Annotated in this window: 37 protein-coding genes; 15 read left to right on the top strand and 22 right to left on the bottom strand. The window is 70.2% G+C overall.

Going from position 1 to position 47,678, the window contains the following annotated elements; genetic code table 11:
* Together ACFQ7Q_RS23510 and ACFQ7Q_RS23515 are read left to right on the top strand one after the other, a co-directional pair.
* Positions 1–612: 3-hydroxyacyl-CoA dehydrogenase family protein (locus ACFQ7Q_RS23510; protein ID WP_383558465.1), on the top strand; the 612-nt coding region annotated here is incomplete at its 5' end.
* Between the two features lie 310 nt (positions 613–922).
* Positions 923–2,812: an AMP-dependent synthetase/ligase gene (locus ACFQ7Q_RS23515; RefSeq protein WP_383558466.1), complete on the top strand. Its 1,890-nt coding sequence runs from the start codon at positions 923–925 to the stop codon at positions 2,810–2,812.
* Between the two features lie 685 nt (positions 2,813–3,497).
* On the opposite strand, the gene ACFQ7Q_RS23520 is transcribed toward ACFQ7Q_RS23515, so the two are convergent.
* Both ACFQ7Q_RS23520 and ACFQ7Q_RS23525 read right to left on the bottom strand, forming a co-directional pair.
* Entirely contained in the window at positions 3,498–3,893 is a 396-nt protein-coding gene (locus ACFQ7Q_RS23520) for a GNAT family N-acetyltransferase (RefSeq protein ID WP_383558467.1), read from the bottom strand.
* Complete coding sequence (locus ACFQ7Q_RS23525) at positions 3,781–4,785, bottom strand: transposase (protein ID WP_383558469.1); 1,005 nt, start codon at positions 4,783–4,785, stop codon at positions 3,781–3,783. Before ACFQ7Q_RS23525 ends, ACFQ7Q_RS23520 begins: the two co-directional genes overlap by 113 nt.
* Before the next feature lie 1,123 nt (positions 4,786–5,908).
* On the opposite strand from ACFQ7Q_RS23525, the gene ACFQ7Q_RS23530 reads away from it, so the two are divergent.
* Positions 5,909–7,393: a PQQ-binding-like beta-propeller repeat protein gene (locus ACFQ7Q_RS23530; protein ID WP_383558470.1), complete on the top strand. Its 1,485-nt coding sequence runs from the start codon at positions 5,909–5,911 to the stop codon at positions 7,391–7,393.
* A gap of 131 nt (positions 7,394–7,524) precedes the next feature.
* On the opposite strand, the gene ACFQ7Q_RS23535 is transcribed toward ACFQ7Q_RS23530, so the two are convergent.
* Positions 7,525–10,656 carry a BTAD domain-containing putative transcriptional regulator gene (locus ACFQ7Q_RS23535; RefSeq protein WP_383558471.1) on the bottom strand — a complete coding sequence of 1,044 codons (3,132 nt, stop codon included), beginning with the start codon at positions 10,654–10,656 and terminating at the stop codon, positions 7,525–7,527.
* Positions 10,657–10,888: 232 nt separating this feature from the next.
* Here ACFQ7Q_RS23535 and ACFQ7Q_RS23540 point away from each other — a divergent pair, with 232 nt between their 5' ends.
* Positions 10,889–11,293, top strand: coding sequence for a hypothetical protein (locus ACFQ7Q_RS23540; protein ID WP_383558472.1), 405 nt, complete (start codon positions 10,889–10,891; stop codon positions 11,291–11,293).
* Positions 11,294–11,399: 106 nt separating this feature from the next.
* On the top strand, positions 11,400–11,693 hold the full coding sequence (locus ACFQ7Q_RS23545; RefSeq protein WP_383558473.1) for a hypothetical protein: 294 nt from the start codon (positions 11,400–11,402) through the stop codon (positions 11,691–11,693).
* A 163-nt stretch (positions 11,694–11,856) separates the two neighbouring features.
* Here ACFQ7Q_RS23545 and ACFQ7Q_RS23550 read toward each other — a convergent pair whose 3' ends face one another.
* The 3 genes from ACFQ7Q_RS23550 to ACFQ7Q_RS23560 all read right to left on the bottom strand — a co-directional run bounded on the left by ACFQ7Q_RS23550 (position 11,857) and on the right by ACFQ7Q_RS23560 (position 14,618).
* On the bottom strand, positions 11,857–13,191 hold the full coding sequence (locus ACFQ7Q_RS23550; protein ID WP_383558475.1) for a PQQ-binding-like beta-propeller repeat protein: 1,335 nt from the start codon (positions 13,189–13,191) through the stop codon (positions 11,857–11,859).
* A 343-nt stretch (positions 13,192–13,534) separates the two neighbouring features.
* Positions 13,535–13,903 (bottom strand): hypothetical protein, encoded by a 369-nt coding sequence (locus ACFQ7Q_RS23555; protein WP_383558476.1) that lies wholly within the window; start codon positions 13,901–13,903, stop codon positions 13,535–13,537.
* Between the two features lie 136 nt (positions 13,904–14,039).
* A complete protein-coding gene (locus tag ACFQ7Q_RS23560; protein WP_383558478.1) occupies positions 14,040–14,618 on the bottom strand; it encodes a fasciclin domain-containing protein in 579 nt (192 codons plus the stop codon).
* Between the two features lie 232 nt (positions 14,619–14,850).
* On the opposite strand from ACFQ7Q_RS23560, the gene ACFQ7Q_RS23565 reads away from it, so the two are divergent.
* The 4 genes from ACFQ7Q_RS23565 to ACFQ7Q_RS23580 all read left to right on the top strand — a co-directional run bounded on the left by ACFQ7Q_RS23565 (position 14,851) and on the right by ACFQ7Q_RS23580 (position 19,387).
* Entirely contained in the window at positions 14,851–16,350 is a 1,500-nt protein-coding gene (locus ACFQ7Q_RS23565; protein ID WP_383558479.1) for a cryptochrome/photolyase family protein, read from the top strand.
* A gap of 133 nt (positions 16,351–16,483) precedes the next feature.
* Positions 16,484–17,734, top strand: a complete 1,251-nt coding sequence (locus tag ACFQ7Q_RS23570; protein WP_383558480.1) for an NAD(P)/FAD-dependent oxidoreductase — start codon at positions 16,484–16,486, stop codon at positions 17,732–17,734.
* 113 nt (positions 17,735–17,847) lie between these two features.
* Positions 17,848–18,285 carry an SRPBCC family protein gene (locus ACFQ7Q_RS23575; protein ID WP_383558481.1) on the top strand — a complete coding sequence of 146 codons (438 nt, stop codon included), beginning with the start codon at positions 17,848–17,850 and terminating at the stop codon, positions 18,283–18,285.
* Between the two features lie 64 nt (positions 18,286–18,349).
* On the top strand, positions 18,350–19,387 hold the full coding sequence (locus tag ACFQ7Q_RS23580; protein ID WP_383558482.1) for a MerR family transcriptional regulator: 1,038 nt from the start codon (positions 18,350–18,352) through the stop codon (positions 19,385–19,387).
* A gap of 40 nt (positions 19,388–19,427) precedes the next feature.
* Here the strand turns inward: ACFQ7Q_RS23580 and ACFQ7Q_RS23585 are convergent, their stop codons facing one another.
* From ACFQ7Q_RS23585 to ACFQ7Q_RS23610, 6 genes are all read right to left on the bottom strand, one after another.
* Complete coding sequence (locus ACFQ7Q_RS23585) at positions 19,428–20,261, bottom strand: DUF1295 domain-containing protein (protein ID WP_383558484.1); 834 nt, start codon at positions 20,259–20,261, stop codon at positions 19,428–19,430.
* Positions 20,262–20,415: 154 nt separating this feature from the next.
* Positions 20,416–21,729 carry a class I SAM-dependent methyltransferase gene (locus ACFQ7Q_RS23590; RefSeq protein WP_383558486.1) on the bottom strand — a complete coding sequence of 438 codons (1,314 nt, stop codon included), beginning with the start codon at positions 21,727–21,729 and terminating at the stop codon, positions 20,416–20,418.
* Positions 21,726–22,484, bottom strand: a complete 759-nt coding sequence (locus tag ACFQ7Q_RS23595) for a DUF1365 domain-containing protein (protein WP_383558487.1) — start codon at positions 22,482–22,484, stop codon at positions 21,726–21,728. Before ACFQ7Q_RS23595 ends, ACFQ7Q_RS23590 begins: the two co-directional genes overlap by 4 nt.
* Positions 22,484–23,740, bottom strand: coding sequence for an NAD(P)/FAD-dependent oxidoreductase (locus ACFQ7Q_RS23600; RefSeq protein ID WP_383558489.1), 1,257 nt, complete (start codon positions 23,738–23,740; stop codon positions 22,484–22,486). Before ACFQ7Q_RS23600 ends, ACFQ7Q_RS23595 begins: the two co-directional genes overlap by 1 nt.
* Positions 23,741–23,835: 95 nt before the next feature.
* Positions 23,836–24,456: a sigma-70 family RNA polymerase sigma factor gene (locus tag ACFQ7Q_RS23605; protein WP_383558490.1), complete on the bottom strand. Its 621-nt coding sequence runs from the start codon at positions 24,454–24,456 to the stop codon at positions 23,836–23,838.
* Positions 24,457–24,912: 456 nt separating this feature from the next.
* Positions 24,913–26,286 (bottom strand): cryptochrome/photolyase family protein, encoded by a 1,374-nt coding sequence (locus ACFQ7Q_RS23610; RefSeq protein WP_383558492.1) that lies wholly within the window; start codon positions 26,284–26,286, stop codon positions 24,913–24,915.
* Positions 26,287–26,634: 348 nt separating this feature from the next.
* Between ACFQ7Q_RS23610 and ACFQ7Q_RS23615 the strand changes: the two genes are divergently transcribed.
* Positions 26,635–27,519, top strand: a complete 885-nt coding sequence (locus tag ACFQ7Q_RS23615) for an oxygenase MpaB family protein (protein WP_383558494.1) — start codon at positions 26,635–26,637, stop codon at positions 27,517–27,519.
* A 104-nt stretch (positions 27,520–27,623) separates the two neighbouring features.
* Here the strand turns inward: ACFQ7Q_RS23615 and ACFQ7Q_RS23620 are convergent, their stop codons facing one another.
* On the bottom strand, positions 27,624–29,696 hold the full coding sequence (locus ACFQ7Q_RS23620; RefSeq protein WP_383558523.1) for an MMPL family transporter: 2,073 nt from the start codon (positions 29,694–29,696) through the stop codon (positions 27,624–27,626).
* 530 nt (positions 29,697–30,226) lie between these two features.
* Here ACFQ7Q_RS23620 and ACFQ7Q_RS23625 point away from each other — a divergent pair.
* On the top strand, positions 30,227–32,236 hold the full coding sequence (locus ACFQ7Q_RS23625) for an ATP-binding protein (protein ID WP_383558496.1): 2,010 nt from the start codon (positions 30,227–30,229) through the stop codon (positions 32,234–32,236).
* 118 nt (positions 32,237–32,354) lie between these two features.
* On the opposite strand, the gene ACFQ7Q_RS23630 is transcribed toward ACFQ7Q_RS23625, so the two are convergent.
* The 5 genes from ACFQ7Q_RS23630 to ACFQ7Q_RS23650 form a co-directional block, all read right to left on the bottom strand.
* On the bottom strand, positions 32,355–32,843 hold the full coding sequence (locus ACFQ7Q_RS23630) for a MarR family winged helix-turn-helix transcriptional regulator (RefSeq protein ID WP_383558498.1): 489 nt from the start codon (positions 32,841–32,843) through the stop codon (positions 32,355–32,357).
* A 378-nt stretch (positions 32,844–33,221) separates the two neighbouring features.
* On the bottom strand, positions 33,222–34,187 hold the full coding sequence (locus ACFQ7Q_RS23635; RefSeq protein ID WP_383558500.1) for a TerC family protein: 966 nt from the start codon (positions 34,185–34,187) through the stop codon (positions 33,222–33,224).
* Between the two features lie 202 nt (positions 34,188–34,389).
* Positions 34,390–34,614 carry a hypothetical protein gene (locus ACFQ7Q_RS23640; protein WP_383558502.1) on the bottom strand — a complete coding sequence of 75 codons (225 nt, stop codon included), beginning with the start codon at positions 34,612–34,614 and terminating at the stop codon, positions 34,390–34,392.
* A gap of 105 nt (positions 34,615–34,719) precedes the next feature.
* Entirely contained in the window at positions 34,720–35,994 is a 1,275-nt protein-coding gene (locus ACFQ7Q_RS23645; protein ID WP_383558504.1) for a geranylgeranyl reductase family protein, read from the bottom strand.
* Positions 35,995–36,271: 277 nt separating this feature from the next.
* A complete protein-coding gene (locus tag ACFQ7Q_RS23650; RefSeq protein WP_383558506.1) occupies positions 36,272–37,387 on the bottom strand; it encodes a serine hydrolase domain-containing protein in 1,116 nt (371 codons plus the stop codon).
* A 171-nt stretch (positions 37,388–37,558) separates the two neighbouring features.
* Here ACFQ7Q_RS23650 and ACFQ7Q_RS23655 point away from each other — a divergent pair, with 171 nt between their 5' ends.
* Positions 37,559–38,221, top strand: a complete 663-nt coding sequence (locus ACFQ7Q_RS23655) for a TetR/AcrR family transcriptional regulator (RefSeq protein ID WP_383558508.1) — start codon at positions 37,559–37,561, stop codon at positions 38,219–38,221.
* Positions 38,222–38,256: 35 nt separating this feature from the next.
* Here ACFQ7Q_RS23655 and ACFQ7Q_RS23660 read toward each other — a convergent pair whose 3' ends face one another.
* Together ACFQ7Q_RS23660 and ACFQ7Q_RS23665 are read right to left on the bottom strand one after the other, a co-directional pair.
* Positions 38,257–38,841 (bottom strand): hypothetical protein, encoded by a 585-nt coding sequence (locus tag ACFQ7Q_RS23660; protein WP_383558510.1) that lies wholly within the window; start codon positions 38,839–38,841, stop codon positions 38,257–38,259.
* 128 nt (positions 38,842–38,969) lie between these two features.
* The gene (locus ACFQ7Q_RS23665; protein WP_383558512.1) at positions 38,970–39,491 is read right to left on the bottom strand and encodes a transglycosylase SLT domain-containing protein; all 522 of its coding nucleotides are present in this window, start codon (positions 39,489–39,491) and stop codon (positions 38,970–38,972) included.
* Between the two features lie 1,175 nt (positions 39,492–40,666).
* On the opposite strand from ACFQ7Q_RS23665, the gene ACFQ7Q_RS23670 reads away from it, so the two are divergent.
* Positions 40,667–41,887: a serine hydrolase gene (locus ACFQ7Q_RS23670; RefSeq protein ID WP_383558514.1), complete on the top strand. Its 1,221-nt coding sequence runs from the start codon at positions 40,667–40,669 to the stop codon at positions 41,885–41,887.
* Between the two features lie 237 nt (positions 41,888–42,124).
* Here ACFQ7Q_RS23670 and ACFQ7Q_RS23675 read toward each other — a convergent pair whose 3' ends face one another.
* Positions 42,125–42,904, bottom strand: a complete 780-nt coding sequence (locus tag ACFQ7Q_RS23675; protein ID WP_383558516.1) for a phosphotransferase — start codon at positions 42,902–42,904, stop codon at positions 42,125–42,127.
* Positions 42,905–43,364: 460 nt separating this feature from the next.
* Between ACFQ7Q_RS23675 and fabV the strand changes: the two genes are divergently transcribed.
* Together fabV and ACFQ7Q_RS23685 are read left to right on the top strand one after the other, a co-directional pair.
* Positions 43,365–44,576, top strand: a complete 1,212-nt coding sequence (gene fabV / locus ACFQ7Q_RS23680) for an enoyl-[acyl-carrier-protein] reductase FabV (RefSeq protein WP_383558518.1) — start codon at positions 43,365–43,367, stop codon at positions 44,574–44,576.
* A gap of 868 nt (positions 44,577–45,444) precedes the next feature.
* A complete protein-coding gene (locus ACFQ7Q_RS23685) occupies positions 45,445–46,206 on the top strand; it encodes a hypothetical protein (protein ID WP_383558520.1) in 762 nt (253 codons plus the stop codon).
* A 180-nt stretch (positions 46,207–46,386) separates the two neighbouring features.
* Here ACFQ7Q_RS23685 and ACFQ7Q_RS23690 read toward each other — a convergent pair whose 3' ends face one another.
* Complete coding sequence (locus ACFQ7Q_RS23690) at positions 46,387–47,358, bottom strand: YhjD/YihY/BrkB family envelope integrity protein (protein ID WP_383558521.1); 972 nt, start codon at positions 47,356–47,358, stop codon at positions 46,387–46,389.
* Positions 47,359–47,678 lie beyond the last annotated feature (320 nt).

Consider the following 47,678-nt stretch of genomic DNA (forward strand, 5'->3'; position numbering starts at 1 on the left):
GTCGGCGAGGGTGCCGACCCGGTCTCCGTCGAGCAGGCCGCGGCGCAGGCCGGCTACCCGGCCAAGGTCCTCTCCCTGATGGACGAGCTGACCCTCACGCTCCCGCGCAAGATCCGCAACGAGACCCGGCGCGCGATCGAGGAGGCCGGCGACACCTGGACCGGACACCCCGCGAACGCGGTGATCGACCGAATGGTCGACGAGTTCGGTCGCACCGGCCGCAGCGGCGGCGCCGGCTTCTACGAGTACGCCGAGGACGGCAAGCGGGCCGGGCTGTGGTCCGGACTCCGCGAGCACTTCACCCGGACCGACGTGGACATCCCCTTCGAGGACATGAAGGAGCGGATGCTCTTCTCGGAGGCGCTGGACTCGGTGCGCTGCCTGGAGGAGAACGTCCTCACCTCGGTCGCCGACGCCAACATCGGCTCCATCATGGGCATCGGCTTCCCCGCGTGGACCGGCGGTGTGCTCCAGTACATCAACGGCTACGAGGGCGGGCTGCCCGGTTTCGTGGCACGCGCCCGTGAGCTGGCGGAGAAGTACGGCGAGCGGTTCACCCCGCCGGCGCTGCTCGAGCGGACGGCCGAGGAAGGCCGAACCTTCCACGACTGACCAGGCGGCCGCGGTCTCGCCCGAGTCCGCGGCCCACTCGGCCTCCCGCCGGAGAAACCCCCGCCCCCGGCGCCCACCGGGAGCTCGGCCGCGGGAGAAACCCTCGCCCCAGTGCCCGCCGGGCGCCCCCTGCCGGCCACCACCCCATGGCCCTGCCCCGCCCCGTTCTCGTCTCACCAGCCAGTTCCGTACCTGCCCTCACAGCCCCACAGGCCGCCGTCCCAGCGCAGGCTCCCCCCTTCGAAGCAGCACGCAGAACTTCCCGCGCCATCGCCCGCCCACCCGCGAACATCCATTCCCGGAGGTCGTCTTGCGTTCCGTGCCCGCCCCGATCGAGCAGCGTCCCCCCTCCGTAGCCCACTTGTTCCTCAGCCGAGTCGAAGCCACCCCCGACCGCGCCGCGTACCGCTACCCCGCTCCCGCCCGGCTCGGTGCCGAGCCCGGCCCAGAGCAGTGGATCACCCTCACCTGGGCTCAGACCGCACAGCGGGTCAAGGCGCTCGCCGCCGGCCTGATGACTCTCGGCGTCCGCGCACAGGACCGCGTCGCCATCGCTTCCGAAACGCGCATGGAGTGGGTCATCGCCGATCTGGGCACCATGTGCGCCGGCGCCGCCACCACCACGGTCTACCCCAGCACCAACGCCGACGAGACGGCGTACATCCTGGCGGATTCCGACAGCCTCGCGGTGTTCGCGGAGAATGAGCAGCAGCTCGCGAAGATCGTCTCCACCAAGGACCGACTGCCCGGACTCAAGCACGTCATCCTCTTCGACGGACCGGCCCACCCCGTCACTGCCGAAGGGCTGAACATCCTCACCCTCGCCGAGTTGGAGCACCGCGGCGATACGTACCTGGAGGGGCACCCGGACGCCGTCGACCGCGCCGTAGACGCCATCAGCGGCCTGCAACTCTCCACGCTGATCTACACCTCCGGCACCACCGGCCGACCCAAAGGGGTGTTCCTGACGCACGATGGCCTGGCCCACCAGGGAGTCGCCCAGGCCGGCAGCGAGCTGATCCGTTCGGACGACGTGCAGCTCCTGTGGCTTCCACTGGCGCACGTCTTCGGCAAGGCCCTGATCTCGGGACAGATCCACACCGGCCATGTGCTGGCCGTCGACGGCCGCGTGGACCGGATCGTGCTCAACCTTCCGGTCATCCGGCCGACCGTCATGGCCGCCGTTCCCCGGATCTTCGAGAAGGTCTACAACGGCATAGCGGCCAAGGCCAGAGCCGATGGCGCCGCCAAGCACCGGGTCTTCCGCTGGGCGGCCTCCGTCGCCCGCGAGTACGCACGAACCACCGAAGCCGCCAGAATCGCCCAAGGCCGGGAGGGCGCGCCCTTGAGCCTGAAGCTCCGGCACGCCCTCGCCGACAAGCTCGTCTACGCCAAGATCCGGACCGCCTTCGGCGGCCGGCTGCGCCATGCGATCTCCGCCAGCGCCCCTCTTGCTCCCGAACTCGGCTACTTCTTTGCGGGAGTCGGGGTACGCGTCCTGGAAGGCTACGGTCTGACCGAGACCTCAGGGGGTGCCGTCGTCAACCGTGCGCACGACCTGCGGATCGGCACGGTCGGCGTCACTCTGCCCGGCTTCGAGGTCCAGCTCGCCGAGGACGGCGAAGTCCTCTTGCGCGGACCCTGCGTCATGCGCGGCTACCACAACCTCCCCGAGAAGAGCTCCGAGGTGCTGACCGATGACGGCTGGTTTCGAACCGGCGACATCGGCGAACTCGACGTGGACGGCTTCCTGCGCATCACCGACCGTAAGAAGGACCTCTTCAAGACCTCCGGTGGCAAGTACGTCGCGCCGAGCGAGGTCGAGGGCAAGTTCAAGGCCGCCTGCCCCTTCGTCAGCAACATTCTGCTGATCGGAAGCAGCCGGAACTTCTGCACCGCGCTGATCGCACTGGACGACGCGGCGATCATGCCCTGGGCCGCGGAACACGGTCTGGGCGACAAGGACTACGCTGAAGTCGTCGCCACCGAACAGGTCCGGCAGCTGATCGAGAGGTACGTACAGCGTGTCAACGACGGCCTCCAGCGCTGGCAGACCATCAAGAAGTTCACGCTGCTCCCCCGTGATCTCGATATCGAGCACGGCGAGCTCACCCCCAGCTTGAAGATCAAAAGGCCGGTCGTCGAGCGTGACTACGCGGAACTGATCACAGCGATGTACGAAGGCGCTCTGGAAGCCTGAACATCACAGCTCTGGAGGGAGGCTGGGCGGGGGGCAGGCTGTCGCCCATGCCTGCAAGGACAGTTGGTGAAGGGCACGGGGACGGGCCCCTCGCCCATTCGTCCAGGAAGCCAGCATCGCGCGGTCGATCTCGGCGCCGGTACGGGCCACGGCAACGGGCCAGTCGTCCCTGAGGGAGGCGGACAGATGCTCGCGGTCCGCGTCCCGCTGGATCATGGTCGGCCCGCCCGGGCGACGAGCACGGCATCCTCGCCGTCAGGAAGTCCGACTCGGGGTCCCTCGCCACCTCATGGGGGCCGAGGACCTCGTGCGCGCCGCTCATGTCCAGCGCCGCCGATTCACCGTTCTCGAACCGGCCCAGGAAGATGTCAAAACTCATGGGTCTTCTCTCACCTCAGGTCGAGGCGTTCGTCAGCAGGGGCCGTACTCGGTCCGTCGCCGGTGGACAACTTGCCCGGCAGGTCTCGGGAGGCCATGGCCCACCACACGGGGCCGGGTCGAGCGGGCCAGCCACTCGGGTGACAGCGCGGCCGCACCAGTCGCACAGAACCGTCGCATGGGCACCCGCGGCCTCAAGGACCCCGGCAGCGTCTTGGGCGGCTTCGAGCCAGTTCGGGGGTCTGGCAGGCGTCTTGATACCGCTCCCCTGGTCGCGTGTGTGCCGCCGGGCGCTTGGCCTGCGCTGTTACAGGGCAATCAGACCGGCTGCGGTCTCCTTGAAGCCGCAGGCGCCGAAATAGAACGGACGAAGGCGCTCCTCGAAGTCGACGTGAAGCCATTCGCACTTCGCGGCACGGGCTTCACGCGCTGCCGCTGCAACCAGCGCGGCCCCAACTCCTTGCGCCCGGTGATGCTGGGCGACCACCGTGTCCAGGATGAAAGCGTGGGCTCCGCCGTCCCAGACGACGTTGACGAAGCCGATCAGGGAGTCTTCTTCCCACGCGCAGACCCAGCCCAAGCTGTGGCGTTCAAGCCGTGTTCGCCAGTCGGTCTGAGCGGCCGGGTCTCCGAAGCCCTCGGCGTGTAGCGCGTTGAGGGCAGCGTTGTTGAAGCTGCCCCGCCACTGGTAGGTGATCGTCACGTCTCGATCGTAAGGTCCGCCCCGCGTCGGGTGACCTGATCATGAAGCCGGAAGAACTCGCTTGCGGAGAAGCGGGAATCCGGCGCGGCCGAACCTGCCGTTTGAGCATCTTGATGCGGTCGGCTGCTCCTTCGACCGGACCGGAGTTCCAGTCGGTGGTCAGCCCGGCCGTCACCGCGTCGCAGTCGCTGTGGAGGCCGACGGCGAAGCTGCTGATCCCGGGCAGGTTGGCGTCTGCGGCCTCGGTGATCCAGTCGGGCAAGCGGGTACCGCTCAGCGTTGGTGAGCGTTCGGCGAACTTGTCGGCCGGGTCCGCCCTTTCGACTTGCTGGTCCGCTGCGGCTTCGGCTGCGGTGGGCGTCTCCCACCCAGGTTCGGGTTCCGGGCTGGCCGCGGGCAGTTCGCGCAGGCAGGAGCGGTGGGCAGTGACGGTCTTCTCGATAGCGGTCGCGACGTTCTGCCAGAGGTGGAAGCGGTCGGCGACCTGGAGGGCTTGCGGTGCGGCGGTGACGGCAGCCTCGGCGTAGGCGCCGACGCGGTCGCGGCAGATGACCTCGATACCGGGATGGGCTCTCAGCCACGGGGCCTGGGTGGCGGCAGCGCGTTCGGTCAGCAGGTCGAGGACCTGGTGGGTCTCGGCGTCAATGACGACGGTTCCGTAGACATGGCCGCGCCGCAGCGCGAAGTCGTCCACGCCGACCACACGGGGCTCCGGGGCGGTCGGATCGGGCAGGTCCATCACTCGGGGCAAGAGCGTTGTGCGGCTGGTGGCGATGCCCATGAGCTGAGCGCGACAGGCGCCGGCCCGGCCCGCCAGGGCCAGACCGATCGCACCCATCGCCTGTCGCAGCCGTTCGGTGACCCGGCCGTGGCGGCGGGTCAGCACTGACACCCGCTCCACGAACGTCCGCCGACAGCATGGTGCGGTCGTGCATGCGTGCCGTCGACGCCAGGCCGAGAGGGATTCGGCGCCGTCCCACGGGCATGTGGTGCTCCCCTTCCGATGCCCCTGTCCTGTCGCAGCCGCCGAGCCTTTCAACAGGACTTCATCGAAAGAGCAGCACAGTGCGCCAGAGTCTCCCAAGCCTGTGGTCGGCCTTGCGCAACCGGGTCGCAGTGCCTTCCCGGCCTGGCCCGTGCGAGCGCAGGGAGGGCCGGCTGGCAACCCGCCTCGGCGGCGAGCCATGCGGTGGCCCCCGGGCGCCTCGCCGCAGGCCCTGCCGCGCCACCCTGTCATAGACACCCAGCCACGTTCGCCCGGCGGTCGAACCTGCCATTGAGAAAGGTCAGTCACTGTGTCTCAGACCAGCGGAACATCCGGTCTCTTGCCGACCGGCGGACGATGGGAACGCCACCGCGTCACCCACCCGTTCTCCGCCCGACGTGGGCGTCGTGGCCGTCGCCGTCCTGCTCGGCTGGGCACTCGGCATGAAGGGCGGCGTCGTCCCGGTCCCCGCCCCGCGGGACGAGGCGGTGACTGAAGGGAACGGGAAAGGGGTGCGCCGAGCCCGCCGCATCCGTGATTGATCCTCGACCAGGTCGGCGGCCCATCCTTGGCCGTCTTCCCGCGCGCCGCCGGCGTCTCCTTCGGTTTCACCCGGCCCGTCGAACTCGTCGTAACCAACCCCGCCGACGGTAGCCAGTTGCCGGCTGCCGTCACCCCAACGATACCCGGGCACACCCCTTGATCGACACCACCCTCACCTTCGCATGGCTGGCAAGGCCGCCGAACGGTTCCGCTCACCATGGCCACGGAAAGTCACCCGAACTCGATGCCGTCGATCCCGTGCTTCCCGATCTTCTACAGGGTGGCCAAGCGGCTGCGCGAAAACTTGCCACAGCCATGAGGCCCCACGTGGGCAAACACAGCGCCCATGCGGACGAGACCGCACTAACACCATGACAGAACACTCCCCGGATGCCAGTTCTACGGGGAGGCCGCCCGCCTTGTTAGGGAAATCCGGATGCCGCAGTCGCACGAGCCCTGGTACAAACATCGCCCGCCGAGTTGGCCCGTGCCGGACAATCCGTACGCGCCCGAGGGGTACGGCCCGCCACCGCCCCGCTCGCGCCGCCGCCGCTGGCCGACGGCCGCCGCAGGCCTCGTTCTGCTGCTGCTCGTCGGTGCCGGCGTGTACGTCCTCGGCGAGCGCTCCGAAGCGGACCGTGCCCGGGCGGACCGTGCCGGAGCGGAGAGCGGCACCCCGTCGGCCACGGCGCCTCCGAAGGCGAGCGCACGCCCCACCCCATCGCCCGCCCGCATCCCCACTACCGCGGAGATCGCGCAGCGCCGCCTGGCCGGCGAAGCGAGCGCCTGGATCGTCGACGACCGCACCGACCTGCCCCGCCGGAACATCCCGACCGAGGACCTCTGGATCGTCGGCGACACCGCCGTCCAGGCCGTCTACAAGAGGGTCGTCGCCCACCGGCTCAGCGACGGCGCTCAGCTGTGGAGCGTCGACCTCCCGACCCCCGTCTGCGAGACCCCGGTCAACGCGACCCCCGACGGCAAGGTCGTCATCGTCCTCAAGAATGCCGAGGCATGGACCGGAACCCGCTGCAACCAGCTCCAGATGATCGACCTGCGCGCCGGAAAGGCAGGCTGGCACAAGAAGCTGACGGAGACGGGATCGGGTGACGGCACGATCATGGTGGACAGCGCTGTCAGCGGTGGCACCATCGCGATCGTCCAGAGCATGAAGGCCGCGGCGTACAGCGTCGCCGACGGGAAGAAGCTGTACGACATCCCCTTGGAGAACCCAGGGAAGTGCTACCCCGGCAGAGTGGCCGGCGGCGCCCGGCTGCTGGTGGTCGCCGACTGCGCGATCACCGCGCTCGAGAAGGCGTACAGCCAGGTCAGGGAAGTTGACCCGGCCACGGGCAAGGTCCGGTGGCGCATGAGGACAGCCCCCGGGCTGCAGGTCGGCCAGGTGCTCTCCGCCGACCCGGTCGTGTTCACCACCGTGAACAAGGAGAAGGGTGTCGAGGACTGGCGGGTCGTCGCCCTCGGGCCCGACGGCAAGGTCCGCAGGACCATCGACCCCAGGCCGAAGGGGTTCAAGCACTGCGGCGACTCCGTGGACACCAGCGGCAACGCCCAGTCGTGCCGGGAGGCCGTCGTCGGCGGGGGCCTCGTGCTCCTGGGCGGCAACGACCGCGTGGGCGCCTACGACCTCGGAACCGGGAATCTGGTCTGGGGCGTGAAGGACGAGGCCACCTCGTACGGCTACTACCCCCTGCGCGTCGGACCCGGCAGGACAGGGATCGTCTACCAACTGGGCACGCTCAGCAAGGCCGGGCGGGTCTTCCAGGTTGGTCCCGGCGGCGTGGACACGATCAAGGACGTGCTGCGGCTCCCCGCGTCCACCGCGAGGCTCGAGTTCGGGATGGGGGTCGTCGGCGAGAACGCCTACGTGGGTGACCGGCTGGTGATCACGCCCGCCGGCCTGACCGGCGACGACGCCCGGCACGAGCCCCGCATGCTCTCCTTCGCTCCCTGAACATCGACGCGTTCGGCTTCGGTGCGCATGCCGATGTCGTCGATGACCCGCCGGACGTGGTTGATCTCTCGACGGCGCGGCCCCGCGCCCCGTGGTGGGCATGGGCGGCGGTACTCCGCGGCGTGTTGCGGTCAGGAGCCTGGCGGGTGGGGTCGCCGGACGGTGCCTGTGGCTTCCAGTCCGTCACGTGCCATCCCGTACTCGCGGGCGTGGTCGTCGGCTCCGGGCAGGGAAAGGGCAGCCCGGAACTCCTGCTGTGCGTCGGAGTGACGGCCCGTTGCCGCGTAGGTGCTGCCGAGCCGGATGCGAACCCCCATCTCCAGCCATGTGCTCGTCTGTGGGGTGAGCGTCGACAGTGCCTCGTGGTGGAGATCGACGGCCGAGTGCAGGTCGCCTCGGGTTTGTTCCGCGGTGGCCAGCCGTGACAAGGTCGCCGCTCGCAGTGGCAGATCCTCGACCTCACCGGCCAACCCGGCGGCCCGCCTCAGCAGATTCGTGGCCACCTCGTACCGGCCGAGAGCCAGCTCGATCTCGGCCACGAAGCACAGGGTGCTGCTGATCGTCCTCGGTCGGCCGTTCTTCTCGGCGAGTGCCAGGGCGATGTTGTAGTGCCAGAGTGCCTGTTCGTGCCGTCCCTGCTGGTGATGGATGGAGCCGATGTTGCAGTGGGACATGCCGGTCAGCCAGTCGTCGGCGAGGTCAGATGCCAGCTTCACCGCCTTGTCCAGGCCGGAAAGCGCCTCCTCGCTGTTTCCCAACTGCCCCAGCACGATACCCGTCCCGGCGATTGCGCGGGCCTCTTCTCGCAGGTCGCCACTCGCGCGGCCGTGTTGCAGGGCCTCGGCGAACCATGTTCCCGCCTGCCGGAACCGCCCCTGGTAGACGTCGAGGAGGCCCATGCAGTTGCGCAGCGCTGCCGGCATCCGTCGATCAGTGGCCGCCTCCGCGCACGCCAGGGCGAGTTCCAGGGCGGTACGGCACTCATGGTGGTGACCGTGTCCGGCCAGGTGGTCGACGAGGGCTTCTGCCAGCAGACACGTGTGGTCGGCGTGGCCGCCGGCCGCAGCGAAGGCCACGACATCGACGAGCTCGCCACCCATCGACCTCAGCCACGCCGAGGCCTCCCGCCACCCGGCGAACGGCGAACGGGCGGTCGAGCTGGGGTCGGACGAACCGGTGGTGAGTGCGGGAAAGCCGCCGGGCCCCCAGTCGCTGGCCATGCGGCCCGCCGCGGTGTAGAGGTGCAGAACGGCGTCGCGGTCTGCGGCGGCTTCTTCGGGGGCCTCTCCGGCCACGCGCCGCGCATGCGCCTTGACGAGATCGTGCAGCCGGTATCGGCCAGGATGCGGCTGCTGCAACAGGCTGGCGTCGACCAGATCCTCCAGGACACCCTCGGCCTTCTCCTGCGAGCCACCCAGCATGGCGGCGAGCGTGAGCCGGTCGAAGCGGGCGGTGGGGTTCGTTCCCAACGCGCGGAAGCCACGTCGCAGTTCTGGGCCGAGTTGGTCGTAGGAGACCCGGAAGGCGGCCTCCACACTGCGATCCTCGGCCCGCAGCTCCGCGAGGCCGTGCGCGTCGTCGGACATCCGGCCGGCGAGAAAGGCCAGGGTCCAGGACGGGCGGCTCTGCAGTCGGGCACTCGCGATCCGCAGTGCCAGGGGCAGGCCGCCACACCGCCGGGCAAGTTCACGCGCCGCCTCAGGCTCGCCGTCGGCCCGAACCTCCCCGACGAGCTCGCGGAGCAGTCCGACGGCAGCGCCCGTACTCAGCGGCTCAACGGTGAGCCGCAGGTCGGCGTCGAGGCCGGGCAGACGCTGGCGGCCCACGACTATGACCCGACTGCCCGGCCCGGCCGGCAGCAGCGGACGCACCTGCTCGGCACTGTGCGCGTTGTCCACGACCAGCAGCAGCCGCATACCGCTGGTGGCGGCGCGCCACGCTGTGACGAGGTCCTCCAGGCGGTCCGCCGTCTCACCGTCGTCGTTGAGGTTATGAGGTTCGCGCGCGCTGGTCTGGAGCGTGTCGTCCTCGCCGCGGACCGCCCGCAGCATTCGGCGCAGCGCCCGCTGGGGGGTGACGCTTTCGTGGGCGGCGCCGTGTGCAAGCAGGTCGACGAAGAGGCAGCCGTCGGGGTGGGCGTCGCCGATTGTCCATGCGGCACGCACCACCAAGGCGGTCTTGCCGACGCCCGCCGTACCGTCGACCGTCATCACGGACACGGCGTCCTGCGACACAGGGGTGGTGAGCAGGGCGAGGTCCTTCTCCCGCCCGACCAGGCAAGCGATGTCGCCGGGGAGTTCGTTGCGCCCGTTGAAAGAGCGAGGCCGCCCGGGAGCGCTAGGGCGATCGGGAGCGCTAGGGCGATCGGGCACGCCGGGGAGGCAGTCATGGCCGCCGGAAGCTGGGCGTCCGGGTGATGATTCCGGGGACCCGGCTTGGTCGGGGGAGACGGTTTCGGCTGTTCGCGTTCGGGCGGTCCGGCCGAGCAACATCAGATCGTCCCGGCGCAGGACGGCCTGGTGTACGTGGCGCAGCTCCTCGCCGGGTTCCAGGCCCAGCTCGTCGATGAGCCGGCGACGGGTGTCGTCGTAGACGGTGAGCGCTTCGGCCTGCCGGTTGCTGCCGTACAGGGCACGCATCCGCAGGGCGGCGAGCGGCTCGTCGTACGGTTGTGAGAGGGGTATCGACAGGAGGGTGTCCAGAGCGTCCGGGTAGTTGCCGAGCAGGACCAAGCACTCCGCCCGGTCCTGGAGCAGTGCGCGCCGTTGCCGGACCAGCCGTTGCCGTTCGGCAACGGCGAGCGGACCGGGCAGCCCGGGCAGCGGCTCCCCGCGGAGCAGATCGAGGGCCCTGCTCCCGTGAGCGAGTGCCGCCGTGAACTCGTCGGCGGCCTTCGCCCGCTGGGCGCTCGCGGCCTCCTCGGCGAGCTCGGCGACGTCCGTCCGGACTGCGCCGGGCAGTACGCGGTAGCCGCCTCGCTGCCCGTGGATCACCGAGCTGCCTGCGCCGGTGCCAGGCTTGTCGAGAGCCTTGCGCAGCGCGTGGATGTAGCTGGGCAGGACCTTGTGCCCCGTGCCCGGAGGTGCGGTTCCCCAGACGTCGTCGAGGAGCTGTTGGTACGTCACGTAGTAGGGCGCGCGCAGGATCAGCGCGGCGAGTACCGCCTGTCGTCGCACCGGGCCCAGTGCCAGCGGCGCGCTGTCGCGGTATGCCCTGACCGACCCGAGTAGGTCGACCCGCAGATCACCCCCGGCATCGATCATGCCCCTACCCGATGATTTCACGCCCACGCCGAATCCCCATGCCCCCGTGCGTCCAGTGCCCGCCCGCCGCACGAGTCCTTGTGCTTCAGCAGGACTTCATCAGAAGAGCAGCGCGCCACGACAGAGTCTGTCAGGCCCGTGGGCGCCGCGTCTCCTCCACCCAACGCCTCGGAAGGCGACCAGGGCCTGCCTCTTAGTGATCTCGAGGCACGGAAGACACTAGGTTGCGGTAGTGAGCAATGACGAAGTTGCACAGCAGGAAACTCGATGGGTCGTCCTTGTAGAGGCCGAGACCCGCGCTGGCTACGACGACTATCGATGGCATCTGGCCCAGACGCACACCGTCGAACAAGGAGGCCGCGCAGCGGCCGATGAACTGGCTCGGACGCTCGCTATGGAGTACGTCCCTGATGAGGTCGAGGCGCCGGCACGCGACACCCTCGCGCGAAAGGTGTTCCGGGTCGCTGACGGCTCGTGGCTCGTAGAGGCCGGGGGAGGCATCCACAAGAAGGTCCTGTGCCGGATAAGCGTTGCCGAACTGGTGCTTGAGCAGAAGTCTGCGTTGGCGCCGTACGAGCCCGAACCGAAGGATGACACCGCTGCCTCCGCCATGCGCCTGCCATGGCGTCGGAACTGACAGCCCGAGCAGTACAGCCCGTCGGACCAGCAGAACGGCCAGGGAGAGCGTGAGCTCCTGGTCACCTGCCCGACTCCGATGGGCCCACCTGCTGAGACAGATCACCGTGACCGAGAACCCCTCGCTCGCGGGCAAGCCCACCGTCGTCGTGACCAGTCGCGGAGGCTCGTACAAGGAGGGCACCCCTCAGCACGGCGACGACCATGTGCAGGGCTACCTGCAGCAGGCCCTCGGCGTCGGTCTCGGCCTGGATGTCACCTTCATCGTCCCCGAGTTGACCATGGCCCCGATCATGCCGGCGATGGCCGAACTCGTCCCGCTCTTCGAGACCTCCCGCAACGAGTCCCTCGCAGCAGCCGACTTCCACGCCAGGCAGCTCGCCACACAGCTTGTCGCGTAGTCGCACCGGTACATCGGCCGGTCCTGCTCCGCCGTGGTGCCGTCAGCAGGACCGGCTGTCGGCTCCACGGCGCACCCGGCCGGCGAGAACATGCGCGGCCTCCCCGCCGGGGTCCACGCGTCCGTCGTGACCTCGGCGCGATGGTCCGGGGAACCCCGGGCGGTCAGAGGCGTTCGTAGGCCGTGAAGGGCTTCGGCGGTGTCGTATAGGCCTCGTAGCGGGCGACGATGAGGCGGTCCTTGTACTCGAAGAACTTGTCCACGGGGCCCGGGTCGTCGGGGAGACTGCGGGCATCGCGCTGCTCGCCCGTGGCGGGGTCGAGGACGCGGAAGCCGTGGTAGGAACTGCGGTGGCGCGAGGTGAGGACGGTGAGTTTCCCGCCCTGGAGGAGGAGGCGGTATCCGGTGTCGCCGTCGAGGCGGTCGTCGTCGAGGGTGCCGCCCCAGACGCGGTCTCCGGTGGCCAGTTCGAAGGCGGTCAGGCGGTAGACGTCACGGCTGTTCCTCTGCCGGTGCCGGGGCAGGACGTAGAGCCTGTTGTCGTCCACCGCCGCCGTGAGACGACTGGAGCGCTGGATCTCGCCGTAGGGACCGCTGAAATCGATCAGCGGGTTGGGACGGCCGTTCCTGCCGAAGGAGTAGTAGGCCCCGAAGTCGGAGTCGCCGGATTCCGAGGCGGCGACGACCACCGGGTCGGCCGAGACGAAGTCCGCACTGGCCTCCCAGGAGACGGTACGGCGAGCCCCGAGCGGGGCGGACCACAGAAGAGCGCCTGTGGCCGGGTCGAAGGCGGCGGCATGCAGTTCGGCATCGCTCGGGACCTTGTCGCCCCAGGGGTTGTCGGTGCCGCCGCAGGCGAGGAGGGCGGCGACCTGGCGCTCGGCCACCGCGGTCCTGCCCGGGACGCAGTCCTTGGGCAGGGCCGCCTTCCAGCGGGTCTTCCCGGTGCGCACGTCCACGGCGTGCAGGTCGTCCTTCTTGAGGAGCACGGCGATGCCGCTGCCGGCGGACACCGCATACGGCTGAAGGCGCTGGAGGCCGGACCCGGTGGTGGAGAGAGGGACCTGCCAGATCTCACGGCCGTTCTTCATGTCGAGCGCGACGGCGGTGTCGCAGGGCTTGCCCTTGGCCGAGGCGGAGGCGCCGTCCCCGTCGCGGGTGAGGACCAGGACCGAGCCGGCGGTGTCGGCGGCGGCGTGGCAGACCGCCGAGCGGCCGGGCGGTACGTACTCCCAACTCCGTTTGCCGCTGGCGGCGTCGTACCCGCGCACCGCGTCGAATCGGCTGCGGACCAGGATGTCGCCTGACAGCCAGGCTCCGTTGCCCTGCGGTTCGGCCTTGCGGTCCGTGGTGGTGTCCCAGGCGACGCCCATGTCCTCGGCCCCGAAGGAGGCGCACCCGGCGGTGAGTGCGCAGAGGGCGACCAGGGCCGCCCCCCTCGTGACCAGAGCGCGCATGGTCCGTCTGCCGGACGGTGCGTCGTTCAACCGCGCGGTCATGTCCGCTCCCCCCGTGTCGCCGTCGACGGTCCGCCGGACTACCCGCGTTCCTCGGCGGCGATCATCATAGGGAGTCGGTCTGCGCGGACGGAAGGCGCACCCTCTGCCGGCGGAGTACGCCTACGGCCCGGAATCCGCACCCTGAGCCGGGACGATTCCGCCGGCGGCGACGGGGGCGAGGCGAGGAAAGGGGCGGGGCCAACACCCTTCTGCAAGCGTGGCGAAGGGGCGGGGCCAACACGCTTCTGCAAGCGTGGCGTTCGACGGCGGAACCTGGTCCCGGGCCCCACACGACGAACTGCTGGCCGCCGTCGCGCGCGGCCGGCCATGGCCGCCGTCCCCGTCACTGTTCCTTCTCCACGCGGATGGCACGCCGCAGCTCGTCGGCCGCCGTTTGGCTCGTGCCCGCGTGCTGCTCCAGCATGGCCGCCGCGATGGCGTCGAGCTTGCGCTGAAGTGCATGCGTGTCACGCCGTTCGGTGTTCTTCAGCAGAGTGAGCAGGAGCAGGTTGACGGCCGTCATGACGTCCCCCGCGAAGATCAGCCAGGGCACGGGCAGGTGCGCCAGATGTACGGCGACCATGCCGAGAACCAGGAGCACGCACAGGACGTAGAACGGCGGCGAGCTGGTGAGGTTCGACGCCCGCTCGGAGAAGGCGGCGAACCAGTCGCGTCTCTTGCCGCCCCGCTCCGCGGGGTGCTGAGTGGTCATGCCGTCATGCTGCCTCCCCGGCACTCGGCGGTGCGGGATCCCGGGCCGAGCGACGTGCCTGATCACCCCACCGCCAAGCTCGCGGGACGGAACGCCGACGTGGCCGGCCGCTCCTGGTCAGGCAAGTCGCCCGTTCTCACTTCGGCATCAGAACCGTGTCGATGATGTGCACGTTCGCGTTGGCGGTCCGCACGTCGCCGCACACGATGGTTGCGGTGTCGTTCACCTTGTACGAGTCCCCGGAACCCGATGTCGTCAGCGTGCCGCCTTGGAGGGTCTTGAAGGACCCGTCCGCGAGGTCGGCCTTCTCCACCGGCTCGTCCACCACGTGGTACGTGAGGATCTTGGTGAGGGCGGCCTTGTCGGCGAGGACCTTGTCGAGGTCCGCCTTCGGGATCTTGGCGAACGCGTCGTTCGTCGGCGCGAACACCGTGATGTCCTCGGCGTTGTTGAGCGTGTCGACCAGACCGGCCTTCTGCACGGCAGTGACCAGTGTCGACAGGGCCGGGTTGTTGGACGCCGCGGTCGCCACCGGGTCCTTGGCCATCCCGTCCAACGAACCGGCGCCTTCCTTCGGCACCGAAGCGCAGCCAGGACCGAAGGTGCTGTCGGTGTCGTGAGCCGACGCCAGGGGCGCCAGCGCTCCGAGCGAGACCGAGAGGGCCGCGGCGGCCAGGGCGGCCGATACGCGACGTCGGGTGAGCGTGGTGTTCATGACGTGCTCCTCCTACCGGCCGGACGCGGAGCCGTCCGTGGCCGTGGATCGGTTGTCCTCTCACAGAGGCATTCCGTGCTCGGCGCGTCGCCGGATGGGGCCGGCGGCACTTTTCTTCACGGCGGGTGCCGCGGCCGGGGCGTCGGGGGAACGCATCCGAACCACGCCCACGTGCCGAAGTGGAAGCGAGTACAGCGGCCCATACGAAGGCATGGAACGGATCGAGACCGGCATGACACGTACGCACTGGCTCTTCGGCGACCAGCTGGGCCCTGCCTTCCTCGCGGCCGACGACCACGGTCCCTCCCGTGACGCCCCTGTGGTGATGGTCGAATCGCGTGCCGTCTTCCGCCGTCGGCGCTTTCACCGGGCCAAGGCCCACCTGATCCTCTCGGCGATGCGACACCGCGCCTCCGAACTGGGTGACCGCGTGACGTACGTACGGGCCGACACCTATCGGGAAGGGCTGCGGCGGGCCGTGGGTGGCGGACCGGTGACCGTGCACCAGCCCACCTCCCGGGCGGCGCTTGCCCTCGTACGGTCCCTGGACAACGTCACCGTCCTCCCACCGCGTGGCTTCCTGGTCCGCCAGGAGGACTTCGCCGCATGGGCACGTGGGCGACGCGCGCTCCGGATGGAAGCCTTCTACCGGCACGTCCGCCGCGACCACGATCTCCTGATGGAGGGCGGCGGGCCGGTGGGCGGCACATGGAACCTCGACCACGAGAACCGAGAACCGCCTCCACGAGGAGCGCGGACGCTGGGAACCGCCGCTCCGTATCGGCCCCGAGAGGACTCCATCGACGATGAGGTCCGGCGTGACCTGGACCGCTGGGAGCACGACGGGGACGTTTCCTTCGTCGGCCGCGACGGGCCGCGCCTGTTTCCCGCGGACCGGCGGGAGGCCCGCACCGCGCTGCGCCGTTTCCTCCGCCACCGGCTGTCCGGTTTCGGCGCGCACGAGGACGCGATGCTCTCCGGTGACGACACCCTGAGCCACAGCCTGCTGTCCTCGTCCCTGAATCTGGGGCTGCTCGATCCCGTCGAGTGCGTGGAGGGCGCGGAGGCCGCCTGGCGGGCGGGCGAGGCCCCGTTGAACTCGGTCGAAGGCTTCGTCCGGCAGATCGCCGGATGGCGCGAGTACGTCTGGCAGCTCTACTGGCACTTCGGTGAGGACTACCGGAAGTCGAACGTGCTCGGGCACACCGCGTCCCTGCCCGACTGGTGGAACGACCTCGACGCGGACGCCGTGTCGGCCCGCTGCCTGGCGACGGTGCTGCGCCAGGTCAGGGACACGGGATGGACGCATCACATCCCGCGGCTGATGGTGCTGGGGAGCTACGCCCTCCAGCGCGGCTGGGATCCCGCCGCCGTGACCGACTGGTTCCACCGCTGCTTCGTCGACGGATACGACTGGGTGATGCTGCCCAACGTCGTGGGCATGTCGCAGTTCGCGGACGGCGGCCGGATGACCACGAAGCCGTACACCTCCGGCGGCGCCTACATCGATCGCATGAGTGATCTGTGCCCACCGTGCGCCTACCGCCCCAACCGGCGGGTCGGGGAGGACGCCTGCCCGTTCACGGCGGGCTACTGGAGCTTTCTGCACCGGCATCGCGGCTTGCTCGAACACAACGCCCGGACTTCCAGGGCGGTGCACGGCCTCGGCCGGCTCAAGGACCTCGACGCCCTGCTGCGGCAGGAGCGAGGACGAGGCGAGGGACCACCGTGAGTCGGCCGGCGACGGGGTGCGGGCGCGCGGGCGCCCGACCACCCCTCCGGCCCCGAAACCGGGCTGGAGACAGGTCCGGTTCGGCAACGTCATGCGCTCCAGCGACGTACGAGGAATGAGGAATGAGGACGGAATGCGGAAGACAGACAGCGGGCGGTACGACGTGCTGGTCGTCGGGGCAGGCGCGGCGGGGCTCGCCTGCGCGGGCGACCTCGGTACAGCGGGCCTGCGGGTGCGGCTGCTGGAAGCGGACGGGGCGGTGGGCGGGAGGATGCGTACCGACCGCGTGGCGGGATTCACCGTCGACCGGGGCTTCCAGGTGTTCAACACGTCCTATCCGCAGGTCAAGCGTCGCATCGACTTGAAGGCGCTCCGGCTGCGCCCCTTCACTCCCGGGGTGCTCGTGCACACCCAGGACGGTCTCCGCCGGTTGACCGATCCCGTCAGGCGGCCCAAGGAGAGCCGTGATCTCCTGCCCGGCAGGCTCGTGTCCGGCCGTGATCTGCTCGCCCTCGGCGCCCTGTCGGCGCGGGACACGCTCGCGCCGGCGTCCGTGCTGCGGAGACGCCCCGACGGCACCACGCTCACGGCCTTGGCGCAGGCCGGCGTGTCGCCGCATCTGGTGGAGACGTTCTTCCGGCCCTTCCTCTCCGGTGTCTTTCTGGAGGACGAGCTGACGACGTCGGCCCGCTTCTTCCACCTGGTGTGGCGGAGCATGCTGCGCGGCACCCTCTGTCTTCCTGCCGAGGGGATCGGGGCGGTTCCCGCCCAGCTCGCCTCCCGGCTGCCCGTGGATGTGCTGCGGACCGACAGCCCTGTCACGGCCGTGACGCGGGACGGGGTCGTCGTCGCGGACGGCAGCCACGTGCAGGCCCGCGCGGTGGTGGTCGCGACGGGGCAGCGGGTCGCGGCCGAGCTGCTCCCGGGGCTCCGCGTGCCGGAGGGCCGGACCGTCACCACGCTCTACCACGCGACGGCCGGGCCTCCGCTGACCGAGCCCGTACTCGTCGTCGACTCTCGGCGCAGGTTCCTGAACACCTGCGTCCTCACCGCCGTCCACCCGCACTTCTCGGCCGACGGCCGGGCGCTGGTGTCCACCTCTCTGCTCGGCTCCCCCGGGCCCGCCGAGACGGAGGCCGTCCTGCCCGCCCTGGGTGAGGTGTACGGCGCGGACACGGCCGACTGGGAACTCGTCCACCGTGTCACCGTCCCCGACGCCCTGCCGGCCATGCCCGGCCCCGTCCCGCTGTCCCGGAGCACGCGCTTCGGGCCGGGCCGGTACGTGTGCGGCGACCACCGCGCCACCGGTTCCCTGCAGGGCGCGCTGGCATCGGGCGCACGTGCGGCCCGCGAGGTGCTCCAGGACCTGGACGGGTCTTCCTGAACCCGCGCCCGGCGATACCTGGGCTCGGCCTCGTGCATCCGGCGCCTCCCCGGGCCCGGAAGCATCAGTGTCGGAGGTGCGGCCGGAAGGCCGGGGAGACGGAGGACAGTGCGGTGATCAGTGTGGAGCGCAGTTTCGTGGTACGCCTTCCCTTGCCCGAGCTTGTGACGTACTTGGAGGACTTCACCCGCACCGAGGAATGGGATCCTGGGACGATTTCCTGCATTCGGCTGGACGACGGGCCGGTGCGGGCGGGTGCCCGCTGGCTCAACACGTCGCTCTTCCGCGGCCGCACGACCGAACTCGAGTACCGGCTCGACGTGCGCGAGCCCGCACGGCTGGTGTTCGTCGGGGAGAACAGGACGGTGACCGCGGTCGACGACCTTCGCTTCGGCGGTGCGGGGGACGGCACCCGGCTGACGTATCGGGCCTCCTTGACCTTCAAGGGCGTCGCGAAGCTGGCCGCGCCGTTCTTGCGGACGGATTTCGAACGACTGGCCGACGACGTGTCCGCGCGCCTGCCGACCGTCGCCGTGGCAGGACACGCCTGACAGCTCGCCGCCCGGCGGACTGCTCACCCCACTCGCATCGATTCTGCGTCGTACGGTGGATGGCATGTCCGAAACGACACACGGGATCACGACGGGCGCGGTGGCGCGGCGTCTGGGGGTCTCGCCGACCACGGTGCGTTCCTGGGATCAGCGGTACGGCATCGGGCCTGCCGTGCGCGCGGACGGGCGGCACCGGCGGTGGAGCCCGGCTGACGTGGCGATGCTGGAGGAGATGTGCCGCCTCACGGCATCGGGTGTCCCGCCCGCGGAGGCGGCGCGGGCCGCCAAGCGACGGCCGCGCGCGGGGGCGGCGGCCGCCGAGGCGTCTGTCGTCCGCTTGTCCGAGTCCGTGGAGCCGGTGGCACGGAAGAAGCCGCCGGCCGGCGTACCGGCGGGCAAGGCGCACCGTGCCGGGCCGGGCAGCGGACTTCCGTTGGGGGACGTACGGCAGGAGTGCCGCGGGCTGGCCCGCGCGGCCGTGCGACTCGACGGTCCGGCCATGGAAGAGCTGCTTCAGGCGGTGCTGGCGCAGTACGGGCTGGTCACCGCGTGGGAAGAGGTGATGGTCCCGACGCTGCACGCGGTGGGCCGCAAGTGGGAATCCTCCGACGACCGTTACGTCGAGGTGGAGCATCTGCTGTCGTGGCACGTCTCCACCGCACTGCGGCGTGCCGCGGTCACAGGCCCGATGACCGCCTCGTCGGCCGCTCCTGTCGTCCTGGCCTGCGTCCCGGCAGAGCAGCACACGCTGCCGCTGGAGGCGCTTACGGCGGGACTGGCCGAACAAGGCCTGCCGACCAGGATGTTCGGTGCCGCGGTGCCGGCGGAGGCCCTGGACGCGGCGGTACGGCGGTCCGGTCCGGCCGCCGTCGCCCTCTGGTCGCAGGCCCGATCCACCGCGGATCACTCCCTGGCCCGTCACGTCGCGGAATCGGCCTTCGGGGTGAGGGGTGCCCGCACCACTCCCCTGGTTCTGCTCGCGGGCCCCGGCTGGCTCGGCCGGACGCCCGCTCACGGCATGATCCGTCCCACCGGCCTGCGCGAGGCCCTCGACGTGATCCGTCGGCTCTACGGAGAGCAGGCCGGGCACGCCGAGGGCTGAGACAGGCCGCCTACGCGCGAGGACGGCTCATCGCCCTCGGTCAGATCCGGTCGTCGACGGTGCGTCGTGTGTTCCCGGGACGGGGAGGCCGGGGGAAGAAGCCGCTCGTGCGCTCACGGTAGGCGGCGTACCCGGGGCGTTCGGCCATGTGGGCCTCAAGGAGACGTTTCCCGCTGCCCCAGATGAGCAGGGCGCTCATGACGAGCGGGGAGACGACGGTGAGGAGGGCGGTCTGCCAGGTGGCGCAGGCCGTCAGGTAGAGACCCCACCAGACGAGGAAGTCGCCGAAGTAGTTGGGGTGCCTGGTCCAGCTCCACAGCCCGCGGTCCATGACGTGGCCCCGGTTCGCCGGATCGGCCTTGAACCGGGCGAGCTGATGGTCGCCCACCGCCTCGAAGGTGAGGCCGGCCGCCCACACGGCGAGGCCCAGGACGGTGGTCGCCCCGAGCGGCTCGGGCAGCAGGACCGCGAACTGGACGGGCAGGGAGACGATCCAGACGAGGGCGCCCTGGAGGAGGTAGACCTTCCTGAGCGCGTAGAGCGTGCGGTTGCCGCGGGCGCGGGCGAGCATCCTGGCGTACCGGGGGTCCTCTCCGTGGCCGCGTCCGCGCCGGGCGATGTGGGCGGCGAGCCGCAGTCCCCATGCGGCGGTGGCGAGCGCGACGAGGGTACGGCGGACGTCGTCGCCGTGGCCGTCCGAGAGGAACCAGGCCACGACGGCGACGGCCGCGAAGGCGAGCCCCCAGGCGACGTCGACGATGCGATGCACGCCCTTGACCGTGCCGATCCCGAAGGTCACGAGCATGACGACGAGCGCGGCGCCCGCCGAGGCGGTCAGGACGACGCCGAGGGCACCGGCATCGACGGCGGTCATGACATCTCCTGGTACCCAGTGACGGTTGAGGTGGGCATGGACGCCCCGTGGCCGAGCGCGGGCCCGGCGAGCAACGAATCGTCAGGGCCGCCGAGTTCACCGGGCTGCCGAAGCGGCCGGCTCAGGGCTCCTGCGGGCCTCCGGTCGGCCGGGCTCATCGGGTTGCCTCCGTGGTGGCGGTGAGCCGGAGCTGACGGACATCGAGGTATCCGGACCGGAATCCGGCCTCGGAGTAGGCGAGGTAGAACTCCCACATGCGCCGGAAGACATGGTCGAAACCCAGCGCGGCCACGGCGGCCTCCTGGCAGAGGAAGCGCTCCCGCCACTGGCGGAGGGTCTCGGCGTAGTGGGCGCCGTAACCGGTGTCGTGGGTGATGCGCAGTCCGGCGGTGGCGCTCTCTCGGGTGATGGCCTCCGGGGAGGGGATCAGCCCGCCGGGGAAGACGTACTTGCTGATCCAGGTGTGGGTCCGGGCGGTGGCGAGCATCCGTTCGTGCGGCATGGTGATGGCCTGGAGCGCTACGCGCCCACCGGGGGCGAGGAGGCGGCGGAGCGCGGTGAAGTAGTCGGACCAGTATTCGGCGCCGACGGCCTCGATCATCTCGACGCTCACGACGGCGTCGTAACGCCCTTGGACGGCGCGGTAGTCGAGGAGTTCGACGCTGACCCGGTCGGCGACCCCGGAGTCCGCGATGCGTCGGCGCGCGAGGTCGAGCTGCTCCTCGGAGAGAGTGACGGTGCGGACGCGGGCGCCGCGGGCGGCCGCCCGGATGGCGAGCTCGCCCCAACCGGTCCCGATCTCGAGGAGTTCGGTGCCCTGGCCCGCCCCGGCCAGGTCCAGGAGCCGGTCGATCTTGCGGTGCTGGGCGGCCGTGAACTCCCCGTCCCTGAGAGGGAATCCCGTCCTCGGCAGCGGGTCGAAGACAGCGGCCGAGTAGGTGAGGCCGGGGTCGAGGAAGAGGGTGAAGAGCTCGTTGGAGAGGTCGTAGTGGCGGTGGATGTTCTGGCGTGCGCCGTCGGGGGTGTTGCGGTCGGCGAGGGGCCTGCGCCGGACCCAGGCTCCGCGCAGTCGGCGCAGTGGTGCGGGAACGAGGTCGTCGACGTGACGGGCGAGCACGGTGAGGACACCGACGAGGTCGTCGGCTTCCCATTCGCCGGCCATGTACGACTCGCCGAAGCCGATCAGGCCGTCGGCACCGATCCGTCGGTGGAACGCGTCGGGGTCGTGGACGGTCAGGGTCGGCTCTGCCTCCCTGCCGTCGTTCGGCCGTGGTACGTGGGGCGCGTCGGCAGTGCTCACTATCCGCAGGGGCAGCCGGGCGAAGGCCCGCTCGACGAGACGGCGCGCGACCGCGGTGCGCGCGGAGGAGGCCCGGGGCAACCGCGCGACGTCGGGCCAGCGCTCGGAGTCCACCTCGACGACGCCCGCCTGGGTGGTGAGCGGGGTCGCGGGAAGGGAGAGGGTCACGGGGTGGGGCCTTCCTGGAGGGAGGGGGCGGTGCGCGGACGCGGACGGACGTGAAGCCCCTTGAGGTAGAGGCGGATCCCATGCCGGCGGATGCCGATCGATACGCCGAGAGTCGACCAGGGGTGCCGCGCCACGGCCGCGAGCAGCGTGCGGGCACGAGCGGGCCGACGTGCGCCGCGGACCGTGGCGGTCAGCGGTCGCGAGCCGTCCACATGGCGGAGCTGGACAGTGAGGTCGAGGCGGTCGCCGGGGGGCGGCAACCGCATCCGGTAGGCGCCCTCGACGTCGAGGAACGGCGAGACGTAGAACTCCTTGGCGACCTCGGCTCGGCCCCGCTCGTCGGGGCGCATCAGATAGCAGTGGCGCCCGCCGTAGGTGTTGTGCACCTCCGCGACGACGCAGACGAGTCGGCCTGCGCGGTCGCGGCACCAGTACAGGGTGAGCGGGTTGAACACGTGTCCGAGGACGCGCGCGTGGGCGAGCATCAGGACCTGGCCGTCCGCGTCCTGTACGCCGTGGGCGGCGAGGTACGCGTCGAGGCCGGAGCGCAGCGTGGGCGCGTCGCCGTCGAAGTGGTCGCGCGGGTCGAAGCGGGCGAGGGGCCGCAGCGGTCGGGGCAGTACGGGCAGGTCGTCGATGTCGACCAGCCAGAGGTAGGTGCGGTGGCGCAGGGCGTAGTGGAAGGGGGTGACGCGGGTGTGGGCGACCTCGGTCTCGTACAAGGCGGGGACGGGTGGTGGGGCGACGCCGGTCATCACCAGTTCACCCCCAGGTGCAGGGCCGCCTCGACGCCGGAGCGGCAGCCGTCCTCGTGGAAGCCCCAGCCGTGGTAGGCGCCCGCGTAGGCGGTCACGGAGGTGCGGAGGGTCGGAAGGAGTCGCTGTGCCGCAACGGACTCCGGTGTGTAGACGGGGTGTTCGTACGTCATGCGGGCCAGGACGGTGGACTCGTCGAGGCGTTCGCCGGGGTTGAGTGTGACGATGTGGGGCTCGTGGGTGGTGAGCCGCTGGAGCCGGTTCATGTCGTAGCTGACCTGGACGGAGCTCGGTCGGGCGGTGCAGGAGGGCAGCCAGTAGTTCCAGGAGGCCCGGGCGTGGGGCGAGCGTGGCAGAAGCGTCGTGTCGCGGTGCAGGACGGTGGGGTTGGTGGAGTAGGTGAAGGCGCCGAGGACGCGCCGCTCCTGCTCGGTGGGGTCGGCCAGGAGGCGCAGGGCCTGGTCGGGGTGGACCGCGATCACGACGGCCGCGTGTTCCGCGGACTCGCCGTCGGCGGTGACGACCGTAGCGCGGTCGGCACCGCGCACGACTGCGAGTACCGGGGTCGCGGTCCGGACGGAGGCGACGGACTTGGCCACGCGCTCGACGTACGCCGCGGAACCGCCGCTGACGGTCTTCCACTGCGGGGACCCGGTCACCGACAGGAGTCCGTGGTGGTCGAGGAAGCGGAACAGATACGCGGCGGGATACCGCAGAGCGGTGCCGGGGGCGCACGACCAGACGGCGGAGACGAGAGGGATCGCGAAGTGGCCGACGAAGTATTCGGAGAAGTGGTGAGCCCTGAGGAAGTCTCCGAGTGTGCGTGTGGTGTCGTCGCTGGTCAGCAGTCGGCGCGCGGCGCGGTGGAACCGGGGGATGTCGGCGAGCATCAGCAGATGGCGGCCCCGACGGGCGTTCCCACCGCCGAGGAGGCCTCGGGCCCCGCGCGCGCCGGCGTACTCCAGTCCGCATCCGTCGCAGCGGACGGACATGCTCATCTCGGAGTCCTGCGTGGTGACGCCGAGTTCGCGGAAGAGGCGGAGGAGGTGGGGGTACGTGCGCTCGTTGTGGACGATGAAGCCCGTGTCCACGTGGAGCGTCCCGCCCTCGGGGGCCGGCAGCTCGTGGGTGTGTGCGTGGCCCCCGAGCCGGGCCTCGGACTCGTACACGACCACGTCGTGCGCGCGGGACAGGATGTGGGCAGCGGTGAGTCCGGCCACTCCTGCCCCCACCACCGCGACGCTTCGTCCGTTCATCGTCTCCACCCCTTGTGTGATGGCCGTCGGTTGTGACGGCGGCCCGTCCTCTTCGGTTGGTAGTTCGGAGCCCTCGCCCGGCCGGATGGGCCGGATCAGCCTGTGGTCGCGGCGAGGGCCAGGTTGTGGCGCATGCGCTGGAGGCCGCGGCGGGCGTGGCTCTTGACCGTGCCCAGCGGCATGCCGGTGCGGTCGGCGATCTGCACCTGCGTCAGGTCCGCGAAGTAGGCGAGTTCCAGGACGTCGCGCTGGACGCGGGGCAGCCTGGCCAGTTCCTCGGTGACGACGATCCGGTCGAGGACCCGTTCGGGTTCCTCGACGGTGCCGGCTTCGTGTTCCAGGGAGGCACCGAGGGCCGCCGCGAGCTCGGTACGACGGGTGCGGGCGGTGAGCGCGTCGGCGATCTTCCGGCGGGTGATGCCGGTGAGCCATGCCGGCAGGGTGCCCCGCTCGGGTGAGAAGTTGGCTCGTCCGCGCCATGCGGCGACGAAGACCTGCTGGGTGACGTCCTCCGCCTCGCGGGGATCCCCCAGCGCCCGGGCGGCCAGCGTGTGGACCAGTCGGCCCCAGCGCTGGTACGCCGCGTCCAGGCAGTACTCGTCACCCTCCACGAGTCCGCGGGCGATCCGGTCGTCGGCACCGTCGCCCTGTGGCCGCCGGTGGGAGTGGGGCGCCGTCGGGGCAGCAAGGTCGCCGGTGATCCGGTACGCGGTCATGACGGTTCCTCCTCCGAGTGGTGGCACATACCTCCACCGGGGCTCGAGGCCGCCGCGCGAAGGCGGCGTCCGGCGGGACCTCACCGGTCCCGTGCCCCTTCACGTTCCGGCCCGCGCGACTCATGGCGCAACTCGCATCGTTTCCGCATCGAATTCGATGGCGTGCGTCGTTCACGATCGGAGCGGAACGGGCGACGAGGACTCGCGGATCCGTCGCGTGGGTGGTGCGAGCCGCCCACGAAGGCCTCCGAGGGAGCCCTGTTCCGCCGGACCGTGGTCCGGCGGAACGGACTCGGCCGAGGCGGCTGACACGATCCGGCGCTGACGACGGGCTCGGCCAGGGCGGCTGTCAGGAGGCGGCGCTGACGACAGGGTCGAGCCGGCTGTCAGGACACGGCACTGACGACGGGCTCGACCGGGGCGGCTGACACGATCCGGCGCTGACGGTGGAACCCGTCAGGCGGTGCCCCGAGCGTCGCGGAAACGCGCCAGGCCTTCGGAGAGTTCGAGCAACGGTTCCGGGTAGTTGAACGATGCCCGGTCGAGTCCGGTGAGCCGCCAGGGCTCGTGGACGGCCGGACCTTCGAGTCCGGCGAGCTCCGGGACCCAGCGCCGCACATAGCTGCCGTCAGGGTCGTACCGCTTGCCTTGCAGCACCGGGTTGAGCACGCGATTGGGCCTTGTGTCGGTACCGGTGCCGGCCACCCATTGCCAGTTGAGCTGGTTGTTCGCCACATCGCCGTCCACCAGCAGATCGAGGAAGTGGCGTGCGCCCTCCCGCCAGTCGATGTACAGCGTCTTGGCCAGGAAGGAGGCGGCGATCAACCGGCCTCTGTTGTGCATCCAGCCCTCGTGGGCGAGCTGCCGCATCGCGGCATCGACCACGGGGTAGCCGGTCCGCCCCTCGCGCCACGCCGCCAGATCCGCGTCGGCGCCCGCGCCGCGCCTCCATCGGTCGTGACGTGGACGGTAGTCCGCGCCTGCCGCCCGCGGCCGCGCCGCGAGCACCTGATGGTGGAAGTCACGCCAGCACAACTGCCGCACGAACGCCTCGGCCCCGGCTCCGCCGCGCTTCCTCGCCCGGTGCACGGCCTCGACGGCGGAGACGGCTCCGAAGTGGAGATACGGCGAGAGACGGGACGTGGCGTCCCCCGCCAGGTCGTCATGGCGATCCTCGTACGCGTCGATGTGATCCGACAGCCAGGAAGCCAGCCGCTTGCGCCCCTCGCTCTCCCCTCCCGCGGCGAGTCCCGGCGACACGTCCGCGATCACGGAACGCGGTGGCATCCGCTCCGACCGGACCCCCGAGGGCACGTGCAGGGCCCTGGGGGCGGCCAGCGGCGTCCGGAGGGGCTCGTCGGCCCAGCGCTTGTAGTAGGGCGTGAACACGGCGAAGTGGTCCGAGCCGTACGGAGTGACATCACCGGGCGGCACGGCGGTCACCACGCCGTCGTGCACGTAGAGCCGACAGCCGTCCTCTTCCAGGGCCTTGCGCAACCGTGCCTCCCTGGCCCCGGCGAAACCCGTCACACCGGCGGCCATGTGCACCTCGTCGGCCTCGGTCTGCCGCACCAGGGACCGGACCTCGGCCACCGTGTCGCCCTCGCGCACCACGAGACGGCCGCCACGGTCCTTCAGGCCCCGGTCGAGGTCCGAGAGGCAGTCCGCGAGGAAGGCCAGCCGATTGGGCGCTGCGAATCCGGCCCGGTCCACGGCGCGGTCCCGGACGAACACCGGCACCACTTCCTGTGCCCCCTCGTGCGCGGCCCTCAGCGGCGGATGGTCATGGACCCGAAGGTCAGAGGTGTACAGAACGACGGAGACGGTCATCGCGCCCTCCCTGCTCGGCCGCCGGGCTCGCGAACGTCGCCGGCGTACTGGTTTCGCATCCCTACAACTGCGGTTCCCTGATGCGTCGCGTATCGGATGCGTGCGGCGCGGGCGAAGAGGCTGCCTGGTCCTCCTTGGCTGCCTGGTCTTTCTCGGCTGCCTGGCCCTCCTTGGCTGCCTGGTCGTACGGGTGTCGTTCAAGGTGCCCGAGCGTACGGTGGTGCCAGTGACGGCGCTCTTCACCGCTCCGGAGCACATGCCGGTCACGATGACCGGCTGTTCCTTCCAGGGCCGGGCTCCTGTGCCGGGACGGTCTCGCGTACGTCCGAAGGAGGGAGGTTCGTTCCTGTGCGGTCGGTGTTGGTCGGCAAGCTGCGTGAGAAGGCCGGCGATTCGCTGTTGCGGCGCGTGGCGGGTCCCGCCGCTCATCAGAAGCGCGCCCGGATCCACCAGACGCCCGGTTCTCGCTGGTTCAGCCCGGACAGGCCGGTGCGGACCGTGCACGCGGACGCCTCGATGTACGTCGGGGGGCTGGCCGCTCTGCTGCTGCAGTCTCTGCATCCCGTCGCCATGGCGGCCGTGTGGGCACACTCCGGGTTCCGCGGTGATCCCTGGGGCCGCCTTCAGCGCACCAGTACCTTCCTGGCGGAGACGACGTTCGCAACCGCGCAGGACGCCGAGCGCGCGGTCGAGCGGGTGCGTGGTGTGCATGCGCGGGTGACGGGGACCACGTCCGACGGAGTGGCCTACCGTGCTTCGGATCCGTCGTTGCTCGCCTGGGTGCACATCACCAAGACCTACTGCTTCCTGGAGGCGTATCAGCGGTACGGCCGTGGTCTGCTGACCGACCGGCAGCAGGACGGCTACGTCGAGGACATGGCGTCGGTCGCCCGGCGGCTGGGCGTCGTCGACCCGCCCATGACGGTCGCCGCTCTTGCCGCTTCGCTCGGCAGCCGGCGCGGTGAGCTGGCACCGACGGAGGAGTCGGCTGCGACGGCGCAGTACCTCCTGGCCGCTCCGCCCCTGCCGCGGCCGGCGCGGATTCCGTACGCCCTCCTGGCGGCCGCGGCCGTGGATCTGCTGCCGCCATGGGCGCGGGAGCACCTTGCCCTGCCGACGAGGACGCGGCTGCTCCTGCCCGTCGCACGGCCAGGTGGTCTGGCCGTCACCTCGGCGATCCGCTGGGCGACGCCCCCTCTGCCCGCTCACGCCGGTGCAAGGTCCGGCAAGTGACGGTCCGACGCGGCGGCTCGTTCGCGAGCGGCTCCATGGTCGGGGACAGAGGGGGTGCGTTTCGTGCAGTGGGTGGCGGCGGTCACCCTGGATCGGCCGGAGGGTCAGGGACGGTTACGGAGCGAGCCCGGCCACCAGACCATCGGGCCGATGTCCCGGACGAGGGCCGGCACCAGGAGCGAGCGCACCACGAGCGTGTCGAGCAGGACGCCGAAGGCCACGATGAACGCGATCTGCACCAGGAACGCCAGTGGGATGACGCCCAGCGCGGCGAACGTGGCGGCGAGGACGACACCGGCCGAGGTGATGACTCCGCCGGTGGCGACCAGTCCCCGGCGCACGCCCTCTCGCGTACCGTGCAGCTCCGTCTCCTCACGCACCCGCGACATGAGGAAGATGTTGTAGTCCACACCGAGGGCGACCAGGAAGACGAAGCCGTAGAGAGGCACGGCGGAGTCGGTTCCGGTGAATCCGAGGACATGCTCGAACACGAGGGCGGAGACACCCAGCGTGGCCACGAAGTTGAGCGCGACCGTGGCCACCAGGAGCAGGGGCAGCAGCAGGGAACGCAGCAGGCCGACGAGGATCACCAGGATGATCGCCAGCACGACCGGGACGATGAGCTCCCTGTCCCGCTCGGCGGTGAGCTGGGTGTCGTACTGCTGGGCGGTGTAGCCGCCGACGAGGGCATCGGCCCCGGGTACGGCGTGCAGGGCGGTCCGCAAGCCGGCGACGGTGTCCTTGGCGGCATCGGAGTCCGCCGCGTCCGCGAGGGTGACGTCGATCCGGACGCGCCCGTCCGCGACGAGCGGCTGTGCGGTGCCCGGGGCGGCGTAGACGGTCGCGGAGTCGGCTCCGTCGACGCCCTCGGCGATGGTGCGCACTTCTTCGGCGGAGTCGGCGTCGGCGATGACGACGACGGGGTTGCCTGCGCCACCCGGGAAGTGCTCGCCGAGGCGCGCCTGGGCGGCGACGGAGGGGGCGTCCTTGACGAAGATCTCGTCCAGCGGAACGCCCTTCGATTCGAGCGTGAAGGAGAAGGCCGCACAGGCGAGCAGGGCGACGAGTGAGCCGGCCCAGACCTTGCGCGGCGCGCGGTCGACGAGCGCCGCGACCTTGCGCCAGACGGGGTGCGCGTCGTCCCCGGCCGCCGCCTTGGGCCGAGCGGGCCAGTACGCGGCCCGGCCGAGCAGGACCAGGGCTGCGGGGAGGAACGTCACCGCGCTCAGCACGGCGCAGGCGATGCCGATGGCGCCGACGGGGCCGAGGGCACGGTTGTTGGTGAGATCGCTGAGGAGGAGGGCGAGCAGGCCGAGCGCGACGGTGGCAGCACTGGCGACGATCGGTCCGAAGGACTGTCGGAGTGCGGCGCGCATGGCCGGGATCCGGTCGCCGTCCCGCGCACCGAGCTCTTCCCGGTAGCGGGCGGCGAGCAGCAGGGCGTAGTCGGTGGCGGCCCCGATGACGAGGATGGACAGGATGCCCTGTACCTGGCCGTCGACCCGCACGATGTCGTTGTCGGCGAGCACGTAGACGATGGCGCAGGCCAGACCGAGGGCGAACACCGCACCGATGATGATCATCAGCGGGAGCAGGACGCTCCGGTACACCAGCAGCAGGATCACCAGGACCGTCACCAGGGCGACGACGAGGAGCAGACCGTCGATGCCGGCGAACGCGTCACGGAGGTCCGCCTGTGTGGCAGCGGGACCGGCCAGCCACGCTTCGGTGCCCGGCACGGAGGAGACCGCGGCGTCGACCTTCTCCAGCGTCATGGGCAGCTCGTCACCGAGGTCCGGCCGAAGCTGGACGATCCCCCGCAGGGCCTCACCGTCCGTCGATGGAATCGCCGGGGAGGGCGCAGCGACCACGCCTTCGGCACCCTTCAGAGAGGCCAGGGCCTGCGTGGCGGCCGCCTGCGCCGACGGATCGATCCGCCCGCCGCCCTCAGCGGTCCAGACGATCAGGGCGGGAAGGGTTTCCTCCTGGCGGAATGCCTCCTGGGCCTGCAGGACCCGGGTCGACTCAGCGCTACGGGGCAAGAAGGCGGCCTGGTCATTGGTCGCCACTTCGCCGAGCTTGCCGGCATAGGGGCCGAGCCCTCCCCCGATGGCGAGCCAGACGATGAGCATCAGCAGCGGCAGCAGTCTGCTCGCCCACCGCAGCGGTGTCGACATGAGAACTCCGAACATCTCTCGACTGTTAACAATCTCAATGATCAAGACAGATTGAACCATGCCCCGACCCGGACCCAGGCAGTCGGGTGGCCTGCAGGGCCGAGCCCGCCCCAGTCACCGTGCCTTCCGCCTACCGGCACCGGACGGATGCAGCAGGCATCGGCCGGTCGGGGCGACGGCCGTCGACGGCGCAGCGGACTGGCGCGCCCGCGTGATCGACAGGCGACCTCTCCCTCCGTCCGCGTCAACCTGTCGCTGTGCCCGGGGATCACCCCGGCGGGTGACCTGCCTCAACTCGTCTCGCTCACGGATCAGATGGAGGGCGAGTCGACACCGCGTACCACCCGGGCAGACGTCCGGCTCCGTGGCGAGCGGCTCCCCTCCCTTCGTGGCAACCGAGCCTGACGGGTCGTGGGGATCGGTGACTGTGGCGATGAAGTCGCGCTGCCACGGCCGGCACGGACGCGACTGAAGGGGCCCGTCTCGAAGTATCCGGTCGGATGCGTCCATGGCTGTCGGAGAATGCGGGAATGCAGAGTTGGATGCCGCCTGAGAGCGGGCCGTTCGTAGGGCGAGGCCAGGACATCACCGCGCTGGTCTCGCGGTTGCGGCGGCACCGGCTGGTCACGCTGGTGGGGATGGGTGGGATCGGCAAGTCCCGGCTCGCCTCGCAGGTCGCCAAGGGACTCGAGCAGGACACGTTCACGAGCGTGCACTGGGCCCCTCTCTGGTCCCTGGGCAACACCTCGCTGCTCACCCCGTTGGTGGCCGACGCCTGCGGCCTGTCGGATCATTCGCCTGGCGATCCGGTGGAGGCACTGGCCGCACGGATCGGCCCCCGGAGCGCGCTGCTGGTCCTCGACTCCTGCGAGCACCTCCTCGCCGACTGTGCCACGTTGGCACAGGAGCTGCTGGCCCGCTGCCCCGCACTCATGATCCTTGCGACCAGCCGGGAGCCGCTGGGGACGGTCGGCGAGTCGCTGTTCCGCGTCGACCCCCTCCCGCCCGACTCCGACGCGATGGAGCTCTTCGCCGCGCGTGCCGCCGCCGTGGGTGTGCGGTGGGACCGGCCCGAGGACCATGTCGCCGCCGCCGAGGTGTGCCACTGGCTGGAGGGAGTTCCGCTGGCGTTGGAGCTGGCCGCCGCGCAGCTGCGGGAGAGGTCGGTCCACTCCATGTCCCAGGTGCTACGCGACAGGCTCGGGCTCGCCGACACCCCGGACAGCCGGGTTCAGCCGTCACGCCACCGTGCGCTGCGGACCACCATCGGGTGGAGTCACGAACTGTGCGAGCCCCATGAACGCCTTCTGTGGGCACGGTTGTCGGTGTTCCACGCGAGCACCACGGTGGACGACGTCGTACGGGTGTGCCGTGGCGGACCGCTGACCGACACCGTGCTGTCCGAAGCTCTCGAAGGTCTGGCCCGCAAGAGCGTCGTCACTCTGTCGGGCGACCGGGTGCACATCTTCGACACCGTCCGCGAGTACGGGGCGCTGTGGCTCGCGGAGCTCGGCGAGACCCGTACGACGGCCGACCGCCACGCACTGCGCTTCCACGAAGTGGCCCTGTCTGCCGAGAAGTCCTGGTGGGGACCGGCTCAGTCGAAGGTGTACGCGAGGCTGGCCGCCTGCCACAGCGATCTGTGTGCCGCGTTGGAGCACCTGCTGGCCACGGACCCGCCGAGGGCAGCGGAGATGGCGGGAGCACTCGGATTCTTCTGGGCGTGCTCAGGTCATCTGCACGAGGCGGCGCACTATCTGGAGGAGTGCATGAATCTGGTCGCCGAGCCCGCGGCCGTCACGGCGAAGGTGTGCTGGGCGCTCGGCGTGGTGCGGTGCCTTCGGGGCGAGTACGCATCGGCGGCGCGACTGGCCGGCAGGGCGCACGAAGACGCGGTCGAAGCGGCGGACCCTGCGATGTTCGCGGATGTCGCCTATCTGCGGGGGCTGGTGCTGCTGCTACGAGGCGAGCCGATGGACGCGCTCGGCGTCGCGGATCGGGCTCTGACGGGTCTGCGAGGCACCGCACCCGCCGTGGCGCGGTGTCGGTTGGTACGTGTCTTCGCTCTGACGGCGGCCGGATCCTCGCGGATGGCCCGCGCCGAGGCCGAGGCGTTGCGGGCCGACGCCGTCTCGGCAGGAGAACACTGGACGCGTTCCTACACCGAGTACCAGCTGGCGTTGATAGCGCTGAACGAGGAGCGGTCGGCCGACGCCGCCCTGCACGCCAGAGCCATGCTGCGGGACAAACGCCTGATCGGCGACACCTTCGGGCTCGGCCTGGGTCTCGATCTGCTGGCGGCCGCCCTGACCGCGCTGGAGAAGGGCCGGGAGGCGGCCACCGCGTCCGGCGCGGGGCAGCTGTTCTGGTCGATGGTCGGACACCCTCAGCGGGGCACGCCCGAACTGAAGCCCCTGCGGCAACATGCGGAGCGTGCGGCGAGACGGCAGATCGGCGACACGGCGTACGACAGCGCGTACGGTCTGGCCAATCTCACAGATCCGTTCGTGACCCTGGAGGCGATCCTCACGGCCGGATGAGCGACGGACGAAGGACGCGGGCTGCGACGTCGTGGCGGTTCCCGTGGCTCCACGTTCTTTCGGAACCGGGTCGCACCCGCCTTGCCCGTCGACGGCAGCCGAGACACCGGGTACAGGTTCAGCGGGGCGGAAGGCGCAGCTCGCCGAGTTCGTCGTTCAGCGCGTCGAGATACCGCAGGACGACCGTGAGTTCGTCCTCCGTGAACCGGCCGCGCGCACGGTCCGCCGCCTGCGCGAGGGGCGTGAAGTAGGTGCGCGCCACTGATCGTGCGCCCTCGACATAGTGGATATGGACCACCCGCCGGTCGCCGTCCGCCCTGCTGCGCCGGATGTGGCCTGCCTTCTCCAACCGGTCGAGACAAGCGGTCACCGCACCGGACGTCAGGCCGAGATGTTCCCGGAGGAGACCCGGAGTGGTCGCCTCCGGGTTGTCGAGCACGAACGAGAGCGCGTGAACGTCGGTGGGATGCAGTCTCTGAGTGAGGGCGAAGCCGTGAACCAGACGGTTCATCTCTCCAAGCATCCGGCGCAGAGCGACGCCGAACTTCTGCAGGTCGCCTGTCCCCGCGCTCTTGGTCTCGGCCCTATCGGCATTCCCTTCACCCACGCGCCAAGCCTATGCGGAGGTCGGCCTGGACAGCGCATCACCCCACCCGCATCACGTCGGTCGGTCAATCCCGGTGATCGGGTGCGTCCGCCGGCGCCTCACGAGGGCGCCTGACCCTCAGGGCGCGGGCCCTGTTCGGCCTCCGGCTCCTGCCCTTCCGCATGTCCGGCTGCCGGGCAGGAGGGGTTCGTGCAGGATGTATCGGCGTACTGCGGGACGTAGATGCCCATCGTCTTGTGCCGATGGACCGTGGCCGGCAGCGGTTGCTTGCAGGACGGGCAGAGGTGTCCGGGGCGGGTTGCCGCATGGTGCTCTTGTTCGTACATACACCGACTTTACGTCCACTTTGCCCTAATTTGAAGCAATCCTGGGCGATTGTCACTTACCGGGTGCGGGTTCGTCGCTGTCTGTAGGCGGCGGCCGCAGCAGGCTCAAGGCAACGGACACGGCGAGGACGACAACGATCACACCGAGACTCACCGGCGAGGGGATCTCCGGGACCGCGGGGCTGATCAGCTTGTGAGAGGCCTGCAGGGCCAGTTTCACGCCGATGAACGCGAGGATCAGGGCCAGCCCCTTGCCGAGGTAGTGGAAGCGGTCCAACATGCCGGCCAGCATGAAGTACAGCGCCCTCAGTCCGAGGATGGCGAACGCGTTGCTGCTGTAGACGATGAAGGCGTCGCTGCTGACCGCGAGCACGGCGGGCACGCTGTCCACGGCGAAGACCAGGTCGGCCGCCTCGATGGCGGCCACCACGGCGAGCAGTGGGGTCGCGACCCGCTTCCCCGCCTCCTTGACGAAGAACTTGGTCCCGACGTAGTCGTCCCGGACGGGCATGACCTTCCGGAGCAGCCGGACGGCGATGCTCCGCCCCGGGTCGAAACTGTTGTCCTCCTCATTGAGGATCTTGTACGTGCTGTAGAAGAGGATGGCGGCGAAGACGTACAGGACGGCCGTGAACCGGCTGACAACGGCGACGCCGGCGGCGAGGAACAGTCCACGGAACACCAGGGCTCCGAGCACCCCGAGGAACAGCACACGGTGCTGGTACGCCCGCGGGACCTTGAAGTAGCCGAAGATCAAGGCGAAGACGAAGAGGTTGTCGACCGACAGGCTCTTCTCCAGCAGCCACGCCGTGGTGTACTCGACCCCGGCCTGCGTGCCGACGACGACGAAGACGACACCACCGAAGACCAGGGCCAGACTGATCCACATTCCGCTCCACACGGCGGCTTCGCGGAAGCCGATGACGTGTGCCTCACGGTGGGCAAGAAGGTCGACCGCCAGCGACACCAGGACAGCGGCGGCGAAGGCGATCCACAGCCAGTAGGGCACATCGTGCACGGCGGGCCCCCGCAGGACGGCAGGAAGGGCGACTCCCCTTAGATCCGAGTCTGCGGGACCCGGAACGAGTTGTCCTCCGGCGGGACGGACCCGGATCCTGCCACCGCGCGGGCCCGCTGGCGGCCATCGCGCTCGGCAGTGCGGTGACGGCCGTGCACGGAGATCGTGGCGGTCAGGACGAGATCGCGCGATCGATCTCGCATCAGCCCCGCACGGCGCTGACCAACGAAGCGCCGATGGTGCCGGCCGCCATGATCAGCATCGTCAGCCGCGGCACGGCCGCGGCCTGCGATGGCTGCCGGGTGTCGGAGCGCGACAAGCGGCTGCAGCTCGCACATTCGGCATCCCGATGGTCAGGCTGTTCGAGCCAGTAGGCTCCCGTCAGCCTGGCGAACGAGGCGACGGATTCGCTCTGCGGTGTGGTCACATACGGACAACGACGATGGCTTGATTCCGGGTCTGTGCCTGCCAGGAACGTCACCGATTCGTTAGCCCGAGCCTCCACCCGTCTCCCGCTCGTGGAGTGCGCCGCTCACGCTGCGGGGACAGCGCGCTGGAGGGCGGTGATGACGCGATCGAGGGCGTCCTTGCTGTACGGGTCCGCGAGGTTGACCCAGAGTTTGAACATGAAGCGTCGCAGCGTGGGGCGGCGAAGGGCCTTCGTGGCGACGAGCTTCATGACGGCCGGGTGACCGAGGGCATGGACAACGAGACGTCCGACGGTGAAGTACCGGCCGTAGGCATCGCGGATGATCTCGGGGTACGCGAGCAGGGCTTCCTCGCGTCCGTGCGCGGTGGGCTGCGCGAGCGCCCGGGTGACTGCTTCGGCTGCCAGGCGTCCGGACTCCATCGCGTAGTCGATGCCCTCGCCGCTGAGGGGATTGATCATTCCGCCGGCATCGCCGGTCAGAAGCAGACCGCGGGTGTAGAGCGGACTCCTGTTGAGCCCGGCGGGAAGAGGGGCTCCGCGCAGGGGGCTGAGAGCGTGGGCTTCGTCGAAGTGCCCGGCGGGGGCAAGGCGCGCTGTCCATTCTCTGAAGAGCTGTCGGTGGTCGACCTTGGGTTTGGGTCCGATGTGAAACGTGCCCAGGCCCACGTTGAAGGCTCCGCCGCCGACAGGGAAGACCCACCCGTAACCGAATGGCATGTACGTTCGGTTACGGGAGTCACGCGTTTCCAGGCCGAGCCAGGCTTCCAACATGTCCGCGTCATGATGCGGCGCGGTGTAGTAGCGGCGCACGGCCACACCCATGGGGCGGTCCCTGCGCTGCTGGAGACCGAGTGCGACGGCCAGGCGGCTCGACGCACCGTCGGCAGCGACCACCAACGGCGCCCGGTAGGTGCGAGTGGTGCCCTCCTGCTGAGCGATCACGCCGCTGACGCGGCCGGTGGTCGGGTCGACGAGGGGCTCGGTGACCTTTGTCCCCTGGAGCAGGCGCGCGCCGCTCGCCACGGCATTCGTTGCGAGAAGGTGGTCGAAGTCCATGCGGCTGCGCACGAGCCCGAAGTCAGGGAAGGGCCCTTCACCGGGCCAGGGCATCTCCACCGTCGTGTCAGAGCCGTGAATCCGCAGGCCCCGCGTTCTGATCCAGCCGTCTCCGCCGATGTCGAGGCCCAGGTCGACAAGTTCCTTCACGGCTCGCGGGGTGAGGCCGTCTCCACAGATCTTGTCCCGCGGGAAGTCGGCCTTCTCCAGAAGCAGGACGTCATGGCCTGCCAGCGCCAGATAGTGAGCGGCGGTGCAGCCGGCAGGTCCCGCGCCGACGACAATGACATCCGCCGAATGGCGCTGTGGGGATGAGGTCATGAAACCTTCCTCTGTAGCAATGGGCCATGAAGCGCAACGGCTTCCCATGTGTACCCACGGCTGACGACTTCGACCACCCGTCTTATGGGCGAAGCCTTCGTCGCACCGTCACGTCGAGGTAGTGCTACGGCGACGGTGGACTGCCTGGACGAGTCGTCCGCCGGATCCTTGACGGCAAGGGCTCCTGAGGAACCGAGCCGCCCGTGGCATCGGCCCCCGCGCCGCCCGGGGACATGTCCCCGGGCGGCACCTTCCGGACTTGTCCGAAGGTGGCCGGTCAGCCGTACATCGCCACCCGGTACAGAGCCGCGAGCGCGTCGTCGATGGGATGGGGCTGCGGCTTGCCGGAGGAGTCGAGCTTGTTCCACCTCTGCATGTTCACCGCGACCGCCATCTGTCGCTTGCCGTCGGCACGGGTCATGGCCAGCGCTCCAGCACCCCAGACCGTGCCGCCGTGGCCCCAGAAGGTTCCTTGACCGGGACCCTCCATCGGGTACAGGCCGAGGCCGTAGTCTCCCCTCTTCCCTTCCTGGGTGACGACCGGGACAGTGCGTTGCATCTGCGCCAGCGACGACGGACTGACGATCTCGCCGGCCAGCAGCACGCCGTAGAAGCGGTTGAGGTCCGCGACGGTTGATATCAGCGACGCCGCCGGCCCCACCCATGACATGTCGTAGACGCTGTAGTCACGCGGTGGGTCGATCATGCCGAACCACGCCTCGTAGAGCTTCGAGTGCGGCCCGTCGACGTTCGGTCCGGCGGGGAAGGCGGTGTCCCGGAGCCCGGCGCGCTCGATGACGTTCCGGGTGATGTACCGCTCGGCCGTAGTGCCGGTGACCTGTTCCAGGAGTCGGACGAGGATCAGGTAGTTGGTGTTGGAGTACGCCCCCGGCGTACCGCCCGGGGCGCCGGCGGCAGGTGCGGTGAGCCCCATCTCGATCAGCTCAGCGGGGTCGAACCGCGTGAATCGGTGGTCCTCCAGACTCTGGGGTCCCGTGTCCGCGAGGGCGGGGAAGGCCTTGAAGGAGGGGTAGGCGTACGGGAAGTACTCGGCGAGGCCGCTGGTGTGGTTGATCAGCATCCGGACCGTGATCGCGTCACCGCGTTCCCCGGGAACCAGCCCCGGAAGGTACCGGCCGATCGGTGTGTCGAGACCCCGACCGGCCTCGACCTGCTGCAGGACCGCGGCGGCGGTGAAGGTCTTGGTGATGCTGCCGACCCGGTGCCGCATGTCGACGGTGACGGGGCGGCCGGTGGCGACGTCGGCCACCCCGGCGGCACCGCGCCAGACCTGTTCGCCGTCACGCACCTCGGCGAACAGGCCCGGTAAGCCGGCGCGGTGGACGTCCTCGATGGCTGCGTTCAGCGCAGCGGAATCCAGTGGGTTCTTCACGTCATGCGTCCTTTCGCGTTCTCCGGGGTGAGCTCCTCAGCGGTTGCCCGACCCGGACAACAGGGCACGAGTGGCATGCCGGCCCGCCCGGCGTACTCATGTCCTCATTATGCACGCGGTGCGTGCATCACCAAGTGCATCGCTAGGATGAGACCCGGCGAGAGGAGCAAGATGGCAGGCCGAAGGCGTTGGTCGACCGAAGAGATCCTGGATGCGGCGGCGGAGCTGCTGCGCACGAGCGAGGACGCGGATTCGTTCAGCGTGCGCAAGCTGGCCGCGACCCTCGGGACCGATTCCTCCAGTCTGTACCGGCACTTCCGCAGCAAGACCGAACTGCTGCGCGCGGTCGCCGACCGGATCCTCCTGGCCTCGATGGACGGCTACCGCCCCGAAGGCGACTGGAAGCAGCGCATCACGTCCCTGGCCCTGCGCGTCAGAGAGGCGTTCGGACGGCAGCCCCAGCTCGCCGCGGTGTGGGGACGGTACGCGTCAGGCGGCGCCGGCTCCCGGCTGGTCATGGAAGAGGTGCTGCAGGCCCTGCGCGCGTCGGGACTGCCCGACGAGGAGATCCCGGTGCGCTACCACCGCCTCGCGGTCCTCATCGCGGCGCTGATCGCCTCCGAGGCCGGAGTCAGCACCATCACCACCGAAGAGTACGAACAGGGCATGGAGCTGTTCCGGGTCGCGGTACTCGGCGCGGACCCCGAACGCTTCCCCGCCCTGGCGCACTTCGCTCGCGATGTCCGCCCTCTCGGCGCGGATCGCCACGCCGCGTTCGAAGAGATCCTCGCCGCCCACCTCGCCCAGATCGAGGCCGAGATCCCCCCGAGCTGACCGACCGGCCGGGGAGTGTCGGCGGACGGTGTCACTCAGGCGGGACTTCCCTGGGGGGCGGTCAGCCAGCGCCGTATCACCTGCAGACACACGGTCGCGGCCACGATCAGACGACGCTGATCGCTCCCGGCCCACCGGTCCGGTTCGACTCTGTACTGTTGCAGGCCGTCGAGAGAGCGGACGGTCGAGACCGTCACCCGGCCGACCTCGCGGTCGCTCTGGTCCCGCACCAGCCAGGTCTTCCCCATGAGGGCGGTACGGGTGAGGCGCAGCGCGTCATCTCCGCTACGTATGTCGAGCAGTCGGGTGTGGTTGACACGGCCAGGCGCGTGGACCTCGCCGATCGGCCGGCCCCCGGCGTCGGTCAATCGGAAACGGGGCCGGGCAAGTGCCCTTCGGGAGACCAGGTCGACTCCCAGCAGGTGTCGGTTCCCGAGGTCCCGGAGGGCGTACGCGAATGTCCCACAGTCATGGAGGTGCGCCAGGACTGTGCCGTCCTCGGCGGCGAGGTGCATCTTGGGACCGCAGTAGGTCCGCAGGAGGGACCGCCGCGGCTCGGCAAGGATCACCGTGGGAAGGCTGAACAGCTCGTCAACGGGTTCCGCCGCGTCGCCGCCCATGCCGTAGCCCCTCCGCCGTCGCTACTCCCTGCGTGACGCCGAGTATGACGCTCAACCCCGCACCGGGCGACACCTGTTCGAGTTCTCAGGGCCACCCGCCGGGTGCGGTTCAGTCTGGAAAGGGTTGATCAGTACGCGGAGTCGACGTTGTCGATGGAGCCGTACTTGTCGGCCGCGTAGTTGGCCGCCGCCGTGATGTTGGCGACCGGGTCGGTCAGGTCATGCGGGGTGCCGGCGACGTGGTAGGCGTCGAAGGTCGGCTGGATGACCTGGAGCAGGCCCTTCGACGGCGTGCCGTTCTGCGCGTTCACGTCCCAGTTGTTCTGGGCGTTCGGGTTGCCGGAGGACTCACGCATGATGTTGCGGTGCAGGCCCTCGTAGGTGCCGGGGATGTCCTCGGCCTTCATGATGTCCAGGGCTTCCTTGATCCAGCCGTCGAGGTTGTCGGCGTACTGCTTCTTCGCCTTCTTCGCCGGAGCGTCCGCCGCCACCTGGAGCGCCGAGACATTCGCCGATACCGGGGCCGCCTGAGCGGGCGACGGGGCCAGCGTGAGCGCCGCGGCTGCGACACCCGCGGTGGCCATGCCTGCGACGGACAGCTTGCGGAATCGGGCGATGCGGCTGGTGGTGTTCTGCGTGCGGGCGGTCATACGCGAGTGACTCTCAATCTGGAGACGACGTGGGGATGCCGACCGAATGCGGTGCGGCGGAGCGGAGGAGTTCTCCGCGAGGCGGCTGCGGCGGACGAGCGAAGGTGTTCTGCTGTCCGGCCGGTGCCGGGCTCCCCGGAACGACAGCCATGGTTAGGGGCGCTCCGAGCCCATGGCAAGGATGTGACGTACTACCCCACCGCATAGCAAATGTCTGGAATGACCTGCCGCAAGCCACAAGCACGCGGGATCGCGGGATCCCCACGTACTACCTCCCTTAGGACGTGACGTGGATCCTGTGCGGGGCATCACAGCTACGGCGCCTGTCCGGGCACCTTCATGACTCACCGGTCGGGGCGACTCACGCTTCGTACACGAGGGCGGCGTCGGCGCCACGATGGGGCCCGTCTGGGGCCGGCGCCCCGACACCCGTCGCGCACCGCTCCCCGCTCCACAGGCCTCCAACCCGACCTTCGCCACGGCACTCGCATGCCGAGCGGCCGACTTCACGATCTTCGTGCGGAGCGCCGGGGGGTTGCCGTGCGAATGTGACCGATTGGCAACAGGATGACCGGATGAGCAACTTTCCGACCACCTCGATGCTCTAGGTGCTCGACATGATCAGACGCGGGTAAGAGGCCGAAACGATGAATGCAGTACCGGTGGACGGGACGTCCCCCAGCGGGTCGGAGAGCGGGCAGACCCCGGCCGGCGAGGACGTTGTGCAGTCGGAGGGTACGGACGCCGTCGAGAAGGGCGGGCGGGCACGCTCCGCCTTCTTGGAGGAACCGACGCCTGCTGCGGAGGCTACCGATCCCGGCCCGGCGTCGGAGGAGGTCGAGCCGGAACAGGAACTGGAGCACGCGGCGAAGCCCGGGACCGCGGTCGACCGTGAGGCCGACGCGGGCCCCGGCGGCACCGCGCACCAGCACCCGCATCCACATCCGCACCAGGCCGCCCCCGAGCCTGAGCCGCAGCCCGAGCCTGCACAGGCACCCACGCCGCCGGTGCCGGCTGCTCAGGATCCTGCCCCTGCCCCGGCCCCGTCACCGGGCTCCTTCAGTCGCGAGCCGGAAAGGACGCAGGAGGCCCCACTGCCCGTACTCGATCCGCCGACGCAGCTCACGAGCGCTCCCCCGCAGTCCGCGGCTCCGAAGCGGACCCTCGGACGGCGGATGGGAATCTGGGCTCCGCTGGTCCTGCTGCCGGCGGTGGTCTTCACGGTCGTGCAGGCGTTGCGACCTCTGCCGGAGCCCACCCTCGGCGGAGCCGAGACCTCGTACGCGCTGCCGGGCCGCTTCGAGATCCCGTGGCCCGACCACGGGCAGGGCGCGGTCCGCATTCCCGAGACCGGCCAGGTCGCCGTGTTCGGTGCGCAGGAACCGGTGCCGACGGCCAGCGTCGCGAAGATCATGACGGCGTACGTCATCCTCAAGGGCCATCCGCTGAAGAGGGGCGAGGAGGGGCCGCAGATCACGGTGGACGCCCAGGCCGTCGCGGACGGGACGGCCAAGCACGAGTCCAGGATCCAGGGTCTGCGGGCGGGGACCACCTTCAGCCAGCAGGACATGCTGAAGATGCTGATGATCCCGTCGGGCAACAACGTCGCCCGGTTGCTGGCCCGGTGGGACGGTGGGGGCGACTCCACGGAGGCCTTCGTGGCGAAGATGAACGCGGCGGCCAAGGATCTCGGGATGCACGACACGACCTACACCGACCCCAGCGGGCTGGACGCGAAGACCGTGAGCACGGCCGTCGACCAGCTGAAGCTGGCGGAGGAGGTCATGAAGTTCGACGTCTTCCGGGCGATCGTCGCCATGCCGAACGCCACGATCAAGGGGCTGCCGGAGCCTCTGTCCAACAACAACGCCAGCCTGCTTGTCGCCGGGCTGAGCATCAGGGGCATCAAGACGGGTTCCAGTACACCGGCGGGCGGCACGCTGGTGTGGGCCGCGTACAAGACGGTCGGCTCGCGGACACCGCTGATCCTCGGCTCGATGATGGGCCAGCGGGTCGACGGGCCCGACCCCGACGCCATCAAGAGCCTGGACCTGGTGAAGTCCAACAGCGAGAAGGTCGTCGCGGCCGTCCGGGCGGGTCTCACGTCCGTGACCGTCGTCGCGAAGGGTCAGGTCGTCGGTCACGTGGACAACGGTCTGGGGCGGCGCACACCTGTGGTGGCTGCGAAAGACCTCCAAGTCGTCGGCGTACCCGGCCAGCAGCTGGACGCCGTCCTGACTGGCAACGGAAAGACGCTCCCCCGCTCGGCCGCGTCCGGCACCGAGGTCGCCACGCTGACCGTGGGCAGCGGGCCTGGGGCCGCGTCGGTCCCGGTGACAGTGCAGACGGACCTGAAGGAGCCCTCTTTCACCGACAGGCTCACCCGCCTGGGCTGACGAACACCGCGGCCAGCCTCGCGACGCCACCTGCGTGGAGCAGCGGTGCCGAGCACCGCTGCTCCCCCGTGGAGAGGGCCCGCCGCTGGCGCGGCCCCGTGCCCATACGGTCGGCGAAGTGGCTGGCAGCCCGGCCGCCCCAGGCTCCACCCGGCGGCGCGGTGCCGGCGACCCCGGTGTCGGCGCCAGTGCCCGTACGAGACCGGTCCAGTGGGGTCGCCCGGGACGGGCCCGTGCTCAGCTGCCCTGATCACCCAGGAGAACCGAGCGATGGGATCGGAGCCAGGAGCGCTCGGCCAGCATCTCGGGCACATCGCCACGGGCCAGGAAGGTCGCCCACGGCTCGTGGCCTAGCCGACCGAGTCGTTCGATGCGCTCGGCCTCGCGGGACTGGACGGCATCCAGCGCATCGAGAACTGCTGACGGCTGTGCCCCGTAGGCGGCGCACAGGGCCTCGAGGCGGCTCCGCAGGGTGTGCTCACCGGTGATCGAAGCCCTTCGCTGCTGCTCGACGGAACGCAGCGGCACGGCGTACCAGGCGAGCTGTGCGAGGTCGTCGAGGGCATGACCGGGCGCTGCGAAGTCCCAGTCGATGAAGCCGGCCAGTCGGTCGCCGCTCCAGACGGAGTTCCACGGGCCGAGGTCGCCGTGCCGAATGACCATGCCGGGCCTCGACTCGTCCTCCTGGCCCAGCCATCGCGCGTCGGCCGGTGGCTGGAAGTCCCGGACAGCGTCGTGGTATTCGCGCAGCCAGCGCCCCAGTTCGCCGATTCCGGCGGTTGACCGCAGAACCGACGGCCAAGGCGTGAACGCGGGTTCGCCGTGCAGCAGCGACAGGACCTCATCGGTCCCGTCGGCGCCAAGGACTCGCGGAGCCCGAGTGAATCCCACCGTTTCCAGGTGCGTCAGCAGGGCATGCACCGCAGGCGTCCACTCGCCGGCCGGTCGGCGGATCGTGTCGCCGATCCGCCGCACCGTGGTCACGCTTCCCTTGTCAGTGGCGCCGTCCTCGATCATCGGGTCAGCGTAGCCCTGCCACACGCGCAACGATTGCGGTGCCGATTCCGATGCCTGGGGTCGTCCTGTCCCTGCGGTCGCAGCAGGGGTACGTCTTCCGAACCGGCGGGGATGTAAGCGGATCGCCGGGCGTGCCAGCGGGGCCAGTTGAGGAAAGGTTGTGGTGACGTCGACCGGCCGCGGCGGGGTGGTACGGATGACGTCATACGGTGATGCTGCCAGCGGCCTCTGACAACCGGCATGCCGAACCATGGCCGTTGCACGTCAGTCGACGACCCACCTGGACCAACGCCCCCTGATCGCAGCGAAACCGCCTAGTGGGAACCCTCCAAGCCCGGCTCGGCATCGTTGTGGCAGGTCAAGATCACCATGCTCGTCGAAACGACCGCAGACTTGCAGAACGGGGTGGCCGAGGCGGCCGCCGCGTCCTTGTCCGTGACGACACCTGGGACACCACACTGTGAGCGAACGCGTCATTGCGCCCAAGAGCCGGGGCTTCCTGTTCCTCGACTCCCATCCTGGCGGCTGCCGACAGCTGGTGGACGAGATGTGGCAGGCCGTCCCCGCCCCGGACACCGCCGGGCGCGAAGGGCCGGTGGCCCTGGTCATCGGCTCGTCCGCCGGATACGGCCTGGCCGCTACGATCGCGGGCCTGGCCCGTGTCGGTATCCGCGGCATCGGCGTGTGCTTCGAGAAGGCGCCCGCGCGGCGCACCGGCACAGCCGGCTGGTACCGCACCGCCGCCACCGCCCGGCTCGCCCGACAGCACGGGCGGGACATGGTCTTCCTCAACGGCGATGCGTTCAGTGACGCGATGAAGGAGCAGGTGGCCGACCTTCTCGCCGAGCGGTTCGGGGGACGACTCGACTTCCTGATCTACTCGGTGGCCGCACCACGCCGCACCGACCCGGACACCGGAGACGTGTATGCCTCGGTCCTCAAGCCGGTCGGCTCGCCCCACACCACCAAGACCCTCGTCTTCGACGCGGACGGTGCCCCGGAGGTGAAGGAGGTCACCACCGCGCCGGCCGAGGGCGACGACATCGAGCAGACCGTGGCGGTGATGGGCGGCACCGACTGGGAACGGTGGATCACCTTCCTGGCCGACCGCTCCCTGCTCGCCGACGGCTTCGTCACCGCCGCCCTGTCCTACATCGGCTCGCCGCTCACCGCGGCGATCTACCGTCAGGGCACCATCGGCGCGGCGAAGTCCCATCTGGAAGCCACCGCACGCACGTTGGACGAGCGCCTCGGCAAGACCCTGGGCGGCCGAGCCGTGACCTCGGTCAACGCCGCTGCCGTCACCCAGTCCTCCACCGCCATCCCCGGTATCGCCCTGTACGTCGGGCTGCTTCGCGGCGTCCTCGGCGACGACGCCATGGTGGCCCCGATCGGCCAACTGGTGCAGCTGTGGGACCAGCTGACCGGCGCCCGCCCCCTCGACCTCGACGAGGAGGGCCGGGTCCGCCTCGACGCCTGGGAACTCGACCCCGCCGTGCAGAACGCCGTCGCCGAGCGCTGGAACACCGCGACCGGCGACACCATCAGCGAGCTCGCCGACCTCGACTGGTTCAGCGACGAAGTCCGCCGCCTCTACGGCTTCTCCGTCCCCGGCGTCGACTACACCGCCCCCGTCGAAACCGACATCCCCTGGCCCACTCTCACCACCTGACCCGCGTCGCGCCACGCGCCCAGGGAGGGGGCCGGGAAACCGGCGTCGTTCACCCCGATGGCAGGCGGCGCATCCCGTGTCCGTGACCGGTCCCCTCCATGATCGTTACCCGCAGTGGCAGCGTCTGAGGGCGGCACCCCCGCCCCTTGGCTACGGGGAGGAATGACGAGTGGGTGGCTGGATCGGTATCGGTCTAGGGGCGGCGGCTGTCCTGTGCCCGTTGCCGCAGTACGGCGACGTAGCCGTCGTCATGGAGCACACCCCCACCGGCGATCGCCTGGTGGTGTGCGCGCCGGACGTAGTGATCGACATGGGCTACGGCGACGAGGCAGCCGAATCCCAGCGACCCACCTGCACACCGACGTCCCCGCCGACGTCTCCACCGCCCACGTCGCGGCCGACTCCACCGGCTCCGCCGGCTCCGTCTCCGTCGGCCCCCGAGCCGACATCGCCGGAGCCGCCCGGACCCACACTTTCGGCGCCGGAAGCCGCCCCGGCACCAGCCGCACCGGCGCCCCCCGCTCGCGGCCCGGACCTGACACCACCGGCGGACCAGGTGCCGAGTACCACCCCGGCCGCCCCGACGTCGTCCCAGCCGAGACAGGCGCCTCAAGCCTTCCGGTGGGTGCCGCGCTCGCACTACACCGGCGGTCCGTCGCGCCCAGCTCCGGCCGGCATCTCGATGACCATGTCCACGGTCGTGGTCACCCTGCCCGCTGTTCTGGCCGCGGCCGCCCTGCGGCCGGGGTCCCGTCGCCGCGCCCGTGGCTGACCACCGTCTCCCCACTGGGGCGGCTGGTCCGCCACCGGCCCGTCGTGCCCGCCCCGTACTTCGTTCACATCGCTTCGCTCGTCCTGGAGTTGTGCAATGCCGGAATGGCTCGTCTACACCCTGGCCTCGGTCCTGGTCTGCGTTCTCGTCGTCACGGCGACCGTCTTGCGGCACCGCCGCGTGGCAGTCGACGAGGACACCTCCGAGACGCCGGACGTGCTGGAGTACATGGTCATGATGGTCGGGGTCGTCTACGCCATCGTGCTCGGCCTGGCGATCGCCGGCGTGTGGGAAGCCCGTAGTGCGGCCGAGGACACCGTCCAGCGAGAGGCTCAGGCCCTGTACGAGATCGACCAACGACTGGACGTCTACCCGGCCGCCTTCCGGACGCAGATCAAGGAGCACATCGACGCCTACGCCCGTCATGCCGTCACCGCCGAATGGCCCGCCCTGAAGGACGGCACGCCCGTCGACGGCACCGGCGCCGAGCTGCTGGGCCGGATCCGGAGCGACATCGCCCACCGCACCCCGGCGGACGAACTCCAGGCCCAGGCCTACCAACCGCTCCTGGACCAGGTAGCGGCCGCGGACGACGCCCGTCACCAGCGCCTGGACACTTCCGGCACCACGCTGCCCGCCGCGCTCTGGTTCGGCCTCGTCGCCGGTGCCATGGTCACCCTCGGCCTGCTCTACACCCTGCAGATCCGCCGCTCCGCGCGCGAACTGCTGCTGGCGACCACCTTCAGCGCCCTCGTGGTCTTCCTTCTCTTCCTCGTCTGGAGCTTCGACGCGCCCCTCGGCCACTCGGGAACGGACTCGGCCCAGCCCCTGAGCGACCTGCTCACCACCGCAGCCTGATCACGCACTCCGCCATGTCCGGCAGTCGGTGACGTGCGGCGCACAGCCGAACGGGTCGCCGCGTCGGCGCAGCGACCCGTCTCTCGTGCCTTCGGGCTCGCCGACGCGGCGAAGGGCGGCGGAGCGTTGCGGGTCGGCCGTCGCCACGCGATCAGGGCGACGGCTCCGGCCGGCAGCCTGTCAATGGTTCGGGCTCTTGACCCGGTGGTGGGAGACCTGTCCGCGTACCGTGCGCCATCGCGACCGAGTCTGCTCGACCACGCTGTCCCACTGTCGGCGGACCTCGTGGTCGGAAGGGCGCTGGCCCTGACGGATGCGGCTGAGCTCGTCCTGTACTTCTCGTCCGAGCGCCGCCGAAGCGACCAGGACCAACATGGCCGCGAAGAGGGCGGAGATCATCGCGAAGACTGCACCGACCACCCCGTAGCGTGCCACGGAGGAGTTGAACAGGTGCGGCATGTAGATGCTGGCGCCCACCGAGTAGGCCGCCGTCAGAACGGCGCCGGTGACGCCGAAGGGAAGAAGGTCCGGCCAGCTGATCCGTTTCGCCGACAGGATCCAGCCGCTCCAGACGAGGAAGGTGGCGGTCACCAGCACGCCGCACATCACGGCGACCAGACCGAGCGCGCCCCCATCGAAGAGTGTGGAGAGCAATGCGGTCACCCCCAGGTAGCCACCGAGCGTGAGGATCCACCACAAGCCGTTGCGTGTGTTGCGCACACTGAGGGGTTTGAGTTCCCACACCTGCTCGAAGAGCCGCTGGGAGGCTCGCGCGAAGCTCAACACCGAGATCGTCAGAAACACGAACCCGAAGATGCCCACGCTCGCGCTGGTCGCTTCCGCGGGTGAGAACAACGAATTGACCGCCGTGGCTCCTGCTCCGCTGAGGTTGTAGCGCTTGATGATCTGCTCTGCGGCGTCGTAGTGAACGACGTTGCTCAGGACGGCGCCGAGGAGGATCGCGAGCGGGACCAATGCTGTCAGGGCGCTGGACGCCAGGGCCATCGAGCGGTCGAAACCCACGATCTTCTGAAACCGGTTGATGACCCGCAATGCGAAGGCCGGCCGCAGCCAGAACGTCAGTGTTCTGACGAGGCGCTCTCGATTGTTCCCCGTCGCCCTGCCCTCCGCGAAGTTCGGCCCTTGTGGCAACGCGAGCCTAACGGTCGGCCGCCTGACCGATGAAGGACGACACGACAAGCAGCACGCCGGCCGCGTTCTGGGGTCCGGCCCCTGGCGCCCTCCACCGGAACGTAGCGACAGCGACGGCCCCGGCGTCAGAGCCCTGCCGACGCCGGGCGCGGGGGGGGGGGGGGGGGGCCCCCCCCCCCCCCCCCCGGGGGGGGGGGGGGGGGGGGGGGGGGGGCCGGGGGGGCCGGGGCCCCGAGGAGGATCGAGGATCAGCCGCTGACGCCTCGGAGGGCCATGGAGACGGCCGCGTCGGCGATCCGGTCCGGTTCCTCCGCCGCTCC

Source organism: Streptomyces sp. NPDC056527 (assembly GCF_042794475.1).
Classification (GTDB): Bacteria; Actinomycetota; Actinomycetes; order Streptomycetales; family Streptomycetaceae; genus Streptomyces.

What these genes read in the sequence shown, in the direction of transcription:
- ACFQ7Q_RS23685 (WP_383558520.1), top strand. Translation starts at nt 45,445, where the DNA reads ATGCCGGAATGGCTCGTCTACACCCTGGCCTCGGTCCTGGTCTGCGTT.
- ACFQ7Q_RS23555 (WP_383558476.1), bottom strand. Translation starts at nt 13,903, where the DNA reads ATGACCACTCAGCACCCCGCGGAGCGGGGCGGCAAGAGACGCGACTGG.
- ACFQ7Q_RS23665 (WP_383558512.1), bottom strand. Translation starts at nt 39,491, where the DNA reads ATGACCGCCCGCACGCAGAACACCACCAGCCGCATCGCCCGATTCCGC.
- ACFQ7Q_RS23600 (WP_383558489.1), bottom strand. Translation starts at nt 23,740, where the DNA reads ATGAACGGACGAAGCGTCGCGGTGGTGGGGGCAGGAGTGGCCGGACTC.
- ACFQ7Q_RS23660 (WP_383558510.1), bottom strand. Translation starts at nt 38,841, where the DNA reads ATGGGCGGCGACGCGGCGGAACCCGTTGACGAGCTGTTCAGCCTTCCC.
- ACFQ7Q_RS23570 (WP_383558480.1), top strand. Translation starts at nt 16,484, where the DNA reads ATGCGGAAGACAGACAGCGGGCGGTACGACGTGCTGGTCGTCGGGGCA.
- ACFQ7Q_RS23610 (WP_383558492.1), bottom strand. Translation starts at nt 26,286, where the DNA reads ATGACCGTCTCCGTCGTTCTGTACACCTCTGACCTTCGGGTCCATGAC.
- ACFQ7Q_RS23560 (WP_383558478.1), bottom strand. Translation starts at nt 14,618, where the DNA reads ATGAACACCACGCTCACCCGACGTCGCGTATCGGCCGCCCTGGCCGCC.
- ACFQ7Q_RS23625 (WP_383558496.1), top strand. Translation starts at nt 30,227, where the DNA reads ATGCAGAGTTGGATGCCGCCTGAGAGCGGGCCGTTCGTAGGGCGAGGC.
- ACFQ7Q_RS23645 (WP_383558504.1), bottom strand. Translation starts at nt 35,994, where the DNA reads ATGACCTCATCCCCACAGCGCCATTCGGCGGATGTCATTGTCGTCGGC.
- ACFQ7Q_RS23550 (WP_383558475.1), bottom strand. Translation starts at nt 13,191, where the DNA reads ATGACCGCGCGGTTGAACGACGCACCGTCCGGCAGACGGACCATGCGC.
- ACFQ7Q_RS23535 (WP_383558471.1), bottom strand. Translation starts at nt 10,656, where the DNA reads ATGATCGATGCCGGGGGTGATCTGCGGGTCGACCTACTCGGGTCGGTC.
- ACFQ7Q_RS23580 (WP_383558482.1), top strand. Translation starts at nt 18,350, where the DNA reads ATGTCCGAAACGACACACGGGATCACGACGGGCGCGGTGGCGCGGCGT.
- ACFQ7Q_RS23670 (WP_383558514.1), top strand. Translation starts at nt 40,667, where the DNA reads ATGGGAATCTGGGCTCCGCTGGTCCTGCTGCCGGCGGTGGTCTTCACG.
- ACFQ7Q_RS23620 (WP_383558523.1), bottom strand. Translation starts at nt 29,696, where the DNA reads ATGTCGACACCGCTGCGGTGGGCGAGCAGACTGCTGCCGCTGCTGATG.
- ACFQ7Q_RS23675 (WP_383558516.1), bottom strand. Translation starts at nt 42,904, where the DNA reads ATGATCGAGGACGGCGCCACTGACAAGGGAAGCGTGACCACGGTGCGG.
- ACFQ7Q_RS23565 (WP_383558479.1), top strand. Translation starts at nt 14,851, where the DNA reads ATGACACGTACGCACTGGCTCTTCGGCGACCAGCTGGGCCCTGCCTTC.
- ACFQ7Q_RS23655 (WP_383558508.1), top strand. Translation starts at nt 37,559, where the DNA reads ATGGCAGGCCGAAGGCGTTGGTCGACCGAAGAGATCCTGGATGCGGCG.
- ACFQ7Q_RS23585 (WP_383558484.1), bottom strand. Translation starts at nt 20,261, where the DNA reads ATGACCGCCGTCGATGCCGGTGCCCTCGGCGTCGTCCTGACCGCCTCG.
- ACFQ7Q_RS23605 (WP_383558490.1), bottom strand. Translation starts at nt 24,456, where the DNA reads ATGACCGCGTACCGGATCACCGGCGACCTTGCTGCCCCGACGGCGCCC.
- ACFQ7Q_RS23595 (WP_383558487.1), bottom strand. Translation starts at nt 22,484, where the DNA reads ATGACCGGCGTCGCCCCACCACCCGTCCCCGCCTTGTACGAGACCGAG.